Annotated in this window: 57 protein-coding genes and 1 pseudogene; 29 read left to right on the forward strand and 29 right to left on the reverse strand. The window is 64.0% G+C overall.

What is annotated here, in order from left to right:
* Window positions 1-63: 63 nt before the first annotated feature.
* Window positions 64-1,089 carry a DUF930 domain-containing protein gene (locus NKI50_RS08660; protein WP_352640982.1) on the reverse strand — a complete coding sequence of 342 codons (1,026 nt, stop codon included), beginning with the start codon at window positions 1,087-1,089 and terminating at the stop codon, window positions 64-66.
* A gap of 160 nt (window positions 1,090-1,249) precedes the next feature.
* Between NKI50_RS08660 and NKI50_RS08665 the strand changes: the two genes are divergently transcribed.
* Both NKI50_RS08665 and NKI50_RS08670 read left to right on the forward strand, forming a co-directional pair.
* Window positions 1,250-2,683, forward strand: coding sequence for a coiled-coil domain-containing protein (locus NKI50_RS08665; RefSeq protein WP_352481675.1), 1,434 nt, complete (start codon window positions 1,250-1,252; stop codon window positions 2,681-2,683).
* Window positions 2,684-2,855: 172 nt separating this feature from the next.
* Window positions 2,856-4,379: a serine hydrolase gene (locus tag NKI50_RS08670; RefSeq protein WP_023722354.1), complete on the forward strand. Its 1,524-nt coding sequence runs from the start codon at window positions 2,856-2,858 to the stop codon at window positions 4,377-4,379.
* Window positions 4,380-4,409: 30 nt separating this feature from the next.
* Here NKI50_RS08670 and NKI50_RS08675 read toward each other — a convergent pair whose 3' ends face one another.
* A complete protein-coding gene (locus tag NKI50_RS08675; protein WP_023722353.1) occupies window positions 4,410-5,345 on the reverse strand; it encodes a hypothetical protein in 936 nt (311 codons plus the stop codon).
* 285 nt (window positions 5,346-5,630) lie between these two features.
* Between NKI50_RS08675 and NKI50_RS08680 the strand changes: the two genes are divergently transcribed.
* Entirely contained in the window at window positions 5,631-6,071 is a 441-nt protein-coding gene (locus NKI50_RS08680) for a lipid-binding SYLF domain-containing protein (protein WP_023677323.1), read from the forward strand.
* 18 nt (window positions 6,072-6,089) lie between these two features.
* Here the strand turns inward: NKI50_RS08680 and NKI50_RS08685 are convergent, their stop codons facing one another.
* The gene (locus NKI50_RS08685; protein ID WP_023722352.1) at window positions 6,090-6,722 is read right to left on the reverse strand and encodes a TetR/AcrR family transcriptional regulator; all 633 of its coding nucleotides are present in this window, start codon (window positions 6,720-6,722) and stop codon (window positions 6,090-6,092) included.
* A gap of 672 nt (window positions 6,723-7,394) precedes the next feature.
* Here NKI50_RS08685 and NKI50_RS08690 point away from each other — a divergent pair.
* The 3 genes from NKI50_RS08690 to NKI50_RS08700 are packed head-to-tail and all read left to right on the forward strand — an operon-like array spanning window position 7,395 to window position 11,178.
* Window positions 7,395-7,880 carry a (2Fe-2S)-binding protein gene (locus tag NKI50_RS08690; RefSeq protein WP_023722351.1) on the forward strand — a complete coding sequence of 162 codons (486 nt, stop codon included), beginning with the start codon at window positions 7,395-7,397 and terminating at the stop codon, window positions 7,878-7,880.
* Window positions 7,877-8,860, forward strand: a complete 984-nt coding sequence (locus NKI50_RS08695; protein ID WP_031195083.1) for an FAD binding domain-containing protein — start codon at window positions 7,877-7,879, stop codon at window positions 8,858-8,860. The genes NKI50_RS08690 and NKI50_RS08695 overlap by 4 nt, the downstream gene beginning before the upstream one ends.
* The gene (locus NKI50_RS08700) at window positions 8,857-11,178 is read left to right on the forward strand and encodes a xanthine dehydrogenase family protein molybdopterin-binding subunit (RefSeq protein ID WP_023722349.1); all 2,322 of its coding nucleotides are present in this window, start codon (window positions 8,857-8,859) and stop codon (window positions 11,176-11,178) included. The genes NKI50_RS08695 and NKI50_RS08700 overlap by 4 nt, the downstream gene beginning before the upstream one ends.
* Before the next feature lie 229 nt (window positions 11,179-11,407).
* Here NKI50_RS08700 and NKI50_RS08705 read toward each other — a convergent pair whose 3' ends face one another.
* A complete protein-coding gene (locus NKI50_RS08705; RefSeq protein ID WP_023722348.1) occupies window positions 11,408-12,418 on the reverse strand; it encodes a zinc-dependent alcohol dehydrogenase family protein in 1,011 nt (336 codons plus the stop codon).
* A 104-nt stretch (window positions 12,419-12,522) separates the two neighbouring features.
* Here NKI50_RS08705 and NKI50_RS08710 point away from each other — a divergent pair, with 104 nt between their 5' ends.
* Window positions 12,523-13,452: a LysR family transcriptional regulator gene (locus NKI50_RS08710; RefSeq protein WP_352549412.1), complete on the forward strand. Its 930-nt coding sequence runs from the start codon at window positions 12,523-12,525 to the stop codon at window positions 13,450-13,452.
* A gap of 41 nt (window positions 13,453-13,493) precedes the next feature.
* Here NKI50_RS08710 and NKI50_RS08715 read toward each other — a convergent pair whose 3' ends face one another.
* The 3 genes from NKI50_RS08715 to NKI50_RS08725 form a co-directional block, all read right to left on the reverse strand.
* Window positions 13,494-14,252 (reverse strand): slipin family protein, encoded by a 759-nt coding sequence (locus tag NKI50_RS08715; RefSeq protein WP_023722913.1) that lies wholly within the window; start codon window positions 14,250-14,252, stop codon window positions 13,494-13,496.
* Entirely contained in the window at window positions 14,249-15,640 is a 1,392-nt protein-coding gene (locus NKI50_RS08720) for an NfeD family protein (protein WP_352716219.1), read from the reverse strand. The genes NKI50_RS08715 and NKI50_RS08720 overlap by 4 nt, the downstream gene beginning before the upstream one ends.
* 101 nt (window positions 15,641-15,741) lie before the next feature.
* A complete protein-coding gene (locus NKI50_RS08725) occupies window positions 15,742-16,506 on the reverse strand; it encodes a pseudouridine synthase (RefSeq protein WP_352640973.1) in 765 nt (254 codons plus the stop codon).
* A 115-nt stretch (window positions 16,507-16,621) separates the two neighbouring features.
* Between NKI50_RS08725 and NKI50_RS08730 the strand changes: the two are divergent.
* Window positions 16,622-17,213: pseudogene (locus NKI50_RS08730) on the forward strand (DUF922 domain-containing Zn-dependent protease).
* Window positions 17,214-17,254: 41 nt separating this feature from the next.
* Here NKI50_RS08730 and NKI50_RS08735 read toward each other — a convergent pair.
* Entirely contained in the window at window positions 17,255-17,998 is a 744-nt protein-coding gene (locus NKI50_RS08735; protein WP_352716222.1) for an SDR family oxidoreductase, read from the reverse strand.
* A gap of 337 nt (window positions 17,999-18,335) precedes the next feature.
* On the opposite strand from NKI50_RS08735, the gene NKI50_RS08740 reads away from it, so the two are divergent.
* The 9 genes from NKI50_RS08740 to NKI50_RS08780 all read left to right on the forward strand — a co-directional run bounded on the left by NKI50_RS08740 (window position 18,336) and on the right by NKI50_RS08780 (window position 25,185).
* The gene (locus tag NKI50_RS08740; protein ID WP_502895819.1) at window positions 18,336-18,959 is read left to right on the forward strand and encodes an NAD(P)H-dependent oxidoreductase; all 624 of its coding nucleotides are present in this window, start codon (window positions 18,336-18,338) and stop codon (window positions 18,957-18,959) included.
* A 347-nt stretch (window positions 18,960-19,306) separates the two neighbouring features.
* Window positions 19,307-19,639: an ArsR/SmtB family transcription factor gene (locus tag NKI50_RS08745; protein WP_352640967.1), complete on the forward strand. Its 333-nt coding sequence runs from the start codon at window positions 19,307-19,309 to the stop codon at window positions 19,637-19,639.
* Between the two features lie 14 nt (window positions 19,640-19,653).
* Window positions 19,654-20,160, forward strand: coding sequence for an arsenate reductase ArsC (locus NKI50_RS08750; protein ID WP_352494408.1), 507 nt, complete (start codon window positions 19,654-19,656; stop codon window positions 20,158-20,160).
* A 1-nt stretch (window position 20,161) separates the two neighbouring features.
* Entirely contained in the window at window positions 20,162-20,848 is a 687-nt protein-coding gene (locus NKI50_RS08755; RefSeq protein ID WP_352640965.1) for an aquaporin, read from the forward strand.
* Window positions 20,845-21,267 carry an arsenate reductase (glutaredoxin) gene (arsC, locus tag NKI50_RS08760; protein WP_352640963.1) on the forward strand — a complete coding sequence of 141 codons (423 nt, stop codon included), beginning with the start codon at window positions 20,845-20,847 and terminating at the stop codon, window positions 21,265-21,267. Before NKI50_RS08755 ends, arsC begins: the two co-directional genes overlap by 4 nt.
* A gap of 93 nt (window positions 21,268-21,360) precedes the next feature.
* The gene (gene arsH / locus NKI50_RS08765; protein WP_502896916.1) at window positions 21,361-22,089 is read left to right on the forward strand and encodes an arsenical resistance protein ArsH; all 729 of its coding nucleotides are present in this window, start codon (window positions 21,361-21,363) and stop codon (window positions 22,087-22,089) included.
* A gap of 99 nt (window positions 22,090-22,188) precedes the next feature.
* A complete protein-coding gene (locus NKI50_RS08770; protein WP_023722924.1) occupies window positions 22,189-22,521 on the forward strand; it encodes an ArsR/SmtB family transcription factor in 333 nt (110 codons plus the stop codon).
* Window positions 22,522-22,564: 43 nt separating this feature from the next.
* Window positions 22,565-23,947: an FAD-dependent oxidoreductase gene (locus NKI50_RS08775; protein ID WP_502900342.1), complete on the forward strand. Its 1,383-nt coding sequence runs from the start codon at window positions 22,565-22,567 to the stop codon at window positions 23,945-23,947.
* A complete protein-coding gene (locus NKI50_RS08780; RefSeq protein WP_352640961.1) occupies window positions 23,944-25,185 on the forward strand; it encodes an MFS transporter in 1,242 nt (413 codons plus the stop codon). The genes NKI50_RS08775 and NKI50_RS08780 overlap by 4 nt, the downstream gene beginning before the upstream one ends.
* A gap of 23 nt (window positions 25,186-25,208) precedes the next feature.
* On the opposite strand, the gene NKI50_RS08785 is transcribed toward NKI50_RS08780, so the two are convergent.
* Together NKI50_RS08785 and NKI50_RS08790 are read right to left on the reverse strand one after the other, a co-directional pair.
* Window positions 25,209-25,433 carry a hypothetical protein gene (locus NKI50_RS08785; protein WP_352640959.1) on the reverse strand — a complete coding sequence of 75 codons (225 nt, stop codon included), beginning with the start codon at window positions 25,431-25,433 and terminating at the stop codon, window positions 25,209-25,211.
* 231 nt (window positions 25,434-25,664) lie between these two features.
* Complete coding sequence (locus NKI50_RS08790; RefSeq protein ID WP_352481659.1) at window positions 25,665-26,030, reverse strand: VOC family protein; 366 nt, start codon at window positions 26,028-26,030, stop codon at window positions 25,665-25,667.
* Window positions 26,031-26,174: 144 nt separating this feature from the next.
* Between NKI50_RS08790 and NKI50_RS08795 the strand changes: the two genes are divergently transcribed.
* Window positions 26,175-26,486: a hypothetical protein gene (locus NKI50_RS08795; RefSeq protein WP_352640957.1), complete on the forward strand. Its 312-nt coding sequence runs from the start codon at window positions 26,175-26,177 to the stop codon at window positions 26,484-26,486.
* A 44-nt stretch (window positions 26,487-26,530) separates the two neighbouring features.
* Entirely contained in the window at window positions 26,531-27,406 is an 876-nt protein-coding gene (locus tag NKI50_RS08800; RefSeq protein WP_352640956.1) for a sigma-70 family RNA polymerase sigma factor, read from the forward strand.
* A gap of 331 nt (window positions 27,407-27,737) precedes the next feature.
* On the opposite strand, the gene NKI50_RS08805 is transcribed toward NKI50_RS08800, so the two are convergent.
* The gene (locus tag NKI50_RS08805) at window positions 27,738-28,895 is read right to left on the reverse strand and encodes a sulfite oxidase (protein WP_352640954.1); all 1,158 of its coding nucleotides are present in this window, start codon (window positions 28,893-28,895) and stop codon (window positions 27,738-27,740) included.
* Window positions 28,896-29,435: 540 nt separating this feature from the next.
* Between NKI50_RS08805 and NKI50_RS08810 the strand changes: the two genes are divergently transcribed.
* The 3 genes from NKI50_RS08810 (at window position 29,436) to NKI50_RS08820 (ending at window position 32,670) form a co-directional block, all read left to right on the forward strand.
* On the forward strand, window positions 29,436-30,068 hold the full coding sequence (locus tag NKI50_RS08810; protein WP_029351172.1) for a DUF1326 domain-containing protein: 633 nt from the start codon (window positions 29,436-29,438) through the stop codon (window positions 30,066-30,068).
* An 8-nt stretch (window positions 30,069-30,076) separates the two neighbouring features.
* Window positions 30,077-30,955: a DUF2182 domain-containing protein gene (locus NKI50_RS08815; RefSeq protein WP_352640952.1), complete on the forward strand. Its 879-nt coding sequence runs from the start codon at window positions 30,077-30,079 to the stop codon at window positions 30,953-30,955.
* Between the two features lie 197 nt (window positions 30,956-31,152).
* Window positions 31,153-32,670, forward strand: a complete 1,518-nt coding sequence (locus tag NKI50_RS08820) for an FAD-dependent oxidoreductase (protein ID WP_031195366.1) — start codon at window positions 31,153-31,155, stop codon at window positions 32,668-32,670.
* 25 nt (window positions 32,671-32,695) lie between these two features.
* Here NKI50_RS08820 and dinB read toward each other — a convergent pair whose 3' ends face one another.
* The 3 genes from dinB to NKI50_RS08835 form a co-directional block, all read right to left on the reverse strand.
* The gene (gene dinB / locus NKI50_RS08825; RefSeq protein WP_023722936.1) at window positions 32,696-33,937 is read right to left on the reverse strand and encodes a DNA polymerase IV; all 1,242 of its coding nucleotides are present in this window, start codon (window positions 33,935-33,937) and stop codon (window positions 32,696-32,698) included.
* A 403-nt stretch (window positions 33,938-34,340) separates the two neighbouring features.
* Complete coding sequence (locus tag NKI50_RS08830; protein ID WP_352640948.1) at window positions 34,341-34,799, reverse strand: GNAT family N-acetyltransferase; 459 nt, start codon at window positions 34,797-34,799, stop codon at window positions 34,341-34,343.
* A 70-nt stretch (window positions 34,800-34,869) separates the two neighbouring features.
* Complete coding sequence (locus NKI50_RS08835) at window positions 34,870-35,232, reverse strand: hypothetical protein (protein WP_031195368.1); 363 nt, start codon at window positions 35,230-35,232, stop codon at window positions 34,870-34,872.
* A gap of 179 nt (window positions 35,233-35,411) precedes the next feature.
* Here NKI50_RS08835 and NKI50_RS08840 point away from each other — a divergent pair, with 179 nt between their 5' ends.
* Window positions 35,412-35,714, forward strand: a complete 303-nt coding sequence (locus tag NKI50_RS08840) for a hypothetical protein (RefSeq protein WP_023722939.1) — start codon at window positions 35,412-35,414, stop codon at window positions 35,712-35,714.
* A 222-nt stretch (window positions 35,715-35,936) separates the two neighbouring features.
* Here NKI50_RS08840 and NKI50_RS08845 read toward each other — a convergent pair whose 3' ends face one another.
* A complete protein-coding gene (locus NKI50_RS08845; protein ID WP_023722940.1) occupies window positions 35,937-36,632 on the reverse strand; it encodes an XRE family transcriptional regulator in 696 nt (231 codons plus the stop codon).
* 208 nt (window positions 36,633-36,840) lie between these two features.
* Between NKI50_RS08845 and NKI50_RS08850 the strand changes: the two genes are divergently transcribed.
* The 3 genes from NKI50_RS08850 to NKI50_RS08860 all read left to right on the forward strand — a co-directional run bounded on the left by NKI50_RS08850 (window position 36,841) and on the right by NKI50_RS08860 (window position 38,444).
* Window positions 36,841-37,080 (forward strand): hypothetical protein, encoded by a 240-nt coding sequence (locus tag NKI50_RS08850; RefSeq protein ID WP_245278786.1) that lies wholly within the window; start codon window positions 36,841-36,843, stop codon window positions 37,078-37,080.
* Window positions 37,081-37,147: 67 nt separating this feature from the next.
* On the forward strand, window positions 37,148-37,780 hold the full coding sequence (locus NKI50_RS08855) for a GcrA cell cycle regulator (protein WP_352496051.1): 633 nt from the start codon (window positions 37,148-37,150) through the stop codon (window positions 37,778-37,780).
* 58 nt (window positions 37,781-37,838) lie between these two features.
* Window positions 37,839-38,444 carry a DUF6456 domain-containing protein gene (locus tag NKI50_RS08860; protein WP_352592746.1) on the forward strand — a complete coding sequence of 202 codons (606 nt, stop codon included), beginning with the start codon at window positions 37,839-37,841 and terminating at the stop codon, window positions 38,442-38,444.
* A gap of 44 nt (window positions 38,445-38,488) precedes the next feature.
* Here the strand turns inward: NKI50_RS08860 and NKI50_RS08865 are convergent, their stop codons facing one another.
* Window positions 38,489-38,791: a hypothetical protein gene (locus NKI50_RS08865; protein ID WP_352457316.1), complete on the reverse strand. Its 303-nt coding sequence runs from the start codon at window positions 38,789-38,791 to the stop codon at window positions 38,489-38,491.
* Between the two features lie 243 nt (window positions 38,792-39,034).
* Window positions 39,035-39,352: a hypothetical protein gene (locus NKI50_RS08870; protein ID WP_031195373.1), complete on the reverse strand. Its 318-nt coding sequence runs from the start codon at window positions 39,350-39,352 to the stop codon at window positions 39,035-39,037.
* A gap of 218 nt (window positions 39,353-39,570) precedes the next feature.
* On the opposite strand from NKI50_RS08870, the gene NKI50_RS08875 reads away from it, so the two are divergent.
* Window positions 39,571-39,849, forward strand: a complete 279-nt coding sequence (locus NKI50_RS08875; RefSeq protein ID WP_352716229.1) for a hypothetical protein — start codon at window positions 39,571-39,573, stop codon at window positions 39,847-39,849.
* A 251-nt stretch (window positions 39,850-40,100) separates the two neighbouring features.
* Here NKI50_RS08875 and NKI50_RS08880 read toward each other — a convergent pair whose 3' ends face one another.
* Both NKI50_RS08880 and NKI50_RS08885 read right to left on the reverse strand, forming a co-directional pair.
* A complete protein-coding gene (locus NKI50_RS08880) occupies window positions 40,101-42,068 on the reverse strand; it encodes an acyltransferase family protein (protein WP_352481648.1) in 1,968 nt (655 codons plus the stop codon).
* Window positions 42,069-42,266: 198 nt separating this feature from the next.
* Window positions 42,267-42,488 (reverse strand): alkylphosphonate utilization protein, encoded by a 222-nt coding sequence (locus NKI50_RS08885; protein ID WP_352640940.1) that lies wholly within the window; start codon window positions 42,486-42,488, stop codon window positions 42,267-42,269.
* A gap of 166 nt (window positions 42,489-42,654) precedes the next feature.
* Between NKI50_RS08885 and NKI50_RS08890 the strand changes: the two genes are divergently transcribed.
* Window positions 42,655-43,008 (forward strand): cupin domain-containing protein, encoded by a 354-nt coding sequence (locus NKI50_RS08890; protein WP_352640938.1) that lies wholly within the window; start codon window positions 42,655-42,657, stop codon window positions 43,006-43,008.
* Window positions 43,009-43,113: 105 nt separating this feature from the next.
* On the opposite strand, the gene NKI50_RS08895 is transcribed toward NKI50_RS08890, so the two are convergent.
* Window positions 43,114-43,407, reverse strand: a complete 294-nt coding sequence (locus NKI50_RS08895; RefSeq protein WP_352481646.1) for a hypothetical protein — start codon at window positions 43,405-43,407, stop codon at window positions 43,114-43,116.
* Between the two features lie 272 nt (window positions 43,408-43,679).
* Between NKI50_RS08895 and NKI50_RS08900 the strand changes: the two genes are divergently transcribed.
* Entirely contained in the window at window positions 43,680-45,677 is a 1,998-nt protein-coding gene (locus tag NKI50_RS08900; RefSeq protein ID WP_502897777.1) for an AI-2E family transporter, read from the forward strand.
* Window positions 45,678-45,809: 132 nt separating this feature from the next.
* Here NKI50_RS08900 and NKI50_RS08905 read toward each other — a convergent pair whose 3' ends face one another.
* The 9 genes from NKI50_RS08905 to NKI50_RS08945 form a co-directional block, all read right to left on the reverse strand.
* On the reverse strand, window positions 45,810-46,745 hold the full coding sequence (locus NKI50_RS08905; protein ID WP_352481711.1) for a phosphatidate cytidylyltransferase: 936 nt from the start codon (window positions 46,743-46,745) through the stop codon (window positions 45,810-45,812).
* Window positions 46,746-46,767: 22 nt separating this feature from the next.
* Window positions 46,768-47,430 (reverse strand): lysophospholipid acyltransferase family protein, encoded by a 663-nt coding sequence (locus NKI50_RS08910; protein ID WP_352640936.1) that lies wholly within the window; start codon window positions 47,428-47,430, stop codon window positions 46,768-46,770.
* Between the two features lie 8 nt (window positions 47,431-47,438).
* On the reverse strand, window positions 47,439-47,867 hold the full coding sequence (locus NKI50_RS08915) for a hypothetical protein (protein ID WP_352496054.1): 429 nt from the start codon (window positions 47,865-47,867) through the stop codon (window positions 47,439-47,441).
* Entirely contained in the window at window positions 47,864-49,207 is a 1,344-nt protein-coding gene (locus tag NKI50_RS08920) for a phosphatase PAP2/dual specificity phosphatase family protein (protein ID WP_352640934.1), read from the reverse strand. Before NKI50_RS08920 ends, NKI50_RS08915 begins: the two co-directional genes overlap by 4 nt.
* A 2-nt stretch (window positions 49,208-49,209) precedes the next feature.
* Window positions 49,210-50,997 carry a bifunctional alpha/beta hydrolase/class I SAM-dependent methyltransferase gene (locus NKI50_RS08925; RefSeq protein WP_352640932.1) on the reverse strand — a complete coding sequence of 596 codons (1,788 nt, stop codon included), beginning with the start codon at window positions 50,995-50,997 and terminating at the stop codon, window positions 49,210-49,212.
* Between the two features lie 26 nt (window positions 50,998-51,023).
* A complete protein-coding gene (locus NKI50_RS08930) occupies window positions 51,024-51,626 on the reverse strand; it encodes a CDP-alcohol phosphatidyltransferase family protein (RefSeq protein ID WP_023718096.1) in 603 nt (200 codons plus the stop codon).
* Between the two features lie 45 nt (window positions 51,627-51,671).
* A complete protein-coding gene (locus NKI50_RS08935; RefSeq protein WP_352716233.1) occupies window positions 51,672-52,415 on the reverse strand; it encodes a hypothetical protein in 744 nt (247 codons plus the stop codon).
* A 70-nt stretch (window positions 52,416-52,485) separates the two neighbouring features.
* Window positions 52,486-53,007: an Hsp20/alpha crystallin family protein gene (locus NKI50_RS08940; RefSeq protein WP_352516320.1), complete on the reverse strand. Its 522-nt coding sequence runs from the start codon at window positions 53,005-53,007 to the stop codon at window positions 52,486-52,488.
* A gap of 29 nt (window positions 53,008-53,036) precedes the next feature.
* Complete coding sequence (locus tag NKI50_RS08945; RefSeq protein WP_023718098.1) at window positions 53,037-53,513, reverse strand: Hsp20 family protein; 477 nt, start codon at window positions 53,511-53,513, stop codon at window positions 53,037-53,039.
* Window positions 53,514-53,755 lie beyond the last annotated feature (242 nt).

Below are 53,755 nucleotides of genomic sequence, written 5' to 3' on the forward strand. Positions count from 1 at the left end.
GTGCCGGGGCGCGAAGACTTCGCCGGCGTCGTGGATTTGATGCGGCCGGCGAGCCGACCTCGATCAGTCTGGGCCACCCATTTGGCGGGCAGTCCGCGGCGCTGGCACTGGATCTCCAACACGGAAGGCGAACGACACGACTTTCGTCGCATCCGGATCGACCTCGCAACGAAAGCTCAGAGCGTACCACTGCCCGCCGGCGCGGAACTCGGTCCTGGAGACTTGCATGATATTGCCGGCCTTCAACCTGAAGGGACGCAAGACGTCAGGAAAGTAGGGGGGCGAAGCATGGCGCAACTGTTCGCGCACTTCCCAGAAGCAGAGCTGACCGATCCGATCGGGGCGCGGCACATTTCTCATGGCGGTTGTCGCGATTGGATCACCGGTTGCTGTTTGCGAGAACAATCTTTTCGCTTCTTCAAGCTTCAGCGGCTTTTGCACCTTGGCCGCTCGCTTGGGCTTAGGCGGCGCGGATGCGCCAGGCGGCGGAGCCGGGTCTTTGCTGTCTACCGCAGTCACGGCAGGTGGCTGCGCAAGATCCTGTTTATTGGGATCTTGCGGCGCCGTCGGTTGTTCCGAACCATCCTCCGCACTGTTGCCGTCCAGAGACTTGCGAGGACCAGCGTCCTTCTCGCCGAATTGGAAGACAGGCCTCTGAGGGCCGGCTTCCGGATGCGCCGGCGTCTCGATCTTTGCTTCCGGCGGCTTTTCGGGCTTGGGCGGTTTCGCAGGAGGCGGAGGTTTGGCTTTCTCCGATGGTTTGGGCGGCGGCACCAGATCCACCCCGATGGCCTGCTCCTTCTGCGGCTGCGGGGGCGACACCGGCAGCGCGGACAACAGAAGCGCCGCGGCGAGCAAATGCAGAACCGCGGAGGCAGGCAAGGCCCACCTGAATACCTGGCGCTGATCCCGTATCTCGTCCGTCATCGTGACCGGTGTGTGGAATGAAATATTGGCGGCATCAAGCACCGATGCCGCCAGACGTCGAAATAACCGGTTCATGTCGAGCTTCGACGGTTTTGCGGCGGCCGAGCAGATGCCGCCCAACGCGTTCGTTGGAACTGTCGCCGTCGCTACGAATCGCGCCATCGGCGACTGCCGCGAGGCGCGTCATTCAAATACACGAGGACAGTGGCCGAGCCTGTCCCTAGCGTGGCGTCGGCCAGAGCGCACGGTCAGGGGTGAACCCGTATTCGGGGGAGGCGAATGTTCGCTCCTTAACGGCGCTGCACGAGAGGGATATTCAGTCATGAATTTCAAAGGTTTGATCAAGCGTGCCGAGACTGTGGAGAGGGCGTTCAAGGAGCTCGAAACCGATTTGGCGGATGCGTTTAGCGAATGTCTCAACGTGGACGATCAGTCGCCGTTGAACGACGTCACTGTCCCGGATGAGACTGTGTCGGATGGGAATCTCGCGGCAATGGATGACAGCTCGCAACTTGAGGCCAATGCGGATGCCTTCGAGACCGCGCGACGGCTGACGCCCCACACGCAAACCCGGCTCGCTGCCTTAAGTGCGGTCGATGGGCTCTTTCACGACGCGCAGGAGTATCTTGGGGAGATCCATGCGAAACTGTCGGAGATCGCGACCTCGCATCATCTGACAGGCGAATTCCTGAAACTCCTCCACGGCGACATTCTTCGCGCCAACGAATTGGAGCTGGCAAATACCAGCTTGACCGCGCAACAAAGAGCACTATCCGAACAGCTCCACGATGCAACCAGAAAGCAGCGCGAGCGCGACAGCGCTATCGAGGCGCTGCAGCAGCATGAGGCGAGCCTGGTCGAGGACAAGGAAGCACTTCGCGGCGCGCTGGCTGCAGCAAGGCTGGAGCTCGTCGTGGCAGGCAATGCGAGCGCAAAACGCGAGGCCGAGTTCGGCGAGCTTGTCAAAACGCTCTCGGCCAGAGCGGTCGAGGCCAACAGACGCTCGCGCGAGAACGAGATGCTGCGGGAGAAACATGTTAGCCTGTCGATCGACCTCGACAAGGCGCTGAAACGGGAGGCCGAGGCCCGGCACAGGCTGGACGAACTCTCGACTGTCCACGCCAATGACGCCGCACAGGTTTCGGAACTGCTGGCCGCGCTTGGCAAGAGCGAGAAAGAGGAAATGCGGCTGCAGAAATCGCTCGACATGGCGCAGGCCAAGCTGTCGGAAATGACGGAAGCGGCCCGCATCAGGGACGGGGACAGGGAAGCCGAACTTGCACGCGGTGTCGCGGAGATGACCGGCTTGCGTTCTGAGATCGAGGATCTCCGATCGCGACTGGAAGCCGCCTCGAACCACAACAGCGAAGCCGTCAGCGAGATCGCCAGGCTCAAGGCTCAAGCGAGCGACGCGGTGGCCGAAAAGCAAATCGCCGAGGAAAAATTGTCTGCTCTCATGAAGGAGAGCGAAAGCGACAAGATGAACCTTTCCGCGGTCAGCGCGAATTTTTCGCAGCTTTCCCTGCAGCAGGCATCCGAACAGATACAGTTCGACGTCCAGCGGCAGGAATGCGAGGATCTGCGTGCCGAAGTCGCGTCGCTTCAAGCCCGGGTCAAGGAACTGTTGCCCTATGAGCGGCTCCACAAGGTCACCAACGCCAGACCGCGTGAAGACGGCGTGGTCGAGATCACCGCTGCGGTGGCGGAGAAGGCCCGCGCCAGCAGGCGGCGCCTTCGCCTGCGCGCGGCATCCTAGCTCAGGCGCGGCTGTCTGAATTTCGACTGGTGCGAAACCGACATCCGTCAATGGATGGCGGGTCGAGCGTGAGGCTGGCCTTCCCTGCGTCGGCCTGCAATAGTGCACGCCGGTGAAGCGGAGGGGGCTGAGCATGCGGCTATTCATAAAGCGGAACCACCTCCGTTGGAGGATGTTGGCCTTCATCGCTATCATGGTGCTTTTGCCGAAAGCGGCGTCGGCCGATACCATCCCACCCGACAGGATCGCCGCGGCCCTTGCGAAGCTCGAACTACTTGCCGAAGGCGTCGTCGCGGATGGTAGCGTGCCCGGTCTGGCCATCGGCGTCGTGCATGGCGACGAGGTGATCTTCCTCAAGGGGTTCGGGCATCGCGAAGCCGGAAAACCGGAGACCGTCGATGCGGACACGGTCTTCCAGATCGCCTCCCTCTCCAAGCCGGTCTCCGCCACCGTCGTGGCGGCGCTGGTCAGCAACGGGGTCGCTTCCTGGGATTCGAAGATCGCCGACCTCGATCCGGCTTTCCGGCTCGCCGAGCCCTATCCGACCAGCGAACTCACGGTCCGCGACCTGTTTGCGCACCGCAGCGGGCTTCCCGGCACGGCGGGCGACGACCTCGAGGACATTGGCTATGACCGCGGGGAGATCCTGCGCCGCCTGCGGTTCGTGTCGCCGTCGTCGAGCTTTCGTGCCGGCTATTCCTACAGTAATTTCGGACTGACCGAGGGTGCCGTCGCCGCCGCGAAGCCGACGGGCAAGCCCTGGGAAGAGGTCGCCGAAGAGAAGCTCTATCGTCCGCTTGGAATGGCCTCGACCAGTTCGCGTCATTCGGACTTCATCAAGCACGCCAACCGCGCCGAACTCCACGCCAAGATCGATGGCGCCTGGGCCGCGAAGGTCCAGCGCTATCCGGATGCGCAGGCGCCAGCAGGCGGCGTCAGTTCCACCGCACGCGATCTCTCTCAATGGATGCGCCTTGTGCTCGGCAACGGGGCCTACGCCGGCAAGAGACTCATTGCCGCCGATGCGCTGGACCAGACACATATTCCCTTGATGGTTCGCGGCAAGAACCCCGTCTCCGGAGGCGAGGCCTTCTACGGCCTCGGCTGGAATGTCGAATTCGGCCGGCACGGGCTGGTCTGGGGTCATGCGGGCGCCTTCAGCACCGGCGCACGCAGTCTGGTGATGCTCTTCCCCGAGGAGAAGCTTGGCATCGTCGTCATCGCCAACGCCTTTCCGACAGGCGTGCCGGAGGGACTGTCCGACAGCTTCGCCGATCTCGTCTTCGACGGAACGCTGGGGAAAGATAAGGTAAAGGCATGGAATGATATCTATGCAGGCATGTTCGGGCCGGTGATTGCGGCGGCCAAGGCCACCTATGCCGTGCCGCCCTCTCCGGCAAGTCCGGCCGGGCCAGCCAGTGCCTATGCCGGCCGTTACTTCAACGACTTCATCGGCGATGCTATTGTGTCGGGCGAAGGAGAGGCTCTTGTCCTCAAGGTCGGGCCCGCCGGTGCGCGGTCCTATCCACTGAAGCATTTCGACCGCGACCTCTTCGTGACCTTCCCCGATGCCGAGATGCCGGACAGGCCCTCGGCCGTCAGCTTTGTCATCGACCCCGACGGCAAGGCGTCGGCCGTGACCATCGAGTTTCTCAACGACAATCATCTCGGCACGCTGCAGCGCGAGGGTGATTAGCCGTCGCGGGGCGGGCGAGCCTTTGCCGGTTCAGGATGCCGGGCCGAACTGGAGCAATTTGAAGCAATCGCCGCTGCCCGGCGTCGCTTGCGTCAGGAAGGGTTTCGACCGGTCGATCCATTCTTGGTGCGACCTGGCATCGGCTTCGATCTCATTGGCCGGTGCAAGCTTGACGAAACCGCGCCCCTTGCTGAACAGCCAGCATGCGCGGCCGAGAAACCGCCTGCTGCGCTGGCGCAGGAGGTCGGCATCATAAAAAATGTCGAGCACCTCCTGCTTGATCTTCCGCTCCTTTTCGGGATTGGCGATCGCAACCTCGATCGCCTCGCCGCCGATCGCATCCTGCAGGTCCTTGTAATCCAGGGCGATCTGAGTGGTGGCATATTTGATGTCGCTCTCGTCCCGGACGATGTTGAACCATAGCGTTGGGTTGAGCTCGTTGACGACGAACGATGCTTCGAAATCGCGTGATAAATTCAGGGTATCGAACCCCTGAACATCGACGTCGCGTTCGACCAGAAGGATCTGCGAAACCTGCTTGGCGAGCGCCGTCCCGTGGGCGCTGACCGCGGCATTGTTGCCGCCGAGTTCCGGACTGACATAGGCGCCGCCATCATCCAGCAGCGCATCGAATTCGCCAAGGGCCTCCACGACGGCGCCGCCGCGGGCAATACGCGCCGCCAGTTTGGCGAGAACCTGCTGGAGCTCCGTTTCGCGTTTACGCTGGTCCTGATAGTTCTGCTGGAAAAAGAAGATGAACAGGGACACGCCAATGCCGATCAGGATCACGCCCAGCTGCGAAAAGATGTTGCGATAATATTCCAGCAGCTTTTCACGATGGCGTACGTCGTCACGCACACTGTGCGCCACACGGAGATTGACGATCAGCGAAACGACCAGGAGCCCGGCACCGACCAGGATCAGGCCGCCGATCAGCAGGTAGCCGTAGCCAGAGTTCAAATCCATTCTTTGCCGCGCTCCCGAAACCCCAGACAGCGCAGACTAATACCGTTCGGCTTCAACACCTACGTTTTCATAGGAGCGCCGGCGAAGGATTCCCACCATTCGGCCGCTGTTCTTACAGCCAGGTCTATGCTCGCCGTCCGCCTCGTTTCGTAGCGGTCTTCTCGCAGCCGAATTCAGGCCGCGTGCTTGGAACCAATGACGGGCGAGACTGTTCAGCTATGACTTTGATACGACGCCGATGTGCCCGGTCGGCTGGGCATGCGGCGATCTTGAGGAGTTCTCATCATGAAGATTTCGTCCAGATTTCGTTCAGTCGCGGTTGCCGTCATCGCCGCCGCGGCAGTTAGCTTTGCCAGCGTCGCGCATGCCGACAGCGGTACGATCCGCTTCGCCATCTACAAGGCGGCCTTTTTCATCGGCGGCTCCGGAGGCGAGGGCACACTGACCTTCCATGGTCGCCGATATCCCATCTCGGTCGGCGGCATCTCGGGCGGCCTCGCCTTCGGCGCCTCCAAGACCTATTTCAAAGGTACCGTGCGCCACATACGCCGCGCCCGGGATGTGACGGGGGTGTACGGTGCAGCGGGCGGTGGCGGCGCGCTTGGCAAAGGAGCCCAGGTGATCGTCATGACCAATGACAAGGGTGCCCAACTCGAACTCACAGGCAGGCAGGTAGGTCTGCAAGTCAACGCCGATCTCAGCGGTATGAGCATCTCGCTGAAATAAGGGCAGTCATTGCATTCGTCATTCCCTGGATGGGCCGGATTTGGCCGCTCCAAACCGCAGCCCATCCATCAGCAGCGACACCAATCGGCGCGAGCGGTCGCGCCAGTCCTTGGTGTCCGGGGCCGAATAGATGCCGCCCAGCGCATGCAGCACGTCGGAGGCATCGACGTCGCTGCGGATCGAGCCGTTGGCGACCGCGGCATCGATCAGCCGCCGCAAAGCCAGCGTCACCCTGCCCGAAACGTCGGAGAACAGGGTGGAGTTGGTTGTGAGCAGGATGCGCAGGCTTGTCGACAGCCCGCGCTTGGTGGCGATGTAGTCGACGAAGCGCTGCATCCATTGTTCGAGCGCGACGTCGGGCACATGATCGTGGGCGAGTTCGTCGGCCGCCTGGCACAGTCCTTCCACTTCGCGCCGATAAACCACCTCGACCAGATGCTCGCGCGTTGGGAAATGCCGGTAGAGCGTGCCGATGCCGACGCCGGCCTGACGCGCAATCTCCTCCAGCGAGGCATCGACGCCATGCGCGGCAAAGGCTTTCGCCGCGACCTCGACCAGTGCGTCGCGGTTGCGCTGCGCGTCGGCGCGCAGCGGTTTTGCAGCGGCGGCTTCGGCCTTGTCTCCAGATATGACGGGCGGCTCTGCGGCCAATTTTTTCTCCAGTGTTGATCCGAATAGGGCAGGCCCCGTTTCAACAACGGAGACGCCTCCAACTTCGTTACGCCTCCGACAAATATAATCGCAAGTAAATACAATCACAGGATCGAGTCTGGGCCGGCGTTCCGCATCTTGCCTGTCCCGGTGGATGACGACGGAGGATATTTCCTGGCGCGGCCGGCACTCCTCATCTGTTCGGCCGATGCCCTGAGGCAAAAATGAGCCGACATTGAGCACGATCCCCTCAGGATCATTGGACTGTCCTGCCCCTACAGACAGTTCAGAGAGCACCACCGGCTTGGGCCGGTGGTGCTTTTTTGTCTCCAGGCATGACGGCTGGCTGCCCTGCCAATTTTCTCCAATTTTGATCATTTTCGATCCTGGGCTTGAACAGGGCCGAGCAGGTCCTTAGGTAATAAGCGGAGGCGCCTCCGATTGTGGAGCGCCTTTCTCATGTAATCACGGGATCGGGTATGTCACGTCTTTCGACCTCGCAAGCCGCAGCCTCCCCGAGGTCGCGCCAAGTCAGGCAGACCCCCTCTGCCCTGCCGGGCATTTCCCCCAAGGGGAAGATAGCCTTCACCTAGCCATAAGCTGACCTTGCCGCTCGCCGGCCGGGCACCAGATCATCCCCTCCCGCGTCAAGCAACTGGAGCCAGACGCCCCATGACAAGCAAAACCCGAACTCCAATCCAACTTCAAATCAACGGACATCGACATGAGCTGGAGGTCGAACCGCGCGTTACCCTGCTCGACGCCTTGCGCGACCATCTCGGCCTGACCGGCACCAAGAAGGGCTGCGACCAGGGCCAGTGCGGCGCCTGCACGGTGCATATCGACGGCCAGCGCGTGCTGGCCTGCCTGACGCTTGCCACTCAGGCTGAGAGCAGGGACATCACCACCATCGAAGGGCTTGCCGGGGAGGATGGCACGCTGCATGCGGTGCAGGCCGCCTTCCTCGAACAGGATGCCTTCCAGTGCGGCTATTGCACGCCGGGCCAGATCATGTCGGCGGTCGCCTGCATTCGCGAGGGCCATGCCGGTTCCGACGAGGAGATCCGCGAATACATGGCCGGCAATCTCTGCCGCTGCGGCGCCTATCCGCATATCATCGCCGCCGTGCGCCAGGCGGCCGTGGAGGCCGCGTCATGAGGGACTTTTCGTATCTCCGCGCCGGCTCCGTCGATGCAGCCCGTGAGGCAGCAGCACTTCCCGGCGCCATGCTTTTGGCCGGCGGCACGACGCTTGTCGATCTCGCGAAATGCGGCGTTGCCGAACCCGAGACCGTGGTCGACATCACCCATCTCAAGGGACTGGACACGATTGCCGTTGATGACCGGGGCGCCACGATCGGCGCGCTGGCCAGGATGAGCCGCGTCGCCGACCATGCCGATATCAAGAGTCGGTTCCCAGCCGTCTCGGAAGCATTGTGGCAGGCCGCATCGGCGCAGTTGCGCAACATGGCGACGATCGGCGGCAATTTGATGCAGCGTACGCGCTGCCCCTATTTCCGCGATCCGGCGAATTTCCCCGCTTGCAACAAGCGCTCGCCCGGCAGCGGCTGCTCGGCGATCGGCGGCGTCACCCGTGGTCATGCCGTGCTCGGCACCAGCGAAGCCTGCATCGCCACCTATCCCGGCGACCTGGCGGTTGCGCTCGTCGCCTTCGACGCGATCCTCCATCTCGGCGACCGTCAGGTCGCCGTCGATGATTTTTTCCTGCCGCCGGGCAGCACGCCCGAACGGGAACATGCGATCGAACCCGGCGAGATGATCACCGCGATCGGCATTCCCGCTTCGGCCGCCGCCCGCCGCTCGACCTATCTCAAGGTCCGCGACCGCCAGTCCTATGAATTCGCCGCGGCAAGTGCCGCGGTCGGTATCGAGTTCGAGGCCGACGGAAGGACGATCCGCGATCTGCGCGTCGCGCTTGGCGGCGTTGCCACCAAGCCATGGCGCGCCCGCGCCGTCGAAGAGGCGCTGAAAGGCAAGGTGCTCGAGCCGGAGGTCGTCAGGCAAGCCAGCCTGCTCGCCGTCGAGGGCGCCGTCGACCATGGCGCCAACCACTACAAGATCGAACTGGCGCCGCGCGTCGTCGCCCGCGCCATCCTCAAAATGGGAGAAACGGCATGACCGTTCACGAGTTGAGAACAAGACCTGGCGATGCCAAACGCGGCGACGCTTCGGACGGCGCCGTCCTCGCGGATCAGGTCGGCGGCCGGCTGTCGCGCGTCGACGGACCGGCCAAGATCACCGGTGCCGCCAAATACGCCGTCGAGCAGCAGCTCGAGGGGCTCACCTATGCGGTGCTGGTCGAGAGTACCATTGCCGCCGGCCGGGTGCAGTCGATCGACACGGCAGCGGCCGAAGCCGCGCCGGGCGTGCTGCTGGTGCTGACGCCCGACAATTTCCTGCCGCTGAGAACCGCCACGGACTGGCTGGGCACGCCGCCGCCGGCTGTTGCCTATTGCCCGCTGGCGCGCAGCATCACCTTCAGCGGCCAGCATATCGCGGCGGTGGTGGCCGAGAGCTTCGAACAGGCGGTCGCAGCCGCGGCGCTGGTCAAGATCGCCTATGACGAGGCGCCGGCGATCGTCGACCTCAGCGATCCGAAAGCCGGCGACGGCATTGCGGTCGATGCGATGACCAAGGAGTGGGGTGAGGCGGAGACCGCGTTCGCCTCGGCTCCGGTCAGGATCTGCAACGCCTACAACACGCCGCGCGAATACCAGGCGCCGATGGAGCCGCATGGCCTGATCGCAAAGTGGCAGGACGACCAACTCACGGTCTGGGAGCCGAGCCAGTGGCTCGACGGCATGGCGCGGACCTATGCCGAATGGTTCGGCGTGCCGTTCGAGAATGTGCGACTGGTCTCGCCCTATATTGGCGGCGGCTTCGGCTCCAAGGCGTTCGCCTATGGCTACGGCGCGGTGGCGGCAGTCGCCGCGAAAATGCTGGGACGGCCGGTGAAGCTGGCGGTCAGCAGGCCGCAGACCTTCACCGCCTATGGCGGACGGGCGGCGACGCGCCAGACCGTGGCGCTCGGCGCCAACGCAGAGGGTCAGATCCAGTCGATCGTGCATCGCGGCGTCAACGAGACCTCGGTCGACGGCATGTGGGTCGAGCCGCTCGGCTCGGTCACCTCGGTCATGTACGCGACGCCGAATTTCTCGTCGCGGCAGAACGTCGTGCGGGTCAACACGGTGGTGCCGGGGGCATTGCGCGCGCCGGGCGAGAACCCGAGCGCCTTCGGCATCGAAAGCGCGATCGACGAGCTCGCCTATGAGGTCGGTATCGACCCGCTGGAAATCCGTCTCAGGAACTATGCCGAGCAGGATCCGCATGCGAAGAAGCCGTGGTCGACACGGCAGCTGCGCGAGGCGTTCGCGGCCGGCGCTGAAGCCTTTGGCTGGTCGAAGCGGACGCCCCAGCCGCGTTCGATGCGCGACGGCAACCAGTTGATCGGCTGGGGCGTCGCCGCCGGCACCTACCCGGTGCGGCGCGCCTATGGCGAGGCGGTCGTGCGCATTCTCGCCGACGGCTCGGTTGAGGTCGAAAGCTCGTCGATCGACATGGGGCAGGGCACCTACACGATCTTGGCGCAGACCGCCGCCGAGGTGCTGGGCGTGCCGGCGGAAAACGTCATCGTCAAGCTCGGCGATTCCCGCTATGCCCGTGCCGGCGTCACCGGCGGTTCGCGGCTGGCCGGGGTGATGACCGGCGCCGTCCACAAGGCGGCGAGTGCCGCGCTCGACCAGTTGGTCGGGCTCGCCATCAGTGATCCGGCTTCGCCGTTCCATACGCTGCAGGCCAACACGCTCGTCGTCGCCAATGGCCGCATTTCGTCGCCGCGCGGCAACGGCCCTGAAGTTTCCATCGCCGAACTGCTCAGCAGCGTCGGGCGCCAGCATATCGAGGCCAAGGGCGACACGATGCCGGCCAATTCGACGGTCGAGGACCGCTACAAGAACTACACCACCATAGCCATGGCGCTGCCGCACACCGAGGGCGACTATTCCCGCCACAGCTGGTGCGCGCATTTCATCGAAGTGCGCGTCGACGAAGACTTTGGCACGGTTCGTGTGTCGCGCGTGGTATCGGCGCTGGATTCGGGCCGGCTCTATAACCCCAAGCTCGCCGAAAGCCAGTGGAAGGGCGGCATCATCATGGGCATCGGCCAGGCGCTGCTCGAGGAAGGCATCGTCGACCGCCGCCACGGCCGCATCGTCAACAACAACCTCGCCGACTATCTCATCGCCACCAATGCCGACATTCCCGACATCGAGGTAATCTCAGTCGGTATTCCCGACCCGCATTCCTCGGTGCTTGGCGGCAAGGGGGTCGGCGAGCTAGGCATCGTCGGCGTGGCGCCGGCGATCGCCAACGCGGTATTCCACGCCACCGGGAAACGGGTGCGGGATCTGCCGATCACGCTGGAGAAGCTGATTTAGGCGGACGCGGTGGAACTGCCAATCTCCCCCCTCGTGGGGGAGATGCCCGGCAGGGCAGAGGGGGGCGTGAAGGATCGCCAGCGTTCAGTTCAACTTTGATGAGCTGAGAACCTTACGTGGGTGCGCGAACTGCTTGATAGGCTGGAGGGACAGCGCCCCTCTCTGTCCTGCCGGACATCTCCCCCACGAGGGGGGAGATCGGCAGCTTGAACGCCCTGCCTTTTCAGGCTCACCACGACAGACTGAACGCAAGCTTGCCGAAATGCCGGCCGCCGGCCGCCATGTGGGCGTAGGCCTCGGTCGCCTGGTGCTGGCTGTAGATTGTGTCGATGACCGGATCGATACGGGCGGCGCCGATAGCGCGCGCAGCGTCGCGCAGGTCGGATACCGAACCGGTGTTGTTGCCCACTACCTTGAGCGCCTTGATGATGATCGGCAGCAGGTTCGTGGTGGCCTCGGCGCCGGTGACGAAGCCGATCGCGAACACCGTGCCGCCGGGCGCCGCGGCATTGATTGAGCGGGCGAAGGTGGCCGAGCCGCCGGTCTCGACGATCAGATCGGCGCCGAGGCCGTCGGTCAGCTCGAGCACCTTGGCGTCCCAGTCCGGTGTCTCACGATAATTGATGAGATGATCCGCACCCAAGGCCTTGGCGCGGGCCAGCTTTTCGTCCGACGACGAGGTGATGATGACCGTGGCGCCGGCTGCCTTTGCCAGCTGCAGGGTCAAGATCGACACACCGCCGGTGCCGAGCAGGACGACGACTGATCCGGGCCCGGCATCGGCGGCGCGGATCGCGTTCCAGGCGGTGGTGCCAGCGATCGGCAGCGTTGCTGCCGCTTCGAAGGACAAGTGAGCCGGCATCGGCACGACGGCATTGGCCGGCAGCACGACATATTCGGCGAGCGAGCCGGGCAGTGTCAGCCCGCGCATCTCTCTGGTCTCATAAGGCCGCGGACGGCCGCCGATCCAACGCGGTTTTGCATGGGCGATGATGCGGTCGTTGACGGCGAGCCTCGACACGCCCTCGCCGATGCCGACGATCTCGCCGGCGCCGTCGACGACGGGAATGAGCGGAAAGCTCGGGCCTGGATAGTTGCCGCTCGCGATCGCGACGTCGACAAAGTTGAGGCTTGCGGCGCGCAGGCGGATCAGCACTTCGCCGCGCTGCGGTTCAGGCGTGGGAACGGTGGCCGCGCGAAACGCGTCCAGTCTCGGGGCAGTCAGTTCGATCGCTTTCATGTCTCACTCCGGTTTGGGCCGATTGACGGGCCGGGATTGAGTGAAACTAGCTGCTGCGCTATTGGTATATAATCCTTGGCTTTTACATTTGAGCTCTGCGCCAGATGCAGCAATCGCACGAACCGGCAGCATTGGCCGAAATGGCCGCCTTCGCGGCAATCGCCGAAGCACGCTCCTTCACCAAGGCGGCGGCTCGCATCGGCCGCGACGCAACGATCCTGTCGCGGCGCCTTGCCTCCCTGGAAGAGCGGTTGGGCGTGCGCCTGCTGCACCGGACGACGCGAAGCGTGTCGCTGACCGAGGCGGGTTCGGAGTTCCTCGTCCGCATCCGCGCTATCCTGGCCGCCGTCGACGAAGCCGAGGCTGTCGCGTCGGCGCATGCCGGCGGCGGGCCGCGCGGCGTGCTGCGGCTGGCGCTGCCCGGCTCGTTCGGGCGCATGTGGATCGGCCCCCTGCTGCCACAGTTTCTCGCCGAATTTCCCGACGTCCGTATCGAGGCCGAGTTCTCCAACCGCTTCGTCGATCTCGTCGCCGAGAATTTCGATGTTGCCGTTCGTCTCGGCGCGCTGGAGGATTCGCGGCTGGTGGCGCGCAAGGTCGCGACACGGCGGCGGCTGCTGTGCGCCGCGCCGTCCTACCTCGCCCGCCGGGGCACGCCGGCTGCGCCGGAAGCGCTGCTGGAACACAGCTGTCTCGGCTTCTCAGGCTTCCAGACCTTTCCGGCCTGGGAGATGACCGACACCACGGGCCGCCGCGTCAGTATCGAGGTCTCCGGCCCGCTGGTCACCGACGACGCCGAGGTCCTGGTCGAAGCCGCCGTGCAAGGCGTCGGGCTGATGATGAGCACGGATTGGCTGGTCGGACGCGAGCTCGCCGACGGCCGGCTGGTGCCAGTGCTGGAGGACTGGACCCTTGCCGACGAAGGGGCCGTCTATGTCGTCATGCCTTCGGCCAAGGGGCAAGCCGCCAAGACACGTGCCTTCGCCGACTGGATCGGCAAACGCTTTGCGCCGGTCCCGCCGTGGCAGAGGTGAGGGTGCTGATCTCCCCACGAGGGAGATTATGCGCTCCTCCCTCACTTCCCGCCCTGCTTGATGAAATGACCGAGCAGATCCATTGGCACCGGAAACACGACCGTCGACGAGCGCTCGCCGGCGATGTCATGGAGAGCCTCGAAATAGCGTAGCTGCATGGCTTGCGGTGCTTCGGCCAGCATCTTGCCAGCCTCGACGAGCTTTGCCGCCGCCTGTTGTTCGCCGTCGGCATTGATCACTTTCGCACGCCGCAGCCGTTCCGCCTCGGCCTGCTTGGCGATGGCGCGGACCATGTTCTCGTTGAGGTCGACATGCTTGATCTCGACATCGGAGACCTTGATGCCCCAGGCATCGGTGCGCTGGTCGAGAATCTCCTGGATATCGCTGTTGAGCTTGTCACGTTCGGCCAGCATTTCATCGAGCTCATGCTTGCCGAGCACCGAGCGCAGCGTGGTCTGTGCCAGCTGGTTGGTGGCGGTCATGAAGTCTTCGACCTGGATCACCGCCCGCTCGGCGTCGACGATACGAAAATACAGCACCGCGTTGACCTTCACCGAGACGTTGTCGCGCGAGATCACGTCCTGCGGCGGCACGTCCTGGACCACCACTCGCAGGTCGACCTTCACCATCTGCTGCACGAAGGGGATGAGGATGATAAGGCCGGGGCCCTTGACCCCGGTGAAGCGGCCGAGCGTGAAGACCACCCCGCGTTGATATTCCCTCAGGACGCGAATGGCCGCGGATAAGAACATGACCACGACGAGCGCTGCTGCCAGATAGGCCACATAACCGATGATCATTGCCTTGCTCCATCGCTTCCCACATTGCGGCGCCGTATCGTCAGCACAAGACCCCTGACATCAGCCACCTCGACGCTGTCGCCCGCCGCAAGCGGTTCGTCGGCTTTTGCCCGCCAGCGCTCGCCCCGGGCGAGCACGTGGCCCTCGCTGCCCTGCCAGTCGAGAATCTCCGCCGGCAGCCCCTGCATGGCCTGTGCGCCAACACGCGGAACGTTCTTGCGGGCCGCCCACAGATAGCTGCCGGTCAACAGCGCCAGGCCGAGCGTCAGGACGGCGGCGGTGGCGATAACGGCCCACGACATCTCGAAGCCGGGCCCCTCGATCTTGAGCAGCATGGCAGCGCCCAGCAGAAACGCAGCCACGCCTCCCAGCCCAAGGACCACTGTCGGGTTCAAGGCTTCGACGACGAGAAAGATGATGCCAAGCAGCATCAAGGCAAGGCCGGCATAGCTGATCGGCAGGAGATTGAGCGCATAGAGGCCGAGCAGAAGGCAAATCGTGCCGATCACGCCAGGCGCGACCGCGCCCGGGCTCGTGAATTCGAAGACGAGGCCATAGACGCCGACCAGCATCAGGATGACGGCGATGTTTGGGTCCGTGATGACGGCGAGAAGCCGGATGAGCCAGCCTGGTTCGAGCGTTTCAACCGGCAGCCCTTTCGTCGCCAATGCCTCTTTCTTGCCGGCGATCTCGACGGTCCGGCCGTCGGCCAGTTGAAGCAACTCGGTGGTGTCGCGGGCGACCAAGTCGATGACATGCTCCTGCAGCGCCGCGCCGGCCGACAGGCTGGCCGCCTCGCGCACGGCCTTTTCACCCCATTCGGCATTGCGCCCGCGCAATTCAGCCAGGCTGCGGATCAGGGCAACGGCGTCGTTCGTCGCCTTGGCGATCATCGCATCGCCCGCGGGTGCGTTCTTCTTGTCCTTGTCCGCCTCCGGGCCATCGTTCTTGTCGCCGGGAAACGATGGCAGCGGCCCGCCCATCTCGATCGGCGTTGCCGCGCCCAGATTGGTGCCGGGCGCCATCGCCGCTACATGGGTAGCGTAGAGGATGTAGGTTCCGGCGCTCGCCGCGTGCCCGCCGGCGGGCGCGACATAGCCGATGACGGGAACCGGCGAGGCGAGGATAGCGGCGATCATCTCGCGCATGCTGGTGACCAGCCCGCCGGGCGTGTCCATCTGCAGGATGAGAGCCTGGGCGTTTCGGTCCGCGGCCACCGCCAGCGCTTCCTCGAGCTGCCTGGCACTCGCCGGACCGATGGCGCCGTCCATCTCGACGCGCAACACAATTTTCTCCCGGCCGTTCGCCTCTCCGGTTGCGGAAGAGGGACAAACGGCCGCAGCAGCCACGAAAGCCGCGGCAAGCAGGACCGCACGCGCGAGTTTCACGCTCAAAGCTCCATATCTAGGATATGGGCTGGATTTTGCCGAAATCCATGAGAACGCTCATCAAACCGGCCTGGGTGCGGGGTGATGCTTCGCTCTGTCCTTCAGGCCCGAAGCAGCGCCAGCTCTTCGGCGGTCAGATGGCGTGTCTTGCCCTTGGCGAGGTCGCCGAGCTGCAATGGGCCGATCGCAACGCGCACCAGGCGTAGCACCTCGATATCGTGGGCGCCGAGCAGCCTTCGGATATGGCGGTTGCGGCCCTCGTCGAGCACGATCTCCAGCCAAGCGGTGCTGGTGCCGCCGCGCAGCAGCTCGATCGACCGGGCCGTCAGCAAGTCGCCATCGACTGTCGCGCCGGCGCGCAGCCGCGCCAACATGGCCTCGTCGGGCAGGGCGCCGATCTGCACGTGATAGGTCTTGGCGACATGCGAGGCGGGGTCGAGCAGGCGCTGCGCGAAGCGCGTGTCGTTGGTCATCACGAGCAGGCCCTCGCTCGCCTTGTCGAGGCGGCCGACCGGCGAGACGAAGGGCAGGTCGAGCCCTGCCAGGCAATCATAGACGGTGCCGCGGTCCTGCGGGTCGTCGCGGGTGGTGACCAGCCCGCGCGGCTTGTTGAGCATCAGATAGACCTTGCGCTCGGCAGCGACGCGGTGGCCGTCGACCTCGATGCGGTCGCGGCCGGGATCGACGCGCATCGAGCCGTTGCGCACGATCTTGCCGGCAACCCGCACGCGCCCCTCGGCAACCAGAAGCTCGGCCTGCTTACGCGAGCACAGGCCAAGCTTCGACAGGGCGCGGCACAGGCTGACGCCGGGAGGCTGGGTCCCGGGGGCAGGGCGTTGCCGGGCAATGTTCGGTCGCGGCGACATGGCGTTGCCTGTGGATTCTTGTATACGAGCATCCCACTATAGCCGGCCGCAGGCTATGTCCACGGAAGGGAACTGCATGTCTTTTGCATCGTGCGCAGCGGCTGCGAGGACTTGCATGAAAACAGCCATTCGCCTTTGCCTGCTGCTCGCCTCTCTGCCGGCATCGCCGGCGCATGCCGGCTGGCAGGCAGTCGAGAAGGTCGAGACCTATGCCGTCTCAGGGCAATCCGGGCCGGAGCTCTATGCCTCGATCGGCGGGCGCGGGCCGCTGCTCGGCGAGCGCCGCGTCATCGCGCATACCAATTTCAAGCTGACCTGGGTGAGGGACTACCAGCCGCAAGGCGACGCCTGCGTGCTGGTGTCGGCGCGGCCGGAAGCTGATCATCACCTACACCTTGCCGAAGCCGGCCGCGCGGCTGCCGGGCGCCATCCAGAAGAACTGGGAGGTTTTCGCAACCGGCCTCGCCGCCCACGAGAAGGTGCACGGCGCCAGCATCATCGACATGGTGCACAAGATCGAGGCGGCCACGATCGGCCTGACCGTCCCCGACGACCGCGGCTGCAGCAAGATCAGGACGGAAGTGACGAGACGGCTCGCCGGAATTTCGCAGGCACAGCGGCAGGCGAGCCGCGATTTCGACCGGGTCGAATTCGGCCCGGGCGGCAAGCTGCGGCAGCTTGTGTTCACGCTGATGACCGGGGGATGATGCTGCGGGGCGGCGCAGGGCACCATATCTGTCGGCCAAGCTCATGCCTGCTCGGTCGGATAGAGCGTCAGGATGTTGACGTTGACCCGTGGCGGCTGCGTCACCGCATACTGGATGGCGGCGGCGATGTCCTCGCTTTCCAGCTGCTCCATGTCGCCAAGCCTTAGCTCGACCGCCTGGCGCACATCGGCGCGCATATTCTGGGTGAACTCGGTCTTGACGGCGCCAGGCTCGATGCAGGTCACGCGGATGCCGTCCTTGCCGATCTCGCGGCGAAGCGATTCCGCCATCGCGCTTACCGCGTGCTTGGTGCCGGAATAGACCACCGAAGGGTGGATATAACGGCCGGTGCCGGAAGAAACGACGACGATGTGGCCGGCGCCTTGCCGTTGCATCGACGGCAGCGCCGCATGGATCGGATAAAGCAGGCCCAGAATGTTGACGTCGACCATCCGGCGGTATTCTTCCGGCGTCGTATTGCGGAACGGCGCGGCGACGCCGACGCCGGCAACCGCAAGCAGAATGTCGAGCCGGCCGTACTCCTGCAGGACCCGTTCGACCATCGCCGTGGCTTGCGCTTCGTCGGTGACGTCGGCGGCAATCGGCAGCGCGGTGCTGCCGGTCTCACGGATCCGCCTCGCCAGATCGTCCAGGCGCTCAGTGCGCCGCGCGGCAATCGCCAGCGTGGCGCCCTCGGCCGCCAGCGCCAAGGCGGTGGCCTCGCCGATGCCGGAGGAGGCGCCCGTCACCAAGGCGATTTTGCCGCTCAGTTTTCCTGTCTGCATCGTTTTCTCCTGACGCTTTGAACACGCCCTGAAGCTAGGGCGCAGACATTCTGGGAACAATGCTGGGAGTTCTTGGGCATGATACGCCGCAGCGCCGCATCCGCGGAGTAGCTCAAGGCATGCGGGACAGCGCCCTCCAGCAAGCCCATGTCTGCGCAATTTTCCTTGAGCGAACGAGCGGGGCTTGACGCGACTGGAGGTGTTGCGTCTTGATATGGGGCTGCGGGGCTTCGCATGAAAACAGCTGATCGACTATGTCTGCGGGTGGCTTGTTTGCATGCGACGCGCTTGCATGCAGCACCGCGATCCTCTGGCGACCGACCGGGCTGAGCGCAAGATGAAGGTCCTCGTCGTCTATTGCCATCCCTGCACCGACAGCTTCAACGGCGCCGTGCGCGATACGGTGCTGGAGACGCTTGCCGAAAGGGGGCATCAGGTCCACCTGCTCGATCTCCATGCGACCGGCTTCGATCCAGTCATGCGCACGCAGGAATGGCGCGGTTACCACGACAAGGCGGCGAACCTGCAACCGGTGCACGAACATGCGCAGGAGCTGCTCTGGGCCGAGGCGGTCGTCTTCATTTACCCGACCTGGTGGTATGGCGTGCCGGCGATGCTGAAAGGCTGGCTGGAGCGTGTGCTGGTGCCGGGCTTCGCTTTCGAGATGCCGACCGCACGACGCGGTCCGCGGCCCAAATTGCGGCACATACGCCGGGTGATGGCGATGACCACATGCGGTGCCACGCCGCTGATGTCGTGGATCATGGGACAGCCCGGCCGGCGGACCCTGCTGCGCGGCTTCCGCTCCGTTTGCCATCCGCTGTGCCGGACCAAATTCCTGGCGCTCTACCGGATGGACAGCGTCTCGGCCGCCGGACGCCAGGCGCATCTGCAGCGGGTCAGGAAAGCGGTTGCCGGTCTTGGCCGCGCTGATGCCATTGCCGCCACGGTGCCTGGCTGATTTGGTCGAGCGAGCCGCCGAGGGCAGCGGGCATCGCTTCGATGTGTCGGATACGATCAGTTGTACAAGTCGGCGCCGCCCCTCATCGCCCTGCCGGGCACTTCTCCCCGTATAGTGACGGGGAGAAGTGGCTGGCCGCAGCGTTGGCGTCGTTTCTGCACCGCTGATGTTTGGCGAAATCACCGATGACGAGGCCCCTCTCCCCGTCACTATACGGGGAGAGGATGCCGGCAGGCAGGTGAGGGGCAACGCAAACGATTAAAGGGCGAATTCAAAACTGAGAGATTGCCTTGGGTCGCTGGCAGAGGCGCGTTGACTCTCTTCGCCATTTCTGGAATCCTGGAATTATGGACAAGACACTCGCCCTTTCGGCGCTTGCCGCGCTCGGCCAGGAAACCCGGCTGGACGTTTTTCGCCTTTTGGTGCGGGCTGGAGCCGACGGCGTGCCGGCGGGCGAGATCGCTTCGCGGCTCGCCGCGTTCCCGAATACGATGTCGGCCCATCTCAAGATCCTGTCGCATGCCGGCCTGGTGCGGACCGAACGGGAGGGCCGCAGCGTGCGCTATTTCGCCGATATGACCGGCTTTCGCGATCTGCTGGCCTACCTGATGGAGGACTGCTGCAATGGCGCGCCGGAACTTTGCCAGCCTGTGATCCAGGCTGTGACCTGCAACTGCTAGAAGGGAGGTGCGCGATGAGCGAGCCATACAATGTTCTTTTTCTCTGCACCGGCAATTCGGCAAGGTCGATTCTCGCCGAGGCGATCCTGAACCGCGTCGGCGCAGGCAAGTTCAAGGCCTATTCGGCTGGATCGCATCCGAAGGGAGAGGTTCATCCCTATGCCCTTCAGCTTTTGAAAAGCCTCAACTACGACACGTCGTTCGCCCGTTCGAAAGACTGGCAAGAGTTTGCGGAGCCAGGTGCCCCAGAGATGAATTTCGTCTTCACGGTCTGCGACAATGCCGCCAACGAATCCTGTCCGGTCTGGCCCGGGCAACCGATGACGGCGCATTGGGGCGTACCTGATCCTGCAGCCGTCGAAGGCACCGAGGCGGAAAAGCATCTCGCCTTCGCCGAAGCCTACCGCATGCTCAACAACCGAATTTCGATCTTTGTCAGCCTGCCGATCAATGCGGTCGACAGACTTGCGCTGCAGAAGCGCCTCGACGAGATCGGCCGCAATCTGCCGAAGGCCGGCTGAGGTGGTTCAGCTTTCCCGGTGCCTTGTTGCCGAGGCCCTCGGCACGGCTCTGCTGGTCGCCACCGTGGTCGGTTCCGGCATCATGGCTGACAGGCTGAGCAACGATGTCGCCGTCTCGCTGCTCGGCAACACCTTGCCGACCGGGGCGATCCTGGTCGTGCTCATCACCATATTCGGGCCGATCTCCGGAGCGCACTTCAACCCGGCGGTGACGCTGGTGTTCGCGCTTCGGCGTGAAATCGAAACGAACGCAGCGCTGGCCTACGTCGCCGCCCAGATTGCCGGCGGCATCGCTGGAACGTTCCTGGCGCATGCAATGTTCGAATTGCCGATCCTGGAAGTGTCGGCGACGGTGCGGACCGGAGGCGGCCAATGGATTGCGGAGCTGGTCGCCGCCTTCGGGCTGGTCTTCACCATTCTTGCCGGCCTGCGTTCGCGCCCGGATTCTATCCCTTGGCTGGTTGGGCTCTATATCACCGCCGCCTATTGGTTCACCGCGTCGACATCCTTTGCCAACCCGGCCGTCGCCATCGCCCGCGCGTTCTCCAACACTTTTGCCGGGATCCGTCCCACCGATCTGCCGGGCTTCATCGCCGCCGAGCTTTTGGGCGCGTTGCTCGCCATGGCATTGGCAGGGTGGCTGCTCGCCCAACCGAAACCAGTCGGACAGATGAAAGCTGCGCAATGACCGTCACCATCTACCACAACCCCGATTGCGGCACCTCGCGCAACACGCTGGCCATGATCAGGCAGTCCGGCGAGGAGCCGGAGGTGATCGAATATCTGAAAACCCCGCCGTCGCGCGAAAAGCTCGTCGAACTGATCGCAGCGATGGGCATGACGCCGCGCCAATTGCTGCGCGAAAAGGGCACGCCTTATGCCGAGCTTGGCCTGGGCGACCCGAAGTGGAGCGACGACGAGATCCTCGATTTCATGCTGGCGCATCCGATCCTGATCAACCGGCCGATCGTGGTGACGCCGCTCGGCACCATGCTCGCCCGACCCTCCGAAGCGGTGCTCGATATCCTGCTCAATCCGGATATCGGCCCCTTCACCAAGGAGGAAGGCGAGGTCGTCGTCGACGCCAGCGGCAAGCGCGTCGCCTAGAGTATTTCGACATTTCTCGAAATTTGCTTTGACGCCACGACGTATCACGCCTATCTATTTCGATGAAACTCGAAATAAGAAAGCTTTGAAGCCATGAAACCAGTCGATCACGCAGGGTCCCTGCCAAACATAGATATGGAGCAACTCCCGGCAATCGATGCATCTGCGCTGTTCGATGTGGCCGCCTCGGCCCACAAGCCTCGGATCTTGATGCTCTACGGCTCCTTGCGGGAGCGTTCCTATTCCCGCATGGCCACTGAGGAAGCGGCACGTATCTTGACCTGGCTTGGCGCTGAAGTCCGTATCTTCAACCCTGCCGGTCTGCCGCTGCCGGATTCGGCGCCCGCCGATCACCCCAAGGTGAGAGAGCTGCGTGAGCTCTCGCTCTGGTCCGAAGGTCAGGTCTGGTGTTCGCCCGAACGTCACGGTTCAATGACCGGTATCATGAAATCGCAGATCGACTGGCTGCCATTGTCGTTGGGCTCGGTGCGTCCCACCCAGGGCCGGACGCTTGCCGTCATGCAGGTTTCCGGCGGCTCACAAAGCTTCAATGCCATCAACCAACTGCGTATCCTGGGCCGCTGGATGCGCATGTTTACGATCCCCAACCAATCGTCGGTGGCAAAGGCATTCAACGAATTCGATGCGGCCGGGCGCATGAAGCCCTCGCCCTACTACAACCGCATCGTCGACGTGATGGAGGAGCTGATGAAATTCACGCTTCTTCTGCGCGACCGGTCGGCCTATCTCACCAACCGATATTCCGAACGCGTCGAAAGCGCGGAAGAGCTTGCCAGACGGGTAAATCAGCGGTCGATTTGAGGCGGGCGGTTGGCGCAAACGAGACGGCGATTGTCCGGTTATTCGAGAATGTTCGAAATAAGCGTTGACGTCGTGGGCTCTCGGAGCTAAGGTGTTTCCATGATACTCGAAAAAGCAGCCTCGCAACTGGAAGCCCTCGGCAGCCCGACGCGGTTGCAGCTCTACCGCACCCTGGTGCGGGCGGGCGATGAAGGGCTGCCGGTCGGGCGCATCCAGGACAGGCTCGGCATCGCGGCCTCGACGCTGTCGCATCACCTCAAGCGGCTGGTCGACACCGGCCTGGTGACACAGGAGCGGCAGGCGACGACGCTGATCTGCCGGGCCAACTATCCCGCCATGAACGGGCTCATCGGATACCTCGCGGACGAATGCTGCGCCGACGCCACCTGTGCGCCGGCTTCGGTGGAAGCGACGGCCAAGACGGCGGCGTAATTTTTTGGCATTATAATTCGAAACTACCGGAAGGACGGAAGATATGGAGATGATCGAAAGGCTTCCCGTCGCGGTGATCGGCGCCGGGCCGGTCGGCCTGGCGGCAGCGGTCCACCTCATCGCGCAAGGTATTCCTGTCAAAGTCTACGAAGCCGGCAATAGGGTTGCATCCAACCTCAGGGATTGGGGCCATGTCCGGGTGTTCACGCCTTGGCGCTATTGCGTCGATCAGGCGTCTAGAAGCCTGCTCGAGGCGCGTGGCTGGCGGATGCCGGAGCCTGAGGCATTCCCGACCGCGAACGACCTCGTCGCGGACTACCTCGAGCCGCTTGCAAAGCTTCCGCAATTGTCGCCGTCGATCGAAACCGGTGCCCGGGTCGTCGGCATCTCGCGCTGGGGCGCCGACAAGGTGCTGAGCAAGGAACGCGAAAACCGGCCGTTCATGCTGGTGATCGAAACCGCCAGTGGCACGCGGCGCGACAGCGCCCGCGCCGTCATCGATGCTTCGGGAACCTGGCAGATGCCGAACCCGCTCGGCGCCGGCGGAATTCATGCCGTAGGCGAAGCGCAATTTGCCGATCGCATCGCCTACGGCATCCCCGACATCCTCGGCCGCGACCGCCGCCTTTATGCCGGCAAGACGACGCTGGTCGCCGGCTCCGGCCATTCAGCCGCTAATGCCTTGCTAGATCTCGCCAGGCTGGCGGATATGGAGCCCGGCACGGCCTTCATCTGGACAACGCGCGGCACCGACCTGGTGCGCATCTATGGCGGCGGCGATGCCGACCAATTGCCGGCACGCGGCGAACTCGGCGCCGAAGTGCGCGAACTCGCCGAGAGCGGCGGCGTCAGACTGGTGACGGGCTTTGCAGCCGTTTCGATCCGCGATGCCGACGGCCGGCTGGTCGTCGAAGGCCAGACCAAGGACGGCTTGCAGCGGATTGGCCCGGTCGACCGCATCATCGCCGCGACCGGACAGCGCCCCGATCTGTCGCTGACGCGCGAGCTTCGGCTCGAGCTCGATCCGTGGCTGGAAAGTGTCAGGGCACTGGGACCGCTGATCGATCCCAACGAACATTCCTGCGGCGACGTGCCGCCGCACGGTCACCGCGAGCTCAGCCATCCCGAGCATGGGTTCTATACGGTCGGCATCAAGAGCTATGGCCGTGCGCCGACCTTCCTGCTGCTGACCGGGTATGAGCAGGTCCGCTCCGTCGCCGCGGCGATCGCCGGCGACATGGTGGCCGCCGACAATGTCCAGCTCGTGTTGCCGGAGACCGGCGTCTGCACCGTGCCGCGGATCGGCATTGCCGACACGGGCTGCTGCGGCGGTCCGGCGCCGGTAGCGGTGGATGCCTGCTGTGTCGCCGATGCCGAAGCAAAGGCGATCGGCAAAAGCGGCTGTGGCTGCGGCGTCGCGGCATGAGCCTTCTGGCGCCTTCGCCCACCATCCTGCGCAGCCGCGGCGCAATCATCACCGCGCTTGGCCTGACGCAGATCATGGCGTGGGGATCTTCCTACTATCTTCCAGCGGTCATTGCGCCGGCGGTCTCCTCCGATACCGGCTGGCCGCTGGCATGGGTTGTCGGCGGCCTGTCTCTCGGCTTGCTCACGGCAGGATTGATCTCGCCGCGCGTCGGGTCGTCGATCGAGCGGCATGGCGGCCGCAACGTCCTGGCGTTCAGCGCCGGATGCATCGGGCTCGGCCAGATCGGGCTGGCTCTCGCCCCTAATCTTGCGGCCTATATCGCAGCCTGGCTGGTCATCGGACTGGGCATGGGGGCTGGGCTCTACGATGCCGCTTTCGCGACGCTTGGGCGCCACTACGGCCACGGCGCGCGCTCCGCCATTACCACGCTGACGCTGTTCGGCGGTTTTGCCAGTACGATCTGCTGGCCGATTTCGGCCTGGCTTCTTGGGGAGGTCGGCTGGCGCGGCACCTGCCTGGCCTACGCTGTCTTTCAGCTGGTGATTGCGCTTCCGCTCTATCTCGTGATCCTGCCTCGTGAGGCGCCGCAGCCGGCAGTCGGGCCAGGATTGCCGGTCGGGCCAGGATTGAACCAGGCGACGCCGGCCGGCGAAGGCAATCCCGATCCGTCGATCATGATCGTGTTGGCCGCCACCCTTACGCTTGCGGCGGTGATCTCCTCGACGGTGTCGGTGCATCTGCTCACCATCCTGCAAGGCAGCGGCATGGCGCTGGCCGCGGCCGTCGGGCTCGGCGCGCTGGTCGGCCCGTCCCAGGTGGCGGCGCGCGCGATCGAGATGACCATCGCGCGCTACCACCATCCGATCCTGACCAAGTTCGCCTCGGTTACGTTTGTGGCGATCGGCGTTTCGGCGCTCTGGGCCGGCATGCCAATCATCCCGCTGGCGCTCGGCTTCTATGGCGCGGGCATCGGCCTGGAATCCATCGCGCGGGGGACGTTGCCGCTCGCGCTGTTCGGCTCGAACGGCTACGCGAAGCTGATGGGCCGCCTCGCCATGCCGAGCCTGATCGCCCAGGCGGCGGCACCCTCGGCCGGCGCATTGCTGCTGGAGCGCTTCGGCCCGCATGGGACGTTGGCCGCGCTTTCTGGTCTGGCGCTGGCCAACGTCATCCTCGCATGCGGCCTCGGCTGGCGGATGCTCCGCTGGCGGCAATCGCAGGTTCAAACCCGATAGGGTTTCGACCCGCGTTCAGCGCCTCAACTGGAGAGCGGGAGATCTTCCAAGGGATCGACGAGGAAAGACGCGGCGATCAGATCGTCCGAGTCGAGGCGCAATGAGCCTTCGGCGCCGCCCATGATGGCGGCAACCTTTTGAAACGTCTTGATCTCGTGCTCGGTAATCTGGGCAGTTTGCATTCTGGATTTGAGGTCAGCAACGCGCAGCCCCAAACTGTGGGACATTCCGATTTTACGGTTCGACATGGTAAGATGCTCCTCCCCGGCCCATGTTTGTTTTGCCACCCGCCCTTGTTCGCATTTCCTCCGCCTGCCTAAATATGAGGCATCGCGAATACAGCGCCCGAACGCCCGATGCAAGGGAAGGTTCCGGCGCGCAGAGGTCACGAAATAATAATACGAAGGAAGCACGGCCGATGGTCCGGCCGGAGGGTAGGACTTAGGTAGGACGCCCGCCGGACAGAGGGCTCCGGTGGCTTATCGGCTGGCGAGGACCATGCGGTTGCCTTCGCTGTCGCGAAACTCCGCCACCGTGCGCCCCGGCTGCCACGGCGCATCATGCGGTTCGGTGATGATTTCGACGCCGCCCGCCTTCAACGCCGCGCTCATTGCTCCGACATTTTCGTCGACCAGCACCAATACGGGCTCCGCGCCGGGGGCGTCGTCGGCGCGCCTGATGAAATGCAGGTTCGTCACGGCATGCGGAAATGCCAGCTCGATCCAGCGCCAGCCGCCATCGCCCATCTTCTGGTCGGCCAGGACCTGACAGGCGAGATGCCTGGTGTAGAACGCCTTGGCGCGGTCCTGGTCGAATACCGGAAGCTCGGCAAACTGGATATGCATGATCGTCGCTCCTGCTTGATGGCTGCCGCGCAGCCGCCCACGCGGGAAAGACGTTGCGGGCAACCGAAAAGATTCTTCCACAAGGAGAATCTTTTCAGCGCAGCCGGTCGTCCTTCGTTCATACCAACTAGTCAGGAGACGACAATGGACTACGCGCTCATTCGATACGGTGTGAACCAAGCCGACCTGGAAGATAACCGCGCGCTGGTCGAAAAAGTGTTCGAAGCGCTGGGCGAGGCGGCACCGCCGACGGTGCGCTATCTCGTGCTCGAGCTGGACGACGGCTCGTTCGTCCACATCGTCGGCCAGAACGGCGTTTCGTCGGCGCTGACCGAGCTTGCCGCCTTCAAGGCATTTGCGGAAAACCACGCCGAACGCCGTTCGACCCCGGCAATGCGATCGCCTGTCAAAGTCATCGGCAATTACCGTATGCTGGCGGATCAGAAGGCGGGATAGCGCCTGCCATGCCGCTCGCGCAGAAACGGGATGCTACGCCGAAAATGAACAGGGCGACTTTGGAGGCGATGCTCGTCGGGTTGCGGCCAAGGCTGCATCGCTACTGCGCGCGCATGGCCGGCTCGGTGATCGACGGCGAGGACATCGTTCAGGAGGTGCTGATCAACGCGCTGCAGGCGATCGACGGCGGTGCGATGGTCGAACGGCCGGAGCAATGGCTGTTTCGCATCGCCCACAATGCCGCGCAGGATCATCTGCGGCGGCGCAATCGGGAAAGGTCGCGCATGACCGAGGCCGACATGAGCGTCATCGAGGATCCCTCCGGCAGCGCCGACAGCCGGCTCGCCGCCCAGACGGGCCTGCGCTCCTTCATGCAGCTTTCGGTGCCGCAGCGCAGCGCCGTGATCCTGGTCGACGTGCTCGGCCTCAGCCTGCATGAGACCTGCGAGGTGACCGGCGCGACGCTCGCCGCCACCAAGGCCGCGCTGCATCGCGGGCGGGCGCAGCTCAAGCTGCTGGCGCTGCAGCCCGAGCAGGCGCTCGCGCCGAGGCTCGACGCCGATGACGAGCGCCGGCTGCGGCGCTATGTCGACCTGTTCAACGCGCGCGACTTCGACGCGGTCAGGGCACTGATCGCAGAGGACGTCCGGCTCGATGTCGTCAACCGCGTCCGCCTGCGCGGCAAGGCCCAGGCGTCGACCTATTTCGGCAATTACGATCGTATCAGCGACTGGACATTGTCGCTCGGCTTCGTCGACGGCAGGCCGGCGATCCTCATCCGCGACCCGCAAGCGGCCGACGGCGCCGTGCGCGGCTTCGTGCTGGTTGAATGGGCGGGCGAGGAGGTCATCCAGATCCGCGACTTCCGCTATGCGCCCTGGTGCCTGGTCGACGCGGAGATCAGGGCCGTGGAGAGGTGAGCAGAAGGCTGGAAATGGTGCGGAAATGGCGCGCGAAGGCGACATGGCCAAGGTTGCGCCACCGGACAAGTCTGCCATCGCCTCGATCACTAAGCTGAAGGGCTCCGCCCCCGATTTCGGGGACCGGTATCGTCGCGAAGAGGATCTACGGCCTACACCCGTCATGCTCGATATAGAGCGGTGCCAGCTTTCGGATCAGGCAGCCTCCTCCTGGGTGACCCAAACGCAAATTGTCACACGGCAGCAAGTTCTTAGACTGGTTCCGGTTCTCTGGAACCGGTAACCCGCTCTAACCATCTGTTTTGCCGCATCTATTTGGCTGCAAAATTCGCTAGCCGATACGCACGCGGCGCGTCACCTGGCCATTGCTTTCCCAGTATGTGTGTTTCTTGGCAATCAAGGGATCGTCCATCGCCGGTTGAATTTGTCCCGTGGTGCTGACCGCGCGCGAGGTCACCGTGTGTTCTCCAGAAGAGGGATTTGCCCAATCCAGGGACCAAATTTTCCAGGCGTGTTCTGCCTCCTCACTGTGGTCAATGGTCGCTGGTGCCCAAGGCCCCTGATCGATTTGCACTTCGACCCGGTCGGTCGGCGCCCCCCAGGCTGCCCCAACGATGCGGTAATCCGAGTCTTTCCGGGTAACCTTCGCAGGCGCGGACTTTATCAGCGCTCGCCCAACTGAAGTCTCGGCCCATACGGTCTCGCCGTTGTGGTCCTCTTCCCGGATGGTGACATAGTCACGGGCCATCAGAAGGCTCATGAACCGCGTATCGCGAACCTCGATGCGCTTTAGCCACTTGACGTTGGCGATCCCGTACCAGCCTGGAGCAATGAGCCGTACCGGGAAGCCGTTGGCCGCCGGCAAGGCGGCTCCATTCATTTCATAGCAGAGGAGATTGTCGGGGTTCATCGCGTCGGCGAGCGACATGCTACGAGCGAAGTTCTGCTGCATCTTGACGTCGCGTATCGGGACCTCGCCTGTGTCGGTACCGAAAAAGACGACCTCGATGCCCTTCTCCAGAACACCGGCTTCCTCGAGGATCGGGGCGAGCGGCGTCCCTGCCCAACGGGCATTGCCGATGCCGCCGGTGAAAAAGGGAAATCCGTGGTTGCCCGAGCATTCCACTGTGAAAACGACCTCCTGCCGCGGTCGCGCCCTGATGTCGGCGAGCGTTAACTCCAAGGGCTTCTTGACCAAGCCTCCGATCTCCATCGACCATGTCTTCTCGTCGATCGTTGGTCGGTTGAAATGCGAGATGCTGAAGAACTTGTCGTTTGGCGTTATCCAGCTATCCAAATCCTCCCAGACAAGCTGCTTCTGGATACCCACCGGATCGGGATTTTTGGTCGGCTGATCCAGCCACGGAATAACTTCCTCGCTCGGCCGTGTTGGAAAAGCGTAAGCCCGACGCGAGGTATAGAGAGCAGCAATTGCGGCAAGAGCCGCGCTTCCTTGAACAAGAAGTTCTCTGCGCTGAAAATCAGGCATGTTGTTTACCTCCCAGTTGATCCGGAACGGGCTGCAACGTGCCTTAGGCCGTAGCCTGATCACGGATAGGCGACACAATGTGAGGTCTGCCCATCCGGAAGTATCCGGATAGGTCAGACAATCACCGACGCAAGTCAGGCATGTGAAGCGTTGGACGAAACTCTGGCTCGCGTTTCGCATGCCAAGAGTGCGCCTTTGAGAAGGAAGTGTCCACAACTTGGACGGGACATGATGATGATTGCGGCATTCCATGCCGATTTCCGGTCCTGCCAAATCCTTGCTGCTCGGATCGCTGCCGAACGCCCCTTCTGGGGTCATTTCCGGACCTTGGCGGGTTGCGCTCGGAAACGCTTGTTTCGACCCACGTCTGCCGTTCCGATATCGCCCCGCCATCTCCGGGGGGTATGTTCACCCAAATTCGACAAGAAACCGCATTGGCCTGCCGCCTCTTGTCGCGATCACTCTTGGCGCCACAGGATGGCGGCACGGCCGGCGCAGGTGTATGATGATGGTCTAATACTTCGCATCAGGGAGGACAGCATGACGTCTTGGGAAATCAAGGGACGGGAACTCGTCAATTGCACCTGCGAATATGGCTGCAACTGTCAATTCAATGCGCTGCCCGACAAAGGCCATTGCCATGCGGTGGCGGGCATCCAGATTGACGAAGGTCATCATGGCGAAACCGCTCTCGACGGCCTGCGGATCGCCGCGATCTTCAAATGGCCTGGCGCGATCCACGAAGGCAATGGCGAAGCCATCGCTTTCGTCGACGAGAATGCAACCGACCGGCAGCGTCAAGCGCTGCTGCGCATCATGACCGGCCAGGACACCGACCCGTTCGCGACGATGTTCGCCGTCTACGCCTCAACCGTGACAAAAATGAATGAGCCGGTTTTCACCAAGATCGATCTCGACCTCGATATCGACGGCCGCAGGGGCCGCATCTTCGTCAAGGACTACATCGAAACGGTCGGCGAACCAATTCGCAACAAGGTGACGGGCGCGGACTCGCGCGCTCAGATCGTGTTGCCGAACGGCTTCGAATATGCGGTCGCCGAGATCGGCAGCGCTTCAAGCACAACCAGCGGGCCGGTTCAGGTGAATATGAAGGACAGTTACGGCCAGTTCGCCCGGCTGCATCTCAACAATCACGGGGTGGTGCGGGCCTGACGCGCCGCATGGACGGTGGGTCGCCACTGGAACGGCTGCTCAGACGCGACCGCGTCATCACGATTGCGGGCGTGGCGGCGCTGTGCCTGCTGGGCTGGCTTTATATCGTCGCCGGTGCAGGGCTCGGCATGAATGCGTGGGAGATGACGAGGGTCGCGCTATTCCCCCACCAGCAAACCGCCGACATGACCTCCGATATGTCTGGCATGGACATGCCCGGCATGGACATGAGCGCAATGGCCACGGCGACGGAACCGCGGGTCTGGGGGGCGGCGAACTGGGCGCTGATGATCGCCATGTGGTGGGTCATGATGATCGCCATGATGTCTCCGAGCGCGGCGCCGACTGTCCTGCTCTATGCGCGCGTGCATCGCCATGCGCTCGCACAAGGGCAGATCCAGGACAAGCTCGCGCCCACCGGCGTATTCATGGCAGGCTATCTCCTGGTCTGGCTGGGGTTCTCCGTCGCGGCAGCTGCGTTGCATTGGCTGCTCGAACGCGAGGCATTCGTTACCGCGGCGACGATGAGTTCGCAGAGCCGCTGGCTTTCAGGCATCGTCCTGATCGCCGCGGGCCTGTATCAGCTCTCGCCGCTCAAGAACGCCTGCCTGTCGCATTGCAGGAAGCCGACGGCGTTCCTTTCCCGCCACTGGCGTCCCCACACACTTGGCGCGCTGCGTTTGGGCGCGCTGCACGGGGCGTTCTGTGTCGGATGCTGCTGGATGCTGATGGCGTTATTGTTCGTGGGTGGCATAATGAATCTGGTGTGGGTTGCCGGGCTCGCTATTCTGGTGCTGGTTGAAAAGGTGTTTCCTGTCGGCCAGTGGGTTGGCCGGGCGGCCGGCATCGCCCTGATCGCCTGGGGCAGCGCAACGCTTTTGGTCTGACGACCAGGGCCGCCTCGAATGTCGCATTTGCAGGAAACGATCGCTCCTGGCGCCAAGTGCACCGCCCCAGCCAGGCCGGCTCACAACGCGTCGGGGCGGACCGGCGGTGACGTCAAGCTTACGCAGGCATTCAGGCGTCGAGGAACTTTGAATCCTGGCGTCCGTTTATCCGAATGTCGAGTATGAAGGGCTCCGCCATGAATGTCGGCGACGAAAGGACTGTATCCGTTTGGGCGAGAACCGAAGTAGCGCCTGATGCGGTTCCGCTCGAGCGGAGTGAACAGGTCGATGTCGTGGTCGTCGGATCTGGCATTGTCGGACTGTCGGTCGCCTACGAACTGGCCATCGCCGGGCAAAAGGTGGCGGTGCTCGATCGCGGCCGGATCGGAAGCGGCATGACGGCCCGCACCACCGCGCACCTGTCATCGATCTGCGATGACTATTTTTCGGAACTGATCAAATTGCGCGGCGAGGAACTGGCGCGGATTTACTATCAAAGCCAGTCGGCCGCTATTGACCGTATCCAATCGATCCTGGAGGCGGAGGGTATCGCGTGTGATTTCCGCCGCCTCGACGGTTTTCTGTTTCCGGCGTCGGGCAGGAAGGAATCCGTCATCGAGCGCGAACTGGACGCCGCCCGGAAAATCGGTGTCGACGTCGAGAAAACCGTGGGCGTGCCGCTTGCAGGCTTTTCGGATGCACCGATCCTTCGCTACGCCAATCAGGCGACATTTCACCCGCTCAAATATCTCCGCGGGCTGGCTGCCGGCATCCGCGCGCGCGGCGGCGCGCTTTATGCGGAGACCATCGTCGACAAAGTTGAGGAGACCGACGGCGTGCGCGTAAGCACGGTCTCGGGCTTTGCCGTGTCTGCCAAATCGGCCGTTGTCGCCACCAACTCGCCGATCAACGATCGGGTCGCGCTCCATACCAAGCAAGCGCCCTATCGGACCTACGCGATGTCGTTCGAGATCGCGCGCGACGTTTTGCCGGATGCACTCTATTGGGACACGCTGGACCCCTATCACTACGTTCGTCTGCAGCCTGGCGAAGGCGAGACCGACTTTCTGATCGTCGGTGGTGAAGACCATAAGACAGGGCAGGCCGACGACGCCGACCACCGCTTCACGGCCCTGGCGGCCTGGATCAAAAAATTGGTGCCCGATATCGGCGCGGAAGCCAATCGATGGTCCGGGCAGGTGATGGAGACCGTCGATTATGCCGGATTCATCGGCCGCAATCCCGGTGATCGGCGAGTCTTCGTTGCTACCGGCGATTCCGGCCAGGGCATCACCCATGGGGTCGTGGCCGGCCTGTTGATTTCGGACCTGATCCTGAAGCGGCAAAGCCCCTGGCGGGAACTTTACGAACCCTCCCGCAAGACGGTACGGGCGATCGGCGATTATCTAGCGGAGAATGCGACAGCGATCAGGAGTTTTGCCGAGTATGTCGCGCCTGGTGAAATCGATTCCGCCGACAAGCTGCGGCCGGGGCAGGGCGCTATCGTGCGCGAAGGTCTTACCAAAGTCGCGGCTTTTCGCGACGAGGACGGCACGCTCTACAAACGCTCGGCCGCATGTACCCATGTCGGCTGCCACGTTCATTGGAACTCGCTGGAACGCTGCTGGGACTGCCCCTGCCACGGCTCGCATTTTGCCGTCGATGGCACGGCCTTGAACGGGCCGGCAGTATCGCCCCTGGCTCCTGTCGGATAGTCTTTTTTCGCCCCGGCCGCGCAGCTCACAGCTCCTTTTCGGCGAGCTCGCGAAACGCGTCGGGAACCGACCGCTGTAGGCCTAGCGCGACCGAGGCGTAGCCGACCGCCTCCCAGCCGAAGCGGTCGCGGATCTTGTCGACGGCGCGATCTGCGGTCCAGCGCGCCGCGCCCCTGCTGGTGCCCGGGCGGCGGCGGTCGTCGGCGAGCCCGAGCGGCAGTTCCAGTTGCAGGCCGGCATGCTGCTCCAGATGCGATACAGCGATCGCCAGCAGCGAGATTGTCTTTTCGTGCGGATGGTCGATGAGCACCTTGCGCACCAGCGCCTCGGCGATCTCGGCCAGCATGGCGGTTGCCGAAATCGGCTGGTCGAGCGTGATCGAGCGCGTCACCGAGCGCAGGTCGGCAAAGCGGACACGAACCGTCACCGTGCGGCCGGGGCGGGATTTCGCCCGCAATCTGGTGGCGACCCTATCGGCCAGATGCAGCAAAGCCGGCACGAAGACTTCCTCGTCGGCCGGCTTCCTGCCGAGCGCCGATTGCGCGCCCGCCGAGCGCGCCCGGCGCTGCGTCTCCAGCTTGCGCGGATCGCGGTTCCACGCCAGCGCGTTGAGTTTTTCTCCCGCCGCCGGCCCGAGCAGGCGCTCCAGCGCGCCATTGTTGGTCTTCGCCAGCTCGCCGATGGTGTTGACGCCGATGCCGGCCAGCCGCTCCCTGGTGACCGGGCCGACACCCCACATCAGCTCGACCGGCAGGTGGTGCAGGAACTCCAGCTCGTGGCGCGGATCGACCACCACCAGCCCATCGGGTTTTGCGACCTGTGAGGCGATCTTGGCCAGATGCTTGGTGCGGGCTACGCCGACCGAGATCGGCAGGCCGAGCTCGGCCCGCACGCGGTGGCGGATCTTGCCGGCGATCTCGGCCGGCGAGCCGAACAGGTGGGTGCAGCCGGCGACGTCGGCAAAGGCCTCGTCGATGGAAATTCGCTCGACCACCGGCGTGAAATCGCCCAGCACCTTGATTGCCGCATCGCCCAGCCGCTGATAGTCCTTGAAATGGCCGCCGACGAAAATGAGTTGCGGGCAGAGTTCCCGCGCCCGCCGTCCCGGCATGCCGCCGCGCACGCCGAACGCCTTGGCTTCATAGGATGCGGCGAGCACTACCCCGCCGCCGACGGCAATCGGCTTGCCGCGCAAGGCCGGGTCGAGCAGTTGTTCGACCGAGGCATAGAAGGCATCCAGATCCGCGTGGAGGATGTTGGCTTCCATCCGGCCCGTTCGCCCGCGGCGGTTCGAACGCCGCCTTGTCTAGAGTTTTGATGAGAACATAAAGAGAACATTGTGGGCGGATTGTCAAGCGGCGCGGAGGGCAGGTGAAGGGCAATTGTTTCAGTTTGGCGCCCTCTGTCTGCCTGCGTTCCAGCGTTGGTGGTTGGCGAAAGTCGAAGCAACATCCAATCTCCCCCCTTGCGGGGGAGATGTCCGGCAGGACAGAGGGGGGTGGGACGGATCGCCAACTTCGACTTCAGTTGTTGCCAACTCGAATCAGCCTGAGGGTTTGGCTCCGATTGGTTGACAGGTCGGAGGGAACAGCACCCCCCTCTGCCCTGCCGGGCATCTCCCCGCAAGGGGGGAGATCGGCAGCTTCGCCGACGGCGCCTGCTGCAGCGACCTACAGCGCCATCTTGTAGCCGAGATGGCTGGCGGTGAAACCGAGGCGCTCGTAGAAGGTGTGCGCTTCCCGTCGACTGTTGTCCGTGGTGAGCTGAATGAGGCTGCAGCCGCGCGAACGGCACGCTTCAATCGCCCATTCGATCATCAGCTTGCCGACGCCGCGAGAGCGCCATTGCCGGGCGACGCGAACGCCTTCGATCTGGTCGCGCCAGGCACCCTTCCTGGAGATACCCGGAAGGAAGGTGAGTTGCAGGGTCCCGACCACTTGCTCGCCCTCGACGGCCACGGCCAGCAACTGGTTGGGATCGGCATCGATCGCGCTGACGGCATCGAGATAGGATGGCGCGAGCGGCGTGGACGGGTCTTCCCGGTCTGCGCCGAGCGCATCGTCGGCAAGCATTGCAACGATCGCCGGCAGGTCGGGCGCCTGGGCACGACGGAATTCGATCTCGCTCATCGCGCGGAGACATACGGCGCAGTGTTGGCGATCGCAATATCCGTTTTGACTGCAAGGGGGGCGCGCGTCTTCAGGCGGCCTCCAACGCCCAGAGGCGATAGCCGTAGCGGCGGAAGAAGCGGGCGAAGAGGCGCTGCTGCCTGGCGCGGGCGAGGTCGGCGCTGCGCCTTTCCTGTCGCCAGTGCGGCATGTTGCGGAACATCGACAGGAAGCGGGCGGCGTCCTCGATCGCCTCCTCGGCCGACTGCGCCGGGCGGATCGCCGCCAGGAACAAAGCGCGGCTCGGCTTCATCCGGTCGATCGCCGCCTTGCGCTGGCGATGGCCCTGGCGCGCCGTGCGGATGCCGTCCTGGCGGATGGCCGCGAAGGCGGCAAGCATGGCCGGGCTGTCGCCGGCATAACCGCAGGCCTGGGCGAACTGGGCGAGGTCCATCGTCACTCCCTTGCATTCGGTGGACGGAGCGGCCGCGGCTGCGCCGATTCCAGCTTGCATGGTATAGAAGCATAACTCAAATAAATGAACAAGTGAAACTTTCACGTTGGTGTAAGCGGAACCGACTCGACTCCGCCTCGAAAACCGATAATGTGAACAAAGCAGGAACAACGATGGGGATGGCCATGGCATTAGCGGGCAAGGAAGCGACGATCGCCGATGTCGTCTCGATTGCCGTCGAGTGCATCGATTGCGGCCGCAACAGGTGGTGGAAGCCGGCCGAGCTCAAGCGGCATGGGGTGAGGCCGGAGACACCGCTATCAGCACTTTCCGGGCGCCTGATCTGCAAGGCCTGCCGGGCCGACGGCCTGCCGGGCGCCGCCGTTTCGATCCAGGCTGCCTTCATCGACGACCGGCAGCGAGCCCGCGCCGAGGCGCGCCTGCTCAACGGTCGAGAGCTGGAGCAATCGAGGCGGGCTTGAGGGGGAGGGCGTGCTGCTCTTCCCTTCTCCCCTTGTGGGAGAAGGTGGCCGAGCGAAGATCGGTCGGATGAGGGGTGTTGGACGGATCGCTACCTTGATGGCGTAAGTGCTTAAAATCGCGTCTACATTTCCTCCGCCGCGTTCCTTCCAGCACCCTCATCCGGCTCGGCGCTGTGCGCCGATCCACCTTCTCCCACAAGGGGAGAAGGCAACAAGCGCCCGTCAATACCCCAGCAGTTCCTTGAGCGGGATGACGCGGAAGACGTTCTTGATGGCGTAGCGGTTGAAGGTCAGCGTCTTGGGCGGATTGTATTGCTCGACGATCAGCTCGGCGGCGGTGCGCTTGACCAGCTTCTTGATGAAGGCCTTGCCGTTTTGCTCGTTCTCCTCGGGCAGCGTCTCGATCACCACATGGTCGCCGGGCACGGCCTCGCGGCCGCCGCAATAGATCATCTCGCCGGGCTCGTAGCGCGGCACCATCGAATCGCTCAGCACGTGCAGCGCAAACACGTTGCGCAGATGCCGGATCCCCGGCGGCCGCTGGACATAGCCGGCCGGCTGGCCGTTGAAGGTGAAGTCGCCATCGTCGCCGCCGACGGCGGTGCCGAGAAGCTGGATGTCCATCGGCCCGGCGGGCAGGGGGCCGGGATCGGTGACGATCTCGGCATCGGCGACCGGCCCGGCATCTTCGAGGAAGACGACCTCGCCCTTGCCGAGCGCCACCGGGTCGACGCGCAGGAAGGCGGCGGTCTTCAAAAGGTTCTCGGTCTTGGGCAGGTTGCGCCCGGTTTCCCAATTGCCGACGGCAGCGACGTCGGTGTCGTTGTGCTCGGCAATGTGGCGCATCACCAGGCCGCGCTGCTTGCGCGCCCGGCGGATCGCCGCCCCGACCTTGATCGACAGTGCAGTTTTCACCATGGCTCCATCTGAGGCACAAGATCCGGTCTCGTCTATGCAAGAATCGCTTGCATTATGTCTTAAGTTATGCTCTTATGTGGCCATGCACAAGTCGCTCCGCCAGCTTTCGGTCCTCGAATCCGCCCCCCAGCGCCAAGGAGGCGGCCGCGGTAGTCATGTGCCAACCTTTTCCCCTTCGTCCTGGCTGTCCTCCTCCCCGGCCGGGACGATGCCCGAGGCTCGCGCCTCGGATCCGGCAGCGCAAGCGGCCGGAACGGCCGGAGCCGTTCCCCTCACGGCTCCGGCCACGAATTGCCTGCCGGCCGGCAATGCGGATGCCGCGGTTTCCTGCATCCGCACCGAAGACGGCACGGTCATCGCCTTCGACAAGCGGGCGGGCAAGGCAGTCTCCGGCGCAACAAGGCAGGCGGCCGGGATGAAGCTCGATAGCAGGCCACGCGAGGGCTGACCGGCTTTCGAGCCTGAGGCCGGCGAAGCCGGCGCCACACAACCACCTTTGCAGGGAATAAAACGTCATGGCCGCCCGCTATTCCCCCTCCGAATTGGAACAAATCGAGAACTGGCTGATGAGTGGGCTGTCGGCCGCGAAGATCGCCGCCCGGCTGAGTGCGCAGCGCGGCCGCCCGGCCTCGCGCGCGGCGATCATCGGCATCGTCCACCGCACCGCCCGTCTGCACGCCATCGGCCTTGCCAGATCCAAGGGCTGGTGTAGCGGACGGTCGGGCGGCCGGCATGGAAAATCGGCGCCAGAGCCGTCGAACCCCGCCGGCCAGGCAGGGGCAGTACCGGCCGAGCACCACTGCCGCCCGGCAAGGCTGTCGGCCAGGCTGGCGCCGCCGGCCTGGCAGCCGGGTCCGGTTCGGATCACGGGGTCCGATGGCGAGCCGCTCGAAATGCCGGCGCCGCGCCCGATCGCCGCCGGCGGCCGCCAGCCGCACTTCGTCGCCATGCGCTTCATCGATTGCCTGTTCGACCGCTGCCGCGCGCCGCTCGACACGACGCCGCAGGAGGATGCGGGAAACGACGCCCCCGGCAGCCGCCCCGGTTTGGACATGCTGTGCTGCGGGCTGCGCACAAGGCCTTCGAAAAGCTACTGCGCCTATCACGCGGCGCGCTTCCTGCGCACGCTGCCGGCCAAAGCTATTTGAGCCCCGCTGGATACGGAAATTCGCCAGAGCCCGACGACAGACCAGGAGGACAGAGCCGATGAGCAACAAAACCGCCCAAAAGACCAAAGCCAGGCTACCGCGATTGCCGAAGGGCGAGGCCGAGCAGGTGCGCATCCGCAAGGAGATCGGCCATGATTTCGCGCTGCAGGACGACCGGTTCGGCCGCAAGCGGCTGGCCAAGGGAACGCAGGAGGCGGCGCGCCTCTATGAGGTTTCCAATGACGGCCACACCGCGACCGGCGGCATCGTGCGGGTGCGCAATGTCGACCCGCTGACCGGCCTCACCTCGTTGTCGCGCCAGCAACGCGAGGCAGGCATGCGCTACCGCCAGGATTTCCGCAACTCGTCGGAGGCAAGCGCCAAGCCGATGGCCTGGGCCGAGCGCGTCGACGGCGGCCGCACTGGCAGCGGTGTCGCCGATCACATCCTGTCCGCCGGCCGCGACCATGCCGAGGCCACGAGGGCGCTTGCCCATTGGGAGATCGCCGGCATCGTGCAAAAGGTCTGCTGTGCCGACGCAACGGTGAAGAGCCTGGCCGAACAGGCCGGCGAGCCGCGCGACGTGGTGGTGAAACTACTCAAGATCGGGCTCGACATTTTGGCCGTGCACTACGGCATGATGCTGATGCGCAAGCCGCGGTGAGGAGCTCCACCGATCCGGCCGGCACTGCCGGCCGGATCGATCCGTCAACGACGGCAGACACGGATTCTTTCGATAACCCGGTGGTGATGACGCCAGTGCTTGACGACTTCCGTGTGGCAGCGCCGGTGATACCGGTAGCGTGGCCTGTAGTCCTCGTCATAGACGTCATAGCGGTAACGGGGGACGTACTCATCGTCGTAATCGGAATACCGATGATGGCGATAATAATAGTCGTCGTCATAGCCGTTGCCGATGCCGATCGTGACACTACCGCCGGCATTGGCCGGGCCGATCACGGAAGCCGCCGAGGCGATGGCGATCACCGAGGCAAGCAGGAGCTTCTTCATAGCTACCTCCTTCTTTAACGTCCCTCTAATAGAAAAACCCCCGAGGGGCAGGCTCGTTCCACAAATTTGCAAGATGCCACGAACCGAGAGCCCCAAATTAGCGCCGGCGGGGGCGAAAACGCGTCTGGCTGTGCGCCAGGGTGGGGCCGCCGACGCAAGCCCCGAGCGGGTTGTGGTCCGCGCCCTATGTATCCCGTCAAACAGCGACAAATTGGCCAGCGCCAGTCCCGTCACCTTGCCGATCTACAGAACATGGCCCAGTTCCAGCAAAACGAAAGCCGTCGCGCCCAGCACAGCGAGGGCGTAGGCCGCATAAAGAACAAGCAGCATCACCTCAAAGTCCCGGACGAAACTTGCGGCAATCCTGGTCTCCTGAGGTTCCGCTTTCTCGATGCCGTCGGTTTCCAGCTGCTCCGTTGCCACGACGAGGCAGACGATCCTGTCGTTTTCGGCCGCCTGTAATATTCGTTCGGTCAAATCGACGGCAATCACTGGATCATCGGCCAACTGATCTCGCGATAGCCAGCTTTCAGTGACAGTCTGGATTTCACGCTTTTTCACGCATGCATAATTGCGCCAACTAAATTAGGTTCCACTAAAATACATGGAATGCATCGACCCAATCGCGATGTGATGAGGCGTGGCCCTCCTGGGCGGCGAACTGCCGCCTGAGGCCCGCATTTGCCGACCGTCGAGGCGAATCTCGATCCGCATCCTCCGATCAAAGGGCGCCGGCTTCTTCATAGGCTGCTACGGTGCGCCATTGCTGGTAGGTCGCAATGCCAAAGCAGCCAAACTCTCATATCGCGAACGCAGCGCCGACGTCTTCAGTGCCGACCGGCTATGACGAGGATCGCATGCTTACTTATGTCCGGCTGCTCGACGCGTCGGCTGAAGGGACCGATTGGCGTGAGGTCGCCCGCATCGTTCTGCACATTGATCCGGAGCAGGAGCCAGACAGGGCTTTCCGGGCGTGGGCGACACACCTGGCGCGTGCACGATGGATGACCAGGAAGCGGAACGAGTTGCGTCAATTGCATGATGAGTGGTGGGGATGAGCACCATCTAAGCGGAACTGCCGTCCCGGTCTGGCCGTTGAGGGAGGAGGCCAACATGGAAAAGCGCCCAATGACTTCTTGGCGAGCCAATACTTTCGAGCTGTGCTGCCTTCTTGCAGTTCCGCTGTCGCTTATCCTTACCGTTTTCCTCGCGGGTCTCATCCTTAGCTGACCCCGGGATGGTTGCCGTGTCGGTCAACGTGGCACCAAAGCCCACCTGAAGGATTCGGCGGGAAAGGCTGCCGGCACCGTTACTTCACAGCCGCCGCCATCACATCCGAAAACAGCGCCCGCTCCACCGCCGGCTCGAGCGTCTCGGCGAAGGGCGTTGCCAGATGGTGGCGGTCGCGGAAGGCGAGTTTGCCGTCGATGAAGACGTGGCAGGTGGTCTGGTCGCAGAAGCGGTCGGTCATGTCGATATAGCTGGCGTTGGGTGTCGAGCGCACGATGTCGCGCTCGATCGTGGCGATGTCGTCATTTGCCGCCATGATCCTCGGCGTATCGCATGTCGCGGGCGTCTGTCCCCGCCACAGCGCCCGCGCCACGCATTTGTCGGCGTAGCTTGCGTTATAGGGCACGTCCCTGATGACCGCGACCTTGATACCGGCCTGGCTGAACGCTTGAAGCGTCCAGGTCAGGCCCGTCCGCCACTGCTCTTGCCAATCGGCGTGCTTCAACTCCTCGGGCGATTCCTTGATCACATTGCCGATCGAGAATTCTGAGATCACCACCAGTTGCGGGTGGAGCGCGATGATGTCCTTGACCGACTGCTCGCGCCATTGGTCGCACTCGGTGTAGTCGCGCTTCAGCCGCCAATTCCAGGTCGTCACCCGCGAAGCCCGGCAGGAGGATTTGAGAAAGGTGACGACGCGAAAGTTGTTCTTCTCGGCCGCCTTGATCAGCGGCGTCGACCAATGGTCGGCATGCGAGTCGCCGAACAGCACGACCGAGCGCTGGGCGTCCTTGCGGCCGAACATGCAGGGTTTCGGCTTGACGGTCTCGAAATCGAGCACGCAGCCGCCGTCGCTCGCGCGCACGGTGGAGAGCTGCGCGGCGCTGTCGGCGATGACGTGCTGTTCGGGGCTGAGATTGTGCTCGGCAAAGCGCGCATTGCCGTAGGCCGCGACCACGCCGGCGCCGGTTAGGGCGACGGCGGGCACCAGCGCCCGCGCTGCTCCGGCCATCAGCCAGCCGTTGCGGCGGATCGGGTTCTCGATGAAATGATAGGTGAACATCGACAGAACCAGCGTCAGCGCCGCGCAGGCAAGCCGGTCAAGCGTGGACAGGTTGGGAACCATCATCGCCGCATAGACGATGACCGGCCAATGCCAGAGGTAGAGCGAATAGGAAAGCCGGCCCAGCCATTGCAGGGGCGCCAGCGCCAGCACGGCGCTTGGCAGGTTGCGGCCGCTGCCGCTGAGCAGCAGCAGCACGGTGCCGGCGACAGGCGCCAGCGCATTCACCCCGGGAAAGGGCGAGTCTTCGTCCAGCATCAGATAGGCCCACGCGATCAGCGCCAGCCCGAGGCATGCCTGGAGGGTGGCCAGCAGCGGCCGGTCGCGCCAGATCCTTGCTGGCGCCATGGTGGCGAGGCCGCCGGCGGCGAATTCCCAGGCCCTGAGCGGCGAGAAGTAAAAGGCCCAAGGCTGCGACACTTCGGTCAGCCAGGCGCAGGCGGCGAAGGAGGCTAGGCCTGCGACGCCGATGACGATTATAGCGGTGCGCTTGCCTGGGCGCAGCCATGCGGCGGCAAGAAGCAGCGCCGGCCATGCCAGGTAGAACTGTTCCTCGACCGAGAGCGACCAGAAGTGGATGAAAGGGTTGTTGGTGGCGTCGGCGGCGAAATAGTCAAACGACCAGCGGATCAGCCAGAGGTTGATCATGTAGGCGGAGGCGAACATGGCGCCTTTCGAATAGAGCGCCTGTTCCTCCGGCGACAGGATGAAATAACCCGCGAACAGCGTGGCGAGGATGACGAACAGTGCCGCCGGCAACAGGCGCCGGGCGCGCCGGGCGTAGAAGCGCCAGAGATTCAGCCGCCCGGTTTCGGTGATTTCCGTAACCAGGTGTTTTGTAATCAGGTAGCCGGAGATGACGAAGAAGATGTCGACGCCGGCAAAGCCGCCGGGCAGACCGGAGAGACCAAAATGAAAGGCAATGACACCCGCCACCGCCAGCGCGCGCAGCCCTTCGATGTCAGGCCGAAATGATGCCGACACAATCACCTCATGCAAGGAATGCCCACCTCACAGAGGCTCGACCCGATGCGCCGATATTGCAATGCAACAAATCTAACGCAGTGCAACATAGGGGGAGGGCGCGGCTCCTCCAGCTTCTGGCGTGGGCGGTTCACTCACATGAGCGATTCAGTCATGAGAGCGATTGATATTGAAGCGAAACGAAGGGTGCCGAGGCACTCACGCCTTTTTCAAAAACTCGGTCTTCAGCACCAGGCCCTTTACCTGCCTGGTGCTGCATTCGATCTCGCCGGGATTGCCGGTGAGGCGAATGTTCTTCACCAGCGTGCCGCGCTTGATCGTCTCCGAGGTGCCTTTGACCTTGAGATCCTTGATCAGGGTCACGGAGTCGCCCTCGTGCAGCGCCGTGCCGTTGCTGTCTCTTACGATCGTGTCCGTCATGGCAGGTCTTTCGCGGGGCTCCGGTGCGGAGGTGGTTGGGCCAGTCCCCGGCCTATCCCACGGTTGGCGGGGAGGTCAAGCGGCCGGGTCAAGCCGCGTTGCCGGGGTCAGGTGCATCAGCTATTGACCGGCCGCCATCCCGGCACAATTCAAGACGGAGCCGACCATGACAGACAAGACCATCCTCAAATTCGGCGCCGTCGAGAACGCCGAGACCGGCGATCTCGCGGGGTGGGTCGTGGTCGAAGGCAAGCCGACCATGAAGACCGCCGTCCAGCACATTACCGAGGACGGCAAGGTCATGTCGGGAACCTGGCAGGCGAGCCCGGGCACCTATCACGCGACCTACAGCGACTATGAGTTCGTGCACATGATAGCCGGCCGTATCGTCATCACGCCGGATGGCGGCGCGCCTGTCGAAGTCGGCCCCGGCGATGCCTTCGTGGTGGAAGCCGATTTCAAGGGGACGTGGAAGATCATCGAGCCGGTGACCAAGCACTTTGCCGTCAGGATCGGCTGACGCCGAATAGTGCGATTGACGCTTGCGCCCGACTGAACCGAGGGTCCCAAAACGAAGATGGCGGGCATCTCTGCCCGCCACTGTGATTGTGCTGAACCGACGTGCCTAGTTGGCGCCGCCGAGTTGCTTGGTCATCTTGCAGAAATCGTCATGCTCCTTGGCAATGGCCTCGTCGCCGCATTCCTTCATCATCATCGCCTGGTCCTCTTTGGACATGGCCATCCATGCGGTCTTGAATTCGGCTGCCGGCTTCATGGTCTTCATGCCGGCATCGGTAAAGAACGGCGACATTTTCTGCGGATCGTCGAGCGCCGAAGTGCCAGTGGCACCGGCGGCAAGCGCTGCGCCGGTCATCATTGAAAGCGCCATCGCGCCCATGCAAAGCATCTTGATGTTCATGATCATTCCTCCTGAGCTGCTGCTTTGAGGTTGTCCATCAGCGATCTACGAAGGAACGGCGTTTTGACCCAAAAGTTCCACGTTCTGGCGCAAGCATGGAACAGGATTGCTGGTGCCGCCATTTATGCAAAAAATTCTACCGTGACGGAGCTGCCGCGCTGCCGGCAGCAAGCCAAACGACGGCAAATCAAAGCTTCGCTGTAGGAGAGGCTGCGAAGTTGCACGCCGGCTCAATATGCCCGATCATGGCAATGGCGGGGCGGAGGTATCAAGTGGCGGCAAATAGTCGAAACGGCGCGCACCTGTCGGAGACCCGGCGGGCGAGCATTGTTTCCGCGGCCAGGGCGCTTCCGCGCACATCGTTGCCCAGCGTAGCGTCGGTCGTGACGGCCGTCGCGGCGCTCTATTTCGGGCGCGAGGTCTTTCTGCCGATCGCAATCGCCCTGCTGCTTACCTTTGCGCTTGTGCCGATGGTGTCGGCACTCAAGCGAGCCGGCATTCCGCGTCTTCCTGCCGTGATCGCCAGCGTGCTCGGCGCATTCACGGTGCTGGCGCTGTTCTCCTTCATAGTCGCCACACAGGTCAGTGAACTGGCGCAGAACATCCCGCTTTACCAGGCGAATATCCTGACCAAGGTCCGGTCGCTCAAGGAAACCGGCGTCGGCGGAGGCATCGTTTCCAGATTGAGCCGGGTGATCGAACGCGTCGGCCAGGAACTCGACAGACCGGAACCCGCGCAACCCGCCGCCGATCAGCCTCCGCGGGAGCCGATCCCGGTCGAAATCGTCGCGCGCGAACGACCGCTCGAGGTTCTCCAGAATCTGATCGGCCCGCTGCTGAGCCCGCTGGCATCGGCCGGACTGATCGTCGTGGTGGTCATATTCATGCTGCTCGAGCGGGAGGACCTGCGCGATCGCTTCATACGCCTCGTCGGCTACGGCGATCTGCATCGAACCACCGAGGCGCTGCAGGATGCCGGCAAGCGCGTCGGCCGCTATCTGCTCATGCAATTGGTCGTGAACATCGTCTATGCCGTTCCGATTGCAATCGGACTTTGGCTGCTGGGCATACCCAATCCATTGCTGTGGGGTTTGCTGGCGCTGGCGCTGCGCTTCGTTCCCTATATCGGCCCGGTTATCGCGACGCTGCTGCCTCTGTTCCTGGCGCTGGCCGTGGCGCCCGGCTGGTCGCTCGTGCTATGGACCGCCGGGCTTTTCGTGGTGGTGGAACTGATCACCGGCAACGTGATCGAACCCTGGCTCTATGGCTCGCGCACCGGGCTGTCGCCATTGGCTATTATCGTTGCGGCGATCTTCTGGACCTGGCTCTGGGGGCCATTGGGCCTCGTTCTGTCGACGCCGCTCACGGTCTGCCTCGTCGTGCTCGGCCGACATGTGCCGCAGTTCGAATTCCTCGACGTTCTGTTCGGCAACGAACCGGTGCTCGAACCGCACGCCCGGCTTTACCAGCGGCTGCTGGCCGGCGATCCCGAGGAAGCGACGGACCATGCCGAGGAGATGCTGGAGGAAGAATATCTCGTCGAGTTCTACGACAAGGTCGCGATTCCCGCACTTCTGCTCGGCGAGCAGGACCGTGTGCGTGGTGTGTTGAGCGATGAGCAAAGACGGCAGGTCGCGGGCAGCGCGCTGACGATGGTGGCGAACCTCGACGACAGCGCGCAGGAGGAGGCGGAAGCGGACGACACGGCCGCGGCCGAGGACAACGGCTCACGCGAGGACAAGCAGGTTCAGGGCGAGGTTCAGGGCGGGGACGACACCGAACTACCGGATGGCACGGGCATGTCGGTGCTGTGCGCCGGAGGGCGCGGCGAACTCGACGACGCGGCTGCCGCCATGCTGGCACAGGTGCTCGAAGTCCAGGGCGCCACGGTGTTGAGAGCGAGCTTCGCCGATATGGAACCGGGGAGCATTCGCCGCCTTGAGCTCGACGCTATCGATACCGCCGTCGTCGGATTTTTGAACCGGAATTCCGTCAAGCACGGCCGGTTCCTGGTCCGTCGGCTGAAACGCGCCAAACCAAGGTTGCGGGTGGGTATCGTGTTGTGGTCGGAACCCGACAGTGACAACCAGGAGGCAGCCGCCAAATTGGCCAATGAGATCAACGCTGATTTCGTCGCACACGGAATGGTCGGTGCGGTGCTCGGTGCGTTGTCCAGCAATCCGCCGGTGGCGCTGAAGACCACCGCCAAACGCCGCATGCGCCGCCTGGCGCCGGCGCGCAAGAAAGAGCCGCTCGCCGCGGCAAAATAAGCGCGGCGAACGACGGCGGCAGGTGGGGTTATTACCGTTTTCGCGAAAACGGTAATAACGAAACGGATCAGGTTATCTTCGCAAAGTCGCGCTGAACCGTCCGGACGGTGCCGCGGCAAACGGCGCCAACCCTCATACTGTCCAGAAATAGCGCACCGTATGAAAGAACACCGGGGCGGCGAAGACCAGGCTGTCGGCACGGTCCATCATGCCGCCATGGCCTTCGATCAGGTGGCCCCAGTCCTTGACGCCCTGATCGCGCTTGATGGCGGAGGCGACCAGCCCGCCGAAGAATCCCATCAGGCAGGCGACCAGAGCGACGCCGGCCGCCTGCAGCGGCGAAAACGGCGTCAGGAACGACAGCAGCGCGCCGAGCAGGCTCGATGCCGCCAGCCCGCCGACCAGTCCCTCCCAGGTCTTCGACGGCGAGACCGTCGGCGCCAGGAGGTGGCGGCCGAACAGTTTGCCGAAGATATATTGCAGCACGTCGCTGCCTTGCACGGTGACGATCAGGAAGGCGATCAGCAACAGGTTGCGGCCTTCGAAACCGGGTACTTCGAGTGTTAGCAGCGCCGGCACGTGGCTGACGCAGTAGACCGAGATCATGACCGCCCATTGCTGCGCCGAGACGCGCTCGAGAAAGCGTTCGGTGTCGCCGTGCAGTGCGGTGATCGCCGGCATCAGCAGGAAGCAGTAGACCGGGATGAAGATGGTGAAGAGCCCGTACCAGGCGGTCCACACCAGCCAGTACTGGAACGGGATGACGATGCCGAACATGCCGAGCAGCACCCAGTGGTCGCTGCGGCGGCTGTGTGTCAGCGTCACGAATTCGCGCAGAGCGGCGAAGGAAATCAGCGCGAACAGGATGGTCATGCCGGGGCGGCCGAAGAAGAAGGCAACGGTGATCGCCACCACCATCACCCACCAGGCATTGATGCGCTGGGTGAGGTTGACCAGCGTCGGCGACAACGGTTTTGGCGCGCGCCATGACAAGACGCCGGCGACGACGCTGGCGCTGATCAGCACCGCCAGTAGGCCGACAATCAGAATGAGGGTTTCGTGCATCATCGGCAGCATTTTGCCTTGGTCCTCAATCGTCTCGTTGCGGCCGGGGGTTCAGCGCCAGCAGCGTTTCGCGGGCACGGTCGAGAAAGGCGCGGCGTTCCTCACCCGGTTGAATAGCGATCGGCGCGCCGAAGACGACACGGCAAAGCAGCGGCACCGGCACGAATTGCCCCTTGGGCAGCACCCGCGACATGTTCTCAATCCAGCACGGGATGAGTTCGACATCGGGCCGCGCCATCGACAGATTGTAGAGGCCGGAGCGGAACGGCAGCAGCGGTTCCTCGGTCATGTTGCGCGTGCCTTCGGGAAACAGGATCAGCGAATGGCCCTGATCGAGCACTGACAGCATGATCGAGATCGGGTGCTGCGTTTCATCCGTCCACTGCCGGTGGATCAGCACGGAAGACAGCATGTCCTCGGCAATGAAACGGCGCAGCCGCGTCTTGCCCCAATAATCGGCGGCGGCCACCGCATGGGTACTGGCGCGTTCCTTCTCGCTGAGGCAGGCCGACAGCAGGATGAAATCGCCGTGGCTGGCATGGTTGGCGAAGTAGATGCGCTGCCGGTCCGATGGCTGGCTGCCGTTCCAGATCGGCCGCACGCCGGTGACCGCCCAGGCCAGCGCCGACAGGCCGACCGAGGTCACCGTCTGCAGCAAGGTATAGGTGCTGACACGAAGCTTTGTCATCGACGGGCTCAAAAGAATGCCGCGACGACCGAGGCCGCCGCGAACAGGCCGAAGGCGATGCGCTGCTTGGCAAGCAGGCGGCGCGTGCCGGCTATCCGCTGGTCGAGCGAGCGGCCGCCGGCCGCCGTGGGTTTCAGCCGCATGCGCGCCAGCACATCGTCGACCGCGGCACCGCCGCCTGCCTCGCTGGCGTGGCTGGCCATCAGCCGGAACAGCAGCGCGTCGAACAAAAGCAGGGCCGAGAGAATGATTGTGGCTATGGCACCCGCGGCGGCGATCAGCCAGGCTACCGCGGACAGCGACGATGTTTGCGGCGCAGCCGCCAGGCCGATGACCGGCGCCGCCAGCAAGGCAGCAGCAACCAGCAGCAGCGGCCATGCCACCTGCACCATCAGCCCGGCGGCGAACGCTTCGGCCTTGTCACGATAGGCGGTCATGTCGCCGCGTCCACGCCAAGATGCACCGGCCGGCCCGCGGCGGCGAGCTTGCCTCGCGCCTGAGCCGGCGTGTCGGCCCGGCCGCTGGCGACCAGCCATTCGGCGACGACGGCGGCGCTGCGCTGGAAGCCAAGCGCACAGCAGACCAGCACAGTGCCCTGGCCCCGCGCCGTCTCGATCGCCGCCACCGCTTGCGCACGCGCCTCGCGAGACGGCGGCAAAAGGTCGACCATGGCCACGCTCACCCAGCGGCTGGAGGCGCCGCGCGGTCTTTCCAATTCGCCGGCAAGGTCGACCACCGTGCCGAAAGCGTCGGCCTCGGCGGCGGTCGGAAAACGGCCGAGGCAAACACCGTCGGCGATGACGATCTGCGCTGGAAGCTTTCGCGTCCACGCCCACACATTGACCCTGGCAACAAGGCGGTAGGGCCAAAGCAGGAGACGGCTGGCCAACGACACGCGGCCATCGGCTGTTTTCTGGAACACTTTGGCGCCGGCGCCGGCATAGGCGAAAGCGACGATGGCCAGCGCCAGTGCCGGCCACAACAGGATGAGCCACAGCGCCGAGGCCAATGCGCCGGCAGCGGCGCCGGCCAGCGCAAGGCTTGCGCCGAGCGCATAGAACAGCGCCAGCCGCCGCGCTTTCGGGTCGGCGCTCATACGGAAGCCGGCGAACGGCAGCTCGCCGTCGCGCGGAAACAGCCACAGAGCGAAAAGGCCGAGCAGCGCGCCGGTCGGAATGTCGATGAAATGGTGCTGCCACGTCGTCAGCACCGAGGCGCCGATCAGGAAACACCAGACATGCCAGGCGGCGCCGGCGATGCCGGCCAATCTGTGACGCCAATGGTCCCAGATGATGACAAGCAGGGCGATATGCAGCGACGGCGCCTGGTTGAACGATTTGTCGAAGCCGCCGAGCACGGCGAACATGAAACCGGGCAGACCGCTTGTCGCGGGGCGCACGAAGGTCGCCGTCAGCGGGAACAGGATGAAGCAGGCGACGGCGATGATCTGCGCCGTCAGATAGCGGCCGGCGAGGCGGTTGACTCCGTTCTTCGAATTGTTCAACAGCAGCGACAGGCCGTAGAATAGATTGATCGACCAGTAGGGCACGATCGTCCAGGCAAGGAACGGGATGCCATGCTCCCAGCCGAAGACGATGCTGCCGACATCGTCGCGCCGCGACGCCAGCCAGTTGGCGAAGCCGTAGGTGGCGTAGAAGAACGGCGCCAGAAATGCCAGCCACAGCGCGGCGCGCAGGACTATCCCGGGATACGGCTCGCGTGGCAAGGCCGGCAGGGCAGGGGCATCGCGAGGAAAGGCAGAGGCAGGCAAGTCCATGTTCAGACGCGCCGCGCGACCGAAACGGTGAAGATGCCCCACTGGTCGATTCGCTGGTCGAGCTTCTCGAATCCGGCGCCCGCCACCAGCTGGTCCATCTCGGCCTGCGTGCGCCGGCGCATCACCCAGGCCTGGCCACCGCGATGCGAGGTCAGGCTGCGCGCGATCATCTCGAGCTGCGGATGCCAGGGCTGGTTGGTGTAGACGAGCAGGCTTCCGGGCTGCATGGCGCCGGCCAGTCCACCGAGCGAGCGGGCGATCATGGCATTGTCGGCAAACAATTCGTAGAGCCCCGAGACGATGGCGAGATCCGGCGCCGGGGCGAGCCCGGCCAGCATCGTGGCGTCGAAGGCGTCACCTTGATGGAACGAGACGCTCGCCGGCAGCTTGCGCTCGGCGACCAGCTTGCGGCCGAGCGAGACGTTCAGCTCGGAGAAATCCTGCAACCGCACGCTGGCCGGCGGCTCGGCGCATTTCTGCACAGCATCGAGCACGTAGCGGCCATGGCCAGCGGCGATATCGACGATATGGACCGGCCGGCCGGCGGCCTTCAGCGTCTCAGCGGCACTGCCGATCAGCTCTTGCAGATGCAGCTTGCGCTGGCGGATGCCGCGCCAGCCAATAGCATCGAGAAAGGTGCGGTCGATCATGCGGCCGCCGGGGCCGATGCCCCGCGCATCGTTCTCGTAGACATAGTCGAGCGTCGAGCCGGAATCGAAGCCGGTGGCAATCCCGGTCTTCATGCCGGACGACAGCCATGCGCCCATGCGGATCGAGGCGCGGCTCATTGCCCAGTAGAGACCTTTGGGTGACAGTAGCGGCAGCGGCGAGGCCAGCCGGTCGGCCTCGTCGCGTGTGTAGCCGGCGCGGTCGGCCCCGGTCAGGTCGAGCGGCTTTTCCGGCGCCGCGAACTGCTTTTCGAGGAAAGGCCTGATCAGGTCGAGTGCCTTGTGGCGGTCGCGCTCGCCCAAAGTGTCGTGGAAGAAGCCGGGCAGCACATGCCGCTCCTTGGCCGGGCTCGCCAGATTGACGAAAAACTCGTGCTGCGGTCCATGCCGCACCACCCAGTCGCTGCCGGAGATCAGAAGCTGTGTCGGCACGGTGATGGCGCGGGCATCGGCGACGATGCGCGCTGCGTGGTCGTAGAGTTCGACCAGGATGTTGGAGGCGATCGGCCGGGTGATCAGTGGGTCGGCGTCGAAGGAGGCGATGCGCTCGGGATCATGCGTCAGGAATTTCGCCTTGACGTAGGAATTGACGAAGAAACGGCCCTTCAGCTTCTGCCACAACGCAATGCCTTGCTTGGCGAAGGGCACGTAGAGCTTGACCGAGAAGGCCGGCGAGGCCAGCACCAGGGCGCGAATGTCAGGCGCATAGTCGTGCACCCAGGCGGCGGCAAGCACGGCGCCGAAGGATTGCGCGATCAACGCTATATCGCGCCGGGCAAAGCCGTCACTGCCGATCTCGCGCACGAAGCAATCGATGTCGCGCACCAGCGCGGCAAACGACGGCGCATAGCCGCGCTCGCCGGCGGAGCGGCCATTGCCACGCGCGTCCCAGGCATAGAAGGCGTGGTCGGGCATCTGGAGCTCGTCGACCAGATGCGCCATGCGGCCGCCATGCTCGTGGCCGCGATGGAACAGCAGGATGGCACCCTTGCGGTGTTCCGACGGCGCCGGCCAATAGCGATAGAAGATCTCGGTGCCGTCATGGCTCTTGAAGCTGCGCTCCTGCGCCACCCGCTCGATGTTGGCTGGAGCCACGGCGGCAACCGTCTGTTGGTGAAGCATGTTGTTCTCCCTGGCGAGACCGGAATTCAGCTGCCGTTCCCGTTAAGGCCGCCGCGTATCCGGTTGATGGCGGTCACCAGCGAGAGTGTAGCCATGGCCGGAAACACGAGCGGCGTGAGCGCCGGGACCCACAGGCCGGACGCGATAAGCACCGCGAGGATGCCAAGCGCCAGCGCCCGATCGCTTTTGCCGAAGGGGCCGGCATAGTTGCGCCCCGCTCCGGCCGCGATGCCGAGCACGCCGGCGAATTCCGCAATCACCGCCGCGATAGCGAATGCAACGACGCCCCAGGCAGGAAAAATGACGGCAAAGGCCAGGATCAAAGCGAGATCGGAGACAACATCGCAGAGCTCGTTGAGATACATGCCGAGCTTCGAGGCCTGGCCATGTTCCCTTGCCAGCATGCCGTCGATGGCATTCAGCGCCATTCGCGTAAACAGCACGAGCGGCATCAGCAGAAAGACCATGCGGTGGCCGGCAAGGGCTGCCACCACAAGGCCGGTGAAGAGCGAGAGGGCAGCGGCCAGCAGCGTGATCTGGTTGGCGGTGACGCCGGCCCTGGCCAGTCCGTCGGCAAGCGGCCGCAACCTGGCCTGAAAGGCCGGTTTCAGCGCATAAAGCGTCGGCATATGCGAACCCCCCGGCCGCGGTGCAAATAATGTTGGCGAGGATGGTCAATTGGCGCGCAAGACGCAAGGGCGTCGCCCTGCCACTTTTCGACATCCGGATGTGTCGGCGCTAGCTTTCGCTGTTGACATTGTCGCCCGGGAACAGTGCGGGGAGCTTTGTTCGGCCGCCGCCCAGGCGCGACTGTGGTAACGCCGCAGGATGAGAATGCATGCGGCGAAGACCAGCAGCCCGCAAATCACGCCGAGCGTCATGCCCCCGCCAAACGCGGACTTTACAACGATGCCGGTGAAGACGCCGGCGATGGCGCCATTGATCGTGCCCACCATCCCCGCGGTGGTCATGAAATATTGCAGCGGTGAGGGCCTGAGGCCCTTGTCGACCAGCACCGCCGAGGGATCGTCATGGGTGGAATTGACAAGGTATCTTTGCAGGACGGGCGTCAGCTCGACGAAATAGTGGCGGATCCTGGCCATGCCGCGGGCATGCACCATGTCCTCGATGGCAACCTGCACCGCGCGCGCGAAGGTGACCAGGCCGATGAAGAAAAGGCAAGGCAGCAAGATCAGGCTGAACAGCACGAACGGCCTGCCCATCTCCGTGACCTGCGCGACGAAGGACAAGGCAATGGTTGCGCTCGAGACCGAGGTCAGGAACAGATCGGCTCGCTGGTTCGCTTCCTGAATGGTCGCGGCGCGAGCATTTTGCAGCACGAAATGCTCGGTCGTCAGGCACTGCAGGGCTTGCTGCGCCTGGTCAGGCGGAACCGGAGCGTCGGGAGAACGGGTCATCGACAGTTGCCCCCTCTGCCCGCCGGAACCGGCAGGGCAGAAGGGAGGGTCGTCGTCCTGATGCGAGCCATCAGGACTTGCCGTTGCCGTCGTTGATGGCGATACGCTTGGCCTTGGCCTGGGCGCGCTCTGTCTTCGGCAGCGTCACGCTGAGCACTCCGTTCCGGAACGCGGCGTTCACCTTGCCTTCGTCGACTTCGTAGCCGAGCGGGATACGCCGCTCGAAACGGCCATAGAAGCGTTCGGAGAACTGCCTGTCCTTGTCCTCGGTCTCTTCACGCTTCTCGCCGCGCAGCGTCAGTACGCCGTCATCGAGCAGCAGCTCGATGTCCTTCTCGTCCATGCCGGGGATCTCGGCGGTGACGCGGATCTCCTTTTCGCCATCGGAGATTTCGACACTGGGCCAGCTGGCGCGGGCAGCGGAGAAGCCACCGAGCGACGGCAGCCGCGTGTCGAAGCCGCGGAACGCCTCGTCGAACAAGCGGTTCATCTCGCGATGCAGCGTCAGGAAGGGATCGCGATCGCCGTCGCGGAACAGGCTGGGGGCCTGATTGTTCTCCCGGCCCCAGGGAATGAGATCACGAATAGCCATTGCATAGTCTCCTTTCTCGACTGGTGCATTCAGGCAGCCTGCTTGTTTGCTTCGTCTTGCGCGACCTTCGGCCCGGTCTTCGGCGAGGCGACATCGGTCGCGATGGCGATGCGCCGAGGCTTCATCTCCTCGGGCACCTCACGTACCAGATCGATGCTGAGCAGGCCGTTGTCGAGCGTGGCGCCCGCGACCTTGACGTGATCAGCAAGCTCGAAACGGCGGGTAAAGGGCCGTGCGGCGAGGCCATGATGCAGATACTCCGCGTTATCCGGCTCCTTGTGCTGGCCGGAGACAATCAGGAGGTTGGGTTCATGGGTGATTTCGAGGTCGTCCTCGGAAAAGCCAGCGACGGCGATGGTGACGCGGTAGTTGTTCTCGCCGCTGCGCGCGATGTCATAGGGCGGCCACGCGTCGAAAGCCTGCGGGGCATTTTCCAGCAGGTTGAAGACGCGGTCGAAGCCGATGCTCGACCGATAGAGCGGGGAAAAGTCGAATGCGGTTCTCATAGCTACATCCTCCATCGAGCAACATAGATACGAGGAGCGCCAAAGAGCTGGCGCTCCCTGGTTTCGCCGGCCCCATTTCGGCGACCGGTGCCATCGATCTGGTTATTGTCCGCCGCAAGTCAAGACCCGGCGGCTTTCGCGTTGCCGGTTTTTCGGTCGGTTCGGCGAGGCTGCCAATCTCCCTATTTGCGGCGAGATGTCCGGCAGGAGATTGCCTGTTTGCCAGCTGGCTTCAATCGCCA

Origin of the sequence: Mesorhizobium sp. M0563, assembly GCF_040321065.1 — a bacterium.
Classification (GTDB): domain Bacteria; phylum Pseudomonadota; class Alphaproteobacteria; order Rhizobiales; family Rhizobiaceae; genus Mesorhizobium.

What these genes read in the sequence shown, in the direction of transcription:
- NKI50_RS08660 (WP_352640982.1), bottom strand. Translation starts at nt 1,089, where the DNA reads ATGGCGCGATTCGTAGCGACGGCGACAGTTCCAACGAACGCGTTGGGC.
- NKI50_RS08665 (WP_352481675.1), top strand. Translation starts at nt 1,250, where the DNA reads ATGAATTTCAAAGGTTTGATCAAGCGTGCCGAGACTGTGGAGAGGGCG.
- NKI50_RS08670 (WP_023722354.1), top strand. Translation starts at nt 2,856, where the DNA reads ATGTTGGCCTTCATCGCTATCATGGTGCTTTTGCCGAAAGCGGCGTCG.
- NKI50_RS08675 (WP_023722353.1), bottom strand. Translation starts at nt 5,345, where the DNA reads ATGGATTTGAACTCTGGCTACGGCTACCTGCTGATCGGCGGCCTGATC.
- NKI50_RS08680 (WP_023677323.1), top strand. Translation starts at nt 5,631, where the DNA reads ATGAAGATTTCGTCCAGATTTCGTTCAGTCGCGGTTGCCGTCATCGCC.
- NKI50_RS08690 (WP_023722351.1), top strand. Translation starts at nt 7,395, where the DNA reads ATGACAAGCAAAACCCGAACTCCAATCCAACTTCAAATCAACGGACAT.
- NKI50_RS08695 (WP_031195083.1), top strand. Translation starts at nt 7,877, where the DNA reads ATGAGGGACTTTTCGTATCTCCGCGCCGGCTCCGTCGATGCAGCCCGT.
- NKI50_RS08700 (WP_023722349.1), top strand. Translation starts at nt 8,857, where the DNA reads ATGACCGTTCACGAGTTGAGAACAAGACCTGGCGATGCCAAACGCGGC.
- NKI50_RS08705 (WP_023722348.1), bottom strand. Translation starts at nt 12,418, where the DNA reads ATGAAAGCGATCGAACTGACTGCCCCGAGACTGGACGCGTTTCGCGCG.
- NKI50_RS08710 (WP_352549412.1), top strand. Translation starts at nt 12,523, where the DNA reads ATGCAGCAATCGCACGAACCGGCAGCATTGGCCGAAATGGCCGCCTTC.
- NKI50_RS08715 (WP_023722913.1), bottom strand. Translation starts at nt 14,252, where the DNA reads ATGATCATCGGTTATGTGGCCTATCTGGCAGCAGCGCTCGTCGTGGTC.
- NKI50_RS08725 (WP_352640973.1), bottom strand. Translation starts at nt 16,506, where the DNA reads ATGTCGCCGCGACCGAACATTGCCCGGCAACGCCCTGCCCCCGGGACC.
- NKI50_RS08735 (WP_352716222.1), bottom strand. Translation starts at nt 17,998, where the DNA reads ATGCAGACAGGAAAACTGAGCGGCAAAATCGCCTTGGTGACGGGCGCC.
- NKI50_RS08740 (WP_502895819.1), top strand. Translation starts at nt 18,336, where the DNA reads ATGAAGGTCCTCGTCGTCTATTGCCATCCCTGCACCGACAGCTTCAAC.
- NKI50_RS08745 (WP_352640967.1), top strand. Translation starts at nt 19,307, where the DNA reads ATGGACAAGACACTCGCCCTTTCGGCGCTTGCCGCGCTCGGCCAGGAA.
- NKI50_RS08750 (WP_352494408.1), top strand. Translation starts at nt 19,654, where the DNA reads ATGAGCGAGCCATACAATGTTCTTTTTCTCTGCACCGGCAATTCGGCA.
- arsC (WP_352640963.1), top strand. Translation starts at nt 20,845, where the DNA reads ATGACCGTCACCATCTACCACAACCCCGATTGCGGCACCTCGCGCAAC.
- arsH (WP_502896916.1), top strand. Translation starts at nt 21,361, where the DNA reads ATGAAACCAGTCGATCACGCAGGGTCCCTGCCAAACATAGATATGGAG.
- NKI50_RS08770 (WP_023722924.1), top strand. Translation starts at nt 22,189, where the DNA reads ATGATACTCGAAAAAGCAGCCTCGCAACTGGAAGCCCTCGGCAGCCCG.
- NKI50_RS08775 (WP_502900342.1), top strand. Translation starts at nt 22,565, where the DNA reads ATGGAGATGATCGAAAGGCTTCCCGTCGCGGTGATCGGCGCCGGGCCG.
- NKI50_RS08780 (WP_352640961.1), top strand. Translation starts at nt 23,944, where the DNA reads ATGAGCCTTCTGGCGCCTTCGCCCACCATCCTGCGCAGCCGCGGCGCA.
- NKI50_RS08785 (WP_352640959.1), bottom strand. Translation starts at nt 25,433, where the DNA reads ATGTCGAACCGTAAAATCGGAATGTCCCACAGTTTGGGGCTGCGCGTT.
- NKI50_RS08790 (WP_352481659.1), bottom strand. Translation starts at nt 26,030, where the DNA reads ATGCATATCCAGTTTGCCGAGCTTCCGGTATTCGACCAGGACCGCGCC.
- NKI50_RS08795 (WP_352640957.1), top strand. Translation starts at nt 26,175, where the DNA reads ATGGACTACGCGCTCATTCGATACGGTGTGAACCAAGCCGACCTGGAA.
- NKI50_RS08800 (WP_352640956.1), top strand. Translation starts at nt 26,531, where the DNA reads ATGAACAGGGCGACTTTGGAGGCGATGCTCGTCGGGTTGCGGCCAAGG.
- NKI50_RS08805 (WP_352640954.1), bottom strand. Translation starts at nt 28,895, where the DNA reads ATGCCTGATTTTCAGCGCAGAGAACTTCTTGTTCAAGGAAGCGCGGCT.
- NKI50_RS08810 (WP_029351172.1), top strand. Translation starts at nt 29,436, where the DNA reads ATGACGTCTTGGGAAATCAAGGGACGGGAACTCGTCAATTGCACCTGC.
- NKI50_RS08815 (WP_352640952.1), top strand. Translation starts at nt 30,077, where the DNA reads ATGGACGGTGGGTCGCCACTGGAACGGCTGCTCAGACGCGACCGCGTC.
- NKI50_RS08820 (WP_031195366.1), top strand. Translation starts at nt 31,153, where the DNA reads ATGAATGTCGGCGACGAAAGGACTGTATCCGTTTGGGCGAGAACCGAA.
- dinB (WP_023722936.1), bottom strand. Translation starts at nt 33,937, where the DNA reads ATGGAAGCCAACATCCTCCACGCGGATCTGGATGCCTTCTATGCCTCG.
- NKI50_RS08830 (WP_352640948.1), bottom strand. Translation starts at nt 34,799, where the DNA reads ATGAGCGAGATCGAATTCCGTCGTGCCCAGGCGCCCGACCTGCCGGCG.
- NKI50_RS08835 (WP_031195368.1), bottom strand. Translation starts at nt 35,232, where the DNA reads ATGGACCTCGCCCAGTTCGCCCAGGCCTGCGGTTATGCCGGCGACAGC.
- NKI50_RS08840 (WP_023722939.1), top strand. Translation starts at nt 35,412, where the DNA reads ATGGCCATGGCATTAGCGGGCAAGGAAGCGACGATCGCCGATGTCGTC.
- NKI50_RS08845 (WP_023722940.1), bottom strand. Translation starts at nt 36,632, where the DNA reads ATGGTGAAAACTGCACTGTCGATCAAGGTCGGGGCGGCGATCCGCCGG.
- NKI50_RS08850 (WP_245278786.1), top strand. Translation starts at nt 36,841, where the DNA reads ATGCCCGAGGCTCGCGCCTCGGATCCGGCAGCGCAAGCGGCCGGAACG.
- NKI50_RS08855 (WP_352496051.1), top strand. Translation starts at nt 37,148, where the DNA reads ATGGCCGCCCGCTATTCCCCCTCCGAATTGGAACAAATCGAGAACTGG.
- NKI50_RS08860 (WP_352592746.1), top strand. Translation starts at nt 37,839, where the DNA reads ATGAGCAACAAAACCGCCCAAAAGACCAAAGCCAGGCTACCGCGATTG.
- NKI50_RS08865 (WP_352457316.1), bottom strand. Translation starts at nt 38,791, where the DNA reads ATGAAGAAGCTCCTGCTTGCCTCGGTGATCGCCATCGCCTCGGCGGCT.
- NKI50_RS08875 (WP_352716229.1), top strand. Translation starts at nt 39,571, where the DNA reads ATGCCAAAGCAGCCAAACTCTCATATCGCGAACGCAGCGCCGACGTCT.
- NKI50_RS08885 (WP_352640940.1), bottom strand. Translation starts at nt 42,488, where the DNA reads ATGACGGACACGATCGTAAGAGACAGCAACGGCACGGCGCTGCACGAG.
- NKI50_RS08890 (WP_352640938.1), top strand. Translation starts at nt 42,655, where the DNA reads ATGACAGACAAGACCATCCTCAAATTCGGCGCCGTCGAGAACGCCGAG.
- NKI50_RS08895 (WP_352481646.1), bottom strand. Translation starts at nt 43,407, where the DNA reads ATGAACATCAAGATGCTTTGCATGGGCGCGATGGCGCTTTCAATGATG.
- NKI50_RS08905 (WP_352481711.1), bottom strand. Translation starts at nt 46,745, where the DNA reads ATGATGCACGAAACCCTCATTCTGATTGTCGGCCTACTGGCGGTGCTG.
- NKI50_RS08910 (WP_352640936.1), bottom strand. Translation starts at nt 47,430, where the DNA reads ATGACAAAGCTTCGTGTCAGCACCTATACCTTGCTGCAGACGGTGACC.
- NKI50_RS08915 (WP_352496054.1), bottom strand. Translation starts at nt 47,867, where the DNA reads ATGACCGCCTATCGTGACAAGGCCGAAGCGTTCGCCGCCGGGCTGATG.
- NKI50_RS08920 (WP_352640934.1), bottom strand. Translation starts at nt 49,207, where the DNA reads ATGGACTTGCCTGCCTCTGCCTTTCCTCGCGATGCCCCTGCCCTGCCG.
- NKI50_RS08925 (WP_352640932.1), bottom strand. Translation starts at nt 50,997, where the DNA reads ATGCTTCACCAACAGACGGTTGCCGCCGTGGCTCCAGCCAACATCGAG.
- NKI50_RS08930 (WP_023718096.1), bottom strand. Translation starts at nt 51,626, where the DNA reads ATGCCGACGCTTTATGCGCTGAAACCGGCCTTTCAGGCCAGGTTGCGG.
- NKI50_RS08935 (WP_352716233.1), bottom strand. Translation starts at nt 52,415, where the DNA reads ATGACCCGTTCTCCCGACGCTCCGGTTCCGCCTGACCAGGCGCAGCAA.
- NKI50_RS08940 (WP_352516320.1), bottom strand. Translation starts at nt 53,007, where the DNA reads ATGGCTATTCGTGATCTCATTCCCTGGGGCCGGGAGAACAATCAGGCC.
- NKI50_RS08945 (WP_023718098.1), bottom strand. Translation starts at nt 53,513, where the DNA reads ATGAGAACCGCATTCGACTTTTCCCCGCTCTATCGGTCGAGCATCGGC.